The organism is Mycobacterium sp. GA-0227b (assembly GCF_001499855.1).
In the GTDB taxonomy this organism is placed as follows: Bacteria; Actinomycetota; Actinomycetes; order Mycobacteriales; family Mycobacteriaceae; genus Mycobacterium.
Genome location: NZ_LQIK01000033.1, coordinates 57,672 through 114,414, shown reverse-complemented (window position 1 = coordinate 114,414; position 56,743 = coordinate 57,672). Strand labels below are relative to the sequence as shown.

Annotated in this window: 58 protein-coding genes (2 of these 58 only partly in view); 36 read left to right on the top strand and 22 right to left on the bottom strand. The window is 65.9% G+C overall.

Annotated features, from left to right (window positions below; all coding sequences use genetic code 11):
- A protein-coding gene (locus AU185_RS22535) for a spirocyclase AveC family protein (protein WP_059101967.1) crosses the window boundary here: on the bottom strand, positions 1–1,147 show its 5' portion. It extends 17 nt beyond the left edge of the window; only the first 1,147 of its 1,164 coding nucleotides appear in the window; its start codon is at positions 1,145–1,147; its stop codon lies off the left edge, out of view.
- Between the two features lie 130 nt (positions 1,148–1,277).
- Here AU185_RS22535 and AU185_RS22530 point away from each other — a divergent pair, with 130 nt between their 5' ends.
- Positions 1,278–1,880, top strand: a complete 603-nt coding sequence (locus AU185_RS22530; protein ID WP_059101966.1) for a TetR/AcrR family transcriptional regulator — start codon at positions 1,278–1,280, stop codon at positions 1,878–1,880.
- A gap of 1 nt (position 1,881) precedes the next feature.
- On the opposite strand, the gene AU185_RS22525 is transcribed toward AU185_RS22530, so the two are convergent.
- A complete protein-coding gene (locus AU185_RS22525) occupies positions 1,882–3,048 on the bottom strand; it encodes a spirocyclase AveC family protein (protein ID WP_059101965.1) in 1,167 nt (388 codons plus the stop codon).
- Between the two features lie 91 nt (positions 3,049–3,139).
- On the opposite strand from AU185_RS22525, the gene AU185_RS22520 reads away from it, so the two are divergent.
- Positions 3,140–3,742, top strand: coding sequence for a TetR/AcrR family transcriptional regulator (locus AU185_RS22520; RefSeq protein WP_059101964.1), 603 nt, complete (start codon positions 3,140–3,142; stop codon positions 3,740–3,742).
- 30 nt (positions 3,743–3,772) lie between these two features.
- Here AU185_RS22520 and AU185_RS22515 read toward each other — a convergent pair whose 3' ends face one another.
- A complete protein-coding gene (locus AU185_RS22515; RefSeq protein ID WP_156425636.1) occupies positions 3,773–5,233 on the bottom strand; it encodes an aldehyde dehydrogenase in 1,461 nt (486 codons plus the stop codon).
- A 159-nt stretch (positions 5,234–5,392) separates the two neighbouring features.
- Between AU185_RS22515 and AU185_RS22510 the strand changes: the two genes are divergently transcribed.
- From AU185_RS22510 to AU185_RS22455, 12 genes are all read left to right on the top strand, one after another.
- Positions 5,393–6,658: an aromatic ring-hydroxylating oxygenase subunit alpha gene (locus tag AU185_RS22510; protein ID WP_059101962.1), complete on the top strand. Its 1,266-nt coding sequence runs from the start codon at positions 5,393–5,395 to the stop codon at positions 6,656–6,658.
- A gap of 1 nt (position 6,659) precedes the next feature.
- The gene (locus AU185_RS22505; RefSeq protein ID WP_059101961.1) at positions 6,660–6,998 is read left to right on the top strand and encodes a hypothetical protein; all 339 of its coding nucleotides are present in this window, start codon (positions 6,660–6,662) and stop codon (positions 6,996–6,998) included.
- A complete protein-coding gene (locus AU185_RS22500; RefSeq protein ID WP_059101960.1) occupies positions 6,995–8,257 on the top strand; it encodes a metal-dependent hydrolase family protein in 1,263 nt (420 codons plus the stop codon). The genes AU185_RS22505 and AU185_RS22500 overlap by 4 nt, the downstream gene beginning before the upstream one ends.
- 22 nt (positions 8,258–8,279) lie before the next feature.
- Complete coding sequence (locus AU185_RS22495) at positions 8,280–8,732, top strand: MarR family winged helix-turn-helix transcriptional regulator (RefSeq protein WP_059101959.1); 453 nt, start codon at positions 8,280–8,282, stop codon at positions 8,730–8,732.
- An 80-nt stretch (positions 8,733–8,812) separates the two neighbouring features.
- On the top strand, positions 8,813–9,832 hold the full coding sequence (locus AU185_RS22490; protein ID WP_059101958.1) for a ferredoxin--NADP reductase: 1,020 nt from the start codon (positions 8,813–8,815) through the stop codon (positions 9,830–9,832).
- A 25-nt stretch (positions 9,833–9,857) separates the two neighbouring features.
- On the top strand, positions 9,858–10,601 hold the full coding sequence (locus tag AU185_RS22485; protein WP_059101957.1) for an SDR family NAD(P)-dependent oxidoreductase: 744 nt from the start codon (positions 9,858–9,860) through the stop codon (positions 10,599–10,601).
- 30 nt (positions 10,602–10,631) lie between these two features.
- Positions 10,632–11,891, top strand: coding sequence for an aromatic ring-hydroxylating oxygenase subunit alpha (locus tag AU185_RS22480; RefSeq protein ID WP_059101956.1), 1,260 nt, complete (start codon positions 10,632–10,634; stop codon positions 11,889–11,891).
- Positions 11,892–11,893: 2 nt separating this feature from the next.
- Positions 11,894–12,229 (top strand): hypothetical protein, encoded by a 336-nt coding sequence (locus AU185_RS22475; protein WP_059102102.1) that lies wholly within the window; start codon positions 11,894–11,896, stop codon positions 12,227–12,229.
- Positions 12,230–12,248: 19 nt separating this feature from the next.
- Positions 12,249–13,094 (top strand): TauD/TfdA dioxygenase family protein, encoded by an 846-nt coding sequence (locus tag AU185_RS22470; RefSeq protein ID WP_059101955.1) that lies wholly within the window; start codon positions 12,249–12,251, stop codon positions 13,092–13,094.
- A 114-nt stretch (positions 13,095–13,208) separates the two neighbouring features.
- Positions 13,209–14,507 carry a cytochrome P450 gene (locus tag AU185_RS22465; RefSeq protein ID WP_059101954.1) on the top strand — a complete coding sequence of 433 codons (1,299 nt, stop codon included), beginning with the start codon at positions 13,209–13,211 and terminating at the stop codon, positions 14,505–14,507.
- Positions 14,504–14,695, top strand: coding sequence for a ferredoxin (locus AU185_RS22460; protein WP_059101953.1), 192 nt, complete (start codon positions 14,504–14,506; stop codon positions 14,693–14,695). The genes AU185_RS22465 and AU185_RS22460 overlap by 4 nt, the downstream gene beginning before the upstream one ends.
- Positions 14,696–14,712: 17 nt before the next feature.
- On the top strand, positions 14,713–15,000 hold the full coding sequence (locus AU185_RS22455) for a DUF1330 domain-containing protein (RefSeq protein ID WP_059101952.1): 288 nt from the start codon (positions 14,713–14,715) through the stop codon (positions 14,998–15,000).
- Between the two features lie 98 nt (positions 15,001–15,098).
- On the opposite strand, the gene AU185_RS22450 is transcribed toward AU185_RS22455, so the two are convergent.
- The 10 genes from AU185_RS22450 to AU185_RS22405 all read right to left on the bottom strand — a co-directional run bounded on the left by AU185_RS22450 (position 15,099) and on the right by AU185_RS22405 (position 24,402).
- Entirely contained in the window at positions 15,099–15,866 is a 768-nt protein-coding gene (locus AU185_RS22450; RefSeq protein WP_059102101.1) for an alpha/beta fold hydrolase, read from the bottom strand.
- Positions 15,866–17,071, bottom strand: coding sequence for a cytochrome P450 (locus AU185_RS22445; RefSeq protein ID WP_059101951.1), 1,206 nt, complete (start codon positions 17,069–17,071; stop codon positions 15,866–15,868). The genes AU185_RS22450 and AU185_RS22445 overlap by 1 nt, the downstream gene beginning before the upstream one ends.
- On the bottom strand, positions 17,068–17,268 hold the full coding sequence (locus AU185_RS22440) for a ferredoxin (protein WP_059101950.1): 201 nt from the start codon (positions 17,266–17,268) through the stop codon (positions 17,068–17,070). The genes AU185_RS22445 and AU185_RS22440 overlap by 4 nt, the downstream gene beginning before the upstream one ends.
- 28 nt (positions 17,269–17,296) lie before the next feature.
- Positions 17,297–18,499 (bottom strand): cytochrome P450, encoded by a 1,203-nt coding sequence (locus AU185_RS22435; RefSeq protein WP_059101949.1) that lies wholly within the window; start codon positions 18,497–18,499, stop codon positions 17,297–17,299.
- Positions 18,500–18,611: 112 nt separating this feature from the next.
- The gene (locus tag AU185_RS22430) at positions 18,612–19,403 is read right to left on the bottom strand and encodes an NAD(P)-dependent oxidoreductase (protein ID WP_059101948.1); all 792 of its coding nucleotides are present in this window, start codon (positions 19,401–19,403) and stop codon (positions 18,612–18,614) included.
- Positions 19,400–20,218, bottom strand: a complete 819-nt coding sequence (locus tag AU185_RS22425) for an NAD(P)-dependent oxidoreductase (RefSeq protein ID WP_059101947.1) — start codon at positions 20,216–20,218, stop codon at positions 19,400–19,402. Before AU185_RS22425 ends, AU185_RS22430 begins: the two co-directional genes overlap by 4 nt.
- Complete coding sequence (locus AU185_RS22420) at positions 20,218–21,063, bottom strand: alpha/beta hydrolase (RefSeq protein WP_059102100.1); 846 nt, start codon at positions 21,061–21,063, stop codon at positions 20,218–20,220. Before AU185_RS22420 ends, AU185_RS22425 begins: the two co-directional genes overlap by 1 nt.
- 74 nt (positions 21,064–21,137) lie before the next feature.
- A complete protein-coding gene (locus AU185_RS22415) occupies positions 21,138–22,793 on the bottom strand; it encodes a thiolase C-terminal domain-containing protein (protein ID WP_059101946.1) in 1,656 nt (551 codons plus the stop codon).
- Positions 22,790–23,104 carry a ferredoxin gene (locus tag AU185_RS22410; protein WP_059101945.1) on the bottom strand — a complete coding sequence of 105 codons (315 nt, stop codon included), beginning with the start codon at positions 23,102–23,104 and terminating at the stop codon, positions 22,790–22,792. Before AU185_RS22410 ends, AU185_RS22415 begins: the two co-directional genes overlap by 4 nt.
- Complete coding sequence (locus AU185_RS22405; protein WP_059101944.1) at positions 23,101–24,402, bottom strand: NADH-ubiquinone oxidoreductase-F iron-sulfur binding region domain-containing protein; 1,302 nt, start codon at positions 24,400–24,402, stop codon at positions 23,101–23,103. Before AU185_RS22405 ends, AU185_RS22410 begins: the two co-directional genes overlap by 4 nt.
- Positions 24,403–24,438: 36 nt before the next feature.
- On the opposite strand from AU185_RS22405, the gene AU185_RS22400 reads away from it, so the two are divergent.
- Positions 24,439–24,921 carry a hypothetical protein gene (locus AU185_RS22400; RefSeq protein ID WP_059101943.1) on the top strand — a complete coding sequence of 161 codons (483 nt, stop codon included), beginning with the start codon at positions 24,439–24,441 and terminating at the stop codon, positions 24,919–24,921.
- Positions 24,922–24,961: 40 nt separating this feature from the next.
- On the opposite strand, the gene AU185_RS22395 is transcribed toward AU185_RS22400, so the two are convergent.
- The 4 genes from AU185_RS22395 to AU185_RS22380 all read right to left on the bottom strand — a co-directional run bounded on the left by AU185_RS22395 (position 24,962) and on the right by AU185_RS22380 (position 28,660).
- The gene (locus AU185_RS22395) at positions 24,962–25,870 is read right to left on the bottom strand and encodes an alpha/beta fold hydrolase (protein WP_059101942.1); all 909 of its coding nucleotides are present in this window, start codon (positions 25,868–25,870) and stop codon (positions 24,962–24,964) included.
- A 112-nt stretch (positions 25,871–25,982) separates the two neighbouring features.
- Positions 25,983–26,375, bottom strand: coding sequence for a Rieske (2Fe-2S) protein (locus AU185_RS22390; RefSeq protein ID WP_059101941.1), 393 nt, complete (start codon positions 26,373–26,375; stop codon positions 25,983–25,985).
- A 1-nt stretch (position 26,376) separates the two neighbouring features.
- Entirely contained in the window at positions 26,377–27,519 is a 1,143-nt protein-coding gene (locus AU185_RS22385) for an amidohydrolase family protein (RefSeq protein ID WP_059101940.1), read from the bottom strand.
- Positions 27,520–27,565: 46 nt separating this feature from the next.
- A complete protein-coding gene (locus tag AU185_RS22380; protein ID WP_172800179.1) occupies positions 27,566–28,660 on the bottom strand; it encodes an amidohydrolase family protein in 1,095 nt (364 codons plus the stop codon).
- 282 nt (positions 28,661–28,942) lie between these two features.
- Here AU185_RS22380 and AU185_RS22375 point away from each other — a divergent pair, with 282 nt between their 5' ends.
- The 9 genes from AU185_RS22375 to AU185_RS22335 all read left to right on the top strand — a co-directional run bounded on the left by AU185_RS22375 (position 28,943) and on the right by AU185_RS22335 (position 38,357).
- Positions 28,943–29,950, top strand: coding sequence for an acyl-CoA dehydrogenase family protein (locus AU185_RS22375; protein ID WP_059101938.1), 1,008 nt, complete (start codon positions 28,943–28,945; stop codon positions 29,948–29,950).
- On the top strand, positions 29,934–31,109 hold the full coding sequence (locus AU185_RS22370; protein WP_059101937.1) for an acyl-CoA dehydrogenase family protein: 1,176 nt from the start codon (positions 29,934–29,936) through the stop codon (positions 31,107–31,109). The genes AU185_RS22375 and AU185_RS22370 overlap by 17 nt, the downstream gene beginning before the upstream one ends.
- A gap of 5 nt (positions 31,110–31,114) precedes the next feature.
- Positions 31,115–31,891: an enoyl-CoA hydratase/isomerase family protein gene (locus tag AU185_RS22365; protein WP_059101936.1), complete on the top strand. Its 777-nt coding sequence runs from the start codon at positions 31,115–31,117 to the stop codon at positions 31,889–31,891.
- An 18-nt stretch (positions 31,892–31,909) separates the two neighbouring features.
- The gene (locus AU185_RS22360) at positions 31,910–33,208 is read left to right on the top strand and encodes an acyl-CoA dehydrogenase family protein (protein WP_059101935.1); all 1,299 of its coding nucleotides are present in this window, start codon (positions 31,910–31,912) and stop codon (positions 33,206–33,208) included.
- Between the two features lie 15 nt (positions 33,209–33,223).
- Positions 33,224–34,000 carry an SDR family NAD(P)-dependent oxidoreductase gene (locus AU185_RS22355; RefSeq protein WP_059101934.1) on the top strand — a complete coding sequence of 259 codons (777 nt, stop codon included), beginning with the start codon at positions 33,224–33,226 and terminating at the stop codon, positions 33,998–34,000.
- An 82-nt stretch (positions 34,001–34,082) separates the two neighbouring features.
- The gene (locus AU185_RS22350; RefSeq protein WP_059101933.1) at positions 34,083–35,210 is read left to right on the top strand and encodes an LLM class flavin-dependent oxidoreductase; all 1,128 of its coding nucleotides are present in this window, start codon (positions 34,083–34,085) and stop codon (positions 35,208–35,210) included.
- Complete coding sequence (locus AU185_RS22345; protein ID WP_059101932.1) at positions 35,207–36,373, top strand: sulfotransferase family protein; 1,167 nt, start codon at positions 35,207–35,209, stop codon at positions 36,371–36,373. Before AU185_RS22350 ends, AU185_RS22345 begins: the two co-directional genes overlap by 4 nt.
- A gap of 40 nt (positions 36,374–36,413) precedes the next feature.
- Positions 36,414–37,139 (top strand): sugar phosphate isomerase/epimerase family protein, encoded by a 726-nt coding sequence (locus tag AU185_RS22340; RefSeq protein WP_059102099.1) that lies wholly within the window; start codon positions 36,414–36,416, stop codon positions 37,137–37,139.
- A 9-nt stretch (positions 37,140–37,148) separates the two neighbouring features.
- Positions 37,149–38,357, top strand: coding sequence for a DUF1214 domain-containing protein (locus AU185_RS22335; protein WP_059101931.1), 1,209 nt, complete (start codon positions 37,149–37,151; stop codon positions 38,355–38,357).
- Positions 38,358–38,368: 11 nt separating this feature from the next.
- Here the strand turns inward: AU185_RS22335 and AU185_RS22330 are convergent, their stop codons facing one another.
- From AU185_RS22330 to AU185_RS22310, 5 genes are all read right to left on the bottom strand, one after another.
- A complete protein-coding gene (locus AU185_RS22330) occupies positions 38,369–38,812 on the bottom strand; it encodes a hypothetical protein (protein WP_059101930.1) in 444 nt (147 codons plus the stop codon).
- Between the two features lie 67 nt (positions 38,813–38,879).
- Positions 38,880–40,241 (bottom strand): cytochrome P450, encoded by a 1,362-nt coding sequence (locus AU185_RS22325; protein WP_059101929.1) that lies wholly within the window; start codon positions 40,239–40,241, stop codon positions 38,880–38,882.
- 43 nt (positions 40,242–40,284) lie between these two features.
- A complete protein-coding gene (locus tag AU185_RS22320; RefSeq protein WP_059102098.1) occupies positions 40,285–40,476 on the bottom strand; it encodes a ferredoxin in 192 nt (63 codons plus the stop codon).
- 18 nt (positions 40,477–40,494) lie between these two features.
- Positions 40,495–41,355 (bottom strand): mycofactocin-coupled SDR family oxidoreductase, encoded by an 861-nt coding sequence (locus AU185_RS22315; protein WP_059101928.1) that lies wholly within the window; start codon positions 41,353–41,355, stop codon positions 40,495–40,497.
- Positions 41,356–41,384: 29 nt separating this feature from the next.
- The gene (locus tag AU185_RS22310) at positions 41,385–42,083 is read right to left on the bottom strand and encodes an SDR family NAD(P)-dependent oxidoreductase (RefSeq protein ID WP_059101927.1); all 699 of its coding nucleotides are present in this window, start codon (positions 42,081–42,083) and stop codon (positions 41,385–41,387) included.
- 332 nt (positions 42,084–42,415) lie between these two features.
- Here AU185_RS22310 and AU185_RS22305 point away from each other — a divergent pair, with 332 nt between their 5' ends.
- The 12 genes in view from AU185_RS22305 to AU185_RS22250 are tightly spaced (at most 19 nt apart) and all read left to right on the top strand, a layout consistent with a single transcriptional unit that may run on beyond the window.
- The gene (locus AU185_RS22305; protein WP_059102097.1) at positions 42,416–43,903 is read left to right on the top strand and encodes an aldehyde dehydrogenase family protein; all 1,488 of its coding nucleotides are present in this window, start codon (positions 42,416–42,418) and stop codon (positions 43,901–43,903) included.
- On the top strand, positions 43,903–45,111 hold the full coding sequence (locus AU185_RS22300; RefSeq protein WP_059101926.1) for a CaiB/BaiF CoA transferase family protein: 1,209 nt from the start codon (positions 43,903–43,905) through the stop codon (positions 45,109–45,111). The genes AU185_RS22305 and AU185_RS22300 overlap by 1 nt, the downstream gene beginning before the upstream one ends.
- Positions 45,112–45,130: 19 nt before the next feature.
- Positions 45,131–46,306: an OB-fold domain-containing protein gene (locus AU185_RS22295; protein ID WP_059101925.1), complete on the top strand. Its 1,176-nt coding sequence runs from the start codon at positions 45,131–45,133 to the stop codon at positions 46,304–46,306.
- Entirely contained in the window at positions 46,303–47,472 is a 1,170-nt protein-coding gene (locus tag AU185_RS22290) for a thiolase C-terminal domain-containing protein (RefSeq protein ID WP_059101924.1), read from the top strand. Before AU185_RS22295 ends, AU185_RS22290 begins: the two co-directional genes overlap by 4 nt.
- A complete protein-coding gene (locus tag AU185_RS22285; RefSeq protein ID WP_059101923.1) occupies positions 47,459–48,271 on the top strand; it encodes an MlaE family ABC transporter permease in 813 nt (270 codons plus the stop codon). Before AU185_RS22290 ends, AU185_RS22285 begins: the two co-directional genes overlap by 14 nt.
- Before the next feature lie 9 nt (positions 48,272–48,280).
- Entirely contained in the window at positions 48,281–49,138 is an 858-nt protein-coding gene (locus AU185_RS22280; protein ID WP_059101922.1) for an MlaE family ABC transporter permease, read from the top strand.
- A 10-nt stretch (positions 49,139–49,148) separates the two neighbouring features.
- Positions 49,149–50,345 (top strand): MCE family protein, encoded by a 1,197-nt coding sequence (locus AU185_RS22275; RefSeq protein ID WP_059101921.1) that lies wholly within the window; start codon positions 49,149–49,151, stop codon positions 50,343–50,345.
- Positions 50,342–51,367 (top strand): MCE family protein, encoded by a 1,026-nt coding sequence (locus AU185_RS22270; protein WP_059101920.1) that lies wholly within the window; start codon positions 50,342–50,344, stop codon positions 51,365–51,367. Before AU185_RS22275 ends, AU185_RS22270 begins: the two co-directional genes overlap by 4 nt.
- Complete coding sequence (locus AU185_RS22265) at positions 51,367–52,470, top strand: MCE family protein (protein WP_059101919.1); 1,104 nt, start codon at positions 51,367–51,369, stop codon at positions 52,468–52,470. Before AU185_RS22270 ends, AU185_RS22265 begins: the two co-directional genes overlap by 1 nt.
- Positions 52,454–53,953: an MCE family protein gene (locus tag AU185_RS22260; protein ID WP_059101918.1), complete on the top strand. Its 1,500-nt coding sequence runs from the start codon at positions 52,454–52,456 to the stop codon at positions 53,951–53,953. The genes AU185_RS22265 and AU185_RS22260 overlap by 17 nt, the downstream gene beginning before the upstream one ends.
- Positions 53,950–55,293: an MCE family protein gene (locus AU185_RS22255; protein ID WP_059101917.1), complete on the top strand. Its 1,344-nt coding sequence runs from the start codon at positions 53,950–53,952 to the stop codon at positions 55,291–55,293. Before AU185_RS22260 ends, AU185_RS22255 begins: the two co-directional genes overlap by 4 nt.
- On the top strand, positions 55,293–56,743 hold the 5' portion of the coding sequence (locus tag AU185_RS22250) for an MCE family protein (RefSeq protein ID WP_059101916.1). It continues 253 nt past the right edge of the window; only the first 1,451 of its 1,704 coding nucleotides appear in the window; its start codon is at positions 55,293–55,295; the stop codon falls past the right edge of the window. Before AU185_RS22255 ends, AU185_RS22250 begins: the two co-directional genes overlap by 1 nt.

Genomic DNA, 56,743 nt, shown 5'->3' with positions numbered 1-56,743 from the left:
GCGGAACGTTCTCGGGGAGCTCCACGCCCTCAGGGAGGACGAGTTCACCTTCGTGGTTGATGTACCCGGAATTCGTCAGCGGCATCGGCAACGCCGGGTCGGGGCACGGCCGATCGGTGTCTTCACCGCAGATGCCCATCAGGAAGTACGAACGCTTCAGGATGTCCTCCGGCCAGGGATCCTGGTGCATGGCGAAGAACTGTGCCGGAATGTTGTAGAACACGAAGAAGAAGGCGCTGCAGGCGGCGAAGATCGCCAGGAAGCGGGTGAGCTGCTGCCGGACGAAACCCCCTCGCACGCGGTCGAGTCCCCGCTCGACGAACGTGCGGCCACGGTCGTCGGTGAAGTAGCGCAAGCAGCAGAGGCCCGCCTGGACACCGCCCCACATGAGCCCCTCATAGAGCGGCCACTGGTAGTAGGTGCCGGCATTGACCGACAGCGCCTGAATGGCGCCGGGATAGGTGAACAGCCCCATCGGCATGAGGAACAGACCCTCGATGACGAAGTCGAAGACGAAGGTCCAGGCGATCACCACGCCGATCAGGCCCAATGTATTCATGTTGGGGAACCGCTTCTTGGCCAGGCGCATGACCCAGCAGCCGAGCATGGTGCACAGCAGGACGAAGAAGTAGCCCGGGGCGTTCATCAGGATGGGCTCGGCCATCATGGCGCCCGGTTCCCCGTACGACACCCAACCCGGAATGTCCTGGACCCAGGAGCCCATGTTCCACATCCAGGTGTTGTAGGTGCTCCACGTGTTGAAGTAGTTCAACAGCGGGTCTTGGAACCACAGCAGGCCGCAGGACACGAACAACATGCCGTCGAGGGTGATCCGCCGCTCCCGACGCCACGGCCGAATGAGGAACCACCAGATGGCAATTGGCATGCCGATCACGATCACGGCGGTCCAGGTGAACAAAATCGCCTTCATGAACGTCGGCGGATCGGTCGGCCCCGCGGGGACCCGTTCGAAGTGGGGCCCGGTCACCCATTTGCCCCACACGAACAGCTGGAAGGCGAGAATCAGGCCGCCGACGGTGGCCCAGATCTTCACCGCAGGGATCTTCGATTGAGGCTGCGTGGCAAGCGCCGCCTGGCTCAACGATTCGGTGAGAACGGGCGTGTTCTTGCTTGAAAGATCGCTCACCGCACCGTCTCCTCTGCATCTGTCGCTCGCATGGACCTCAGCGCTCCTCCCGGCAGTGGCTGATGCGCCGAAAATATACCAGTCAGTATCTGAATGACCAAGGAGTCAAAAATTGTGGCAAGATGGCGGCATGGTTGAGCGTTGGACGCGGGAGCGGCGCCTCGAGCGCACGCGCTCGTTGCTGCTGAATGCCGCAGAGCAGGTGTTCGCTGAAAGAGGCTTCATACCAGCAACTCTCGATGACATCGCCAAGGCGGCCGGATACTCCAAAGGCGCCATCTACAAATACTTCGCCACCAAGGAAGACCTCTTCCTGGCCGCCAGCGACCGGTACTGGCGCCGGTATTTCGACAATTTCGCCGAGGTGATGTCGTCGGCGGATCACATCGGAGCACGCGAACTCGAAGACATCGCCGAGCGCTGGCGCCAGCTGAGCCGCGACCGCGGCGCCGAACACGCGGCACTGGGCCTGGAGTTCAACCTGTACCTGCTGCGCAATCCGGAGGCGCGGGAACGGGTGGCCGCCAAGCGTTCTGAGGTCGTCGACCAGCTCGCCCGCTACATCGTCGAGGGCATCGACAGTCTGGGCGCGACCCTGTTGATCCCTGCGACGACGTTCGCGCACATCATCATCGCCACGACGGACGCCATCGAGTTGGGCAGCCACCTCGACGACATCGACCTTTACCCGGCCATGGTCGAGATGTACGTGTCCGCCGTCAAGATGGGTTGACTCATTCCCCTCGTTCGAAGGGGACGGGTTCGGGAATCTGCGCGCCTTCCGGTAGGACGAGCTCACCCTCGGTGTTGATGAAGCCCGACTCTCGCGTCGGGAACGGCAGCACCGGATTGGGGCATGGCACATCGGAGCCCTCGCCGCAGAGGCCGTTCATGAAGTAGGAGCGCTTCTGGGTGTCCTCGGGCCAGGGGTCAGGGTGCAAGGCGAAGAATTGGATCGGAAGGTTGAAGAAGAAGAAGAAGCAAGCGCTGATCGCGGCGAAAATCGCCAGAAAGCGGGTCAGTTGTTGCGCGACGAAACCGCCTCGCACATGGTCCAATCCGCGCTCGACAACAGTGCGGCCACGGTCGTCGGTGAAGAAGCGCAGACAGCACATGGCCGTCTGGACGCCGGCCCACATCATGCCCTCATAGACAGGCCACTGGTAGTAGGTGCCTGCGTTGAATGACAGCTCCCGAATGGCACCGGGATATGAGTACAGCCCGGTGGGCAGCAGAATAAGGCCTTCCATGACGAAATCGAGTAAGAACGCCGCCAGATAGGTGACGAGGATCAGCCGCAGATTGCTGATGTTTGGCCAGCGGTTTTTGATCTTGCGCATGACCCAGCATCCGAGGATGGTCAGCATGAGAACACCGGCGGCGTAACCGGGTGAGTTCGTGAAAATGGGTTCCGGCACCATCCGGCCCGGCTCGTCGGGTGAGACCCATCCGGGCACGTACGGGGTCCACGCGCCGAAGTTCGGCAGCCAACTGTTGTAGGTGCACCAGGTGTTGATGTAGTTCAGGAACGGATCCTGGAAGAACATGAGTCCCATGGAAACCAGGAGGATGCCGTCGAGGGTAATTCTGCGTTCGCGCATCCAAGGCCGGATGATGAACCACCACACCGCGATCGGGAAACCCACGCAGACGACGACCATGTTCAAGATGAGCGGGATCTTCATGTACAGCGGTGGATCGGAGGGGCCGGCGGGCACCCGTTCGAAATAGGGCCCGGTGATCCACCTGGTCCACACGTACAACTGCAGCAGCAGGATGGCGCCGCCGAAGACGGCCCAGATTCGGACGACGTTGCTCGGCCGTTGGGTCGAGGTTCCGAGGTCGACGACCTTCGTGGCCGACTCGGTCACGGCGGGCTTCTTGTCCGACAGATCGCTCATGACGCCTCCTGGATGTCTGCGTTCGTCGAAAGATACCAACCAGTATCTTGGTAGCCAATAAGATTCTCAGAATCTGTGGCAGAATTTTTTCATGGTCGAGCGGTGGACACGGGAGCGACGTCTCGAGCACACGCGCTCATTACTCCTCGACGCCGCCGAGGACGTGTTTGCCGAAAAGGGTTTTGCTCCAGCGACTCTCGACGACATCGCGCACGCTGCCGGCTACACCAAGGGCGCCATCTACAAGCACTTCGCCACGAAGGAGGACCTTTTCCTGGCGGTGAGCGACCGGTACTGGCGCCGCTATTTCGACAATTTCGCCGACGTGATGTCCTCGGCGGAGCAGATAGGGTCACGCGAGCTCGACGAGATCGCGGCGCGCTGGCGCCAACTCAGCCGTGACCGCGGTGCCGAGCACGCCGCGCTGGGCCACGAGTTTTCGCTATACCTCCTACGCAACCCCGACATCCGCGCGCGGGTGGCCGACAAGAGGTCGGAGGTCGTCGAGGCGCTCGCGAGATTCATCGTCGACGGCATCGACAGGCTCGGCGGAGCGTTGCTGATTCCGCCGTTGACTTTTGCGCAGATACTCGTGGCGACCAGTGACTCGGTCGTGCTCGGTAGCGAACTCGACGACGTCGACCTCTACCGGCCGGTCATCGAGATGTACGTGTCGGCGATCAAGTTGCCGTGAGCCTGCCGGCCCGCCGCGTCTGAAGTGCCGTCACGCTCCCTTGCCCGCGGCTGCTGCGGCCGTATCCTTTTTCGCCGCAACGGAGATCGACTTGGTCTCGGTGTAGCCGTCGATGCCCTCGCGACCGAGTTCGCGGCCGTAGCCGCTGCCCTTTACCCCACCGAAGGGCGCGAACGGGTCCATCGTGTAACCCTGGTTGACGCCGAAGGTGCCGGTGTGGATACGGGCGGCGACGTCGAGGCCGCGTTCGGTGTCCTCGGTGAACACCGACCCCGCGAGGCCGTAGTCGGAGTCGTTGGCGATCGCGACCGCCTCGTCCTCGTCGGAGTAAGGGATGACCGTCAGCACCGGGCCGAAGATCTCCTCGCGGGCGATGCGCATCGAATTCGTCGCGTCGGCGAACAGGGTGGGCCGTACGTACCACCCCTTGTCGACGCCGTCGGGCATCGCGGTGCCACCGGTGACGAGGCGCGCGCCCTCAGCGCGCCCGGCGTCGATGTAGCCGCGCACCCGTTCCTGCTGGCGTTGTGCCACCAGAGGGCCGACCTGCGTGGCGGCATCAGTCGGATCGCCGACCACCAGGGGCGCCATCTCGGCGGCCAGCGCATCGGTGAATTCGTCGGCCCGGCCGCTGGGGACCAGGATGCGGGTGAGCGCATTGCAGATCTGGCCGCTGTTGCTCAGGCTGGCCGACCGCACGCCGGTGGCAACGGTGGCGGGGTCGGCGTCGTCGAGCACGATCGCGGCGGACTTGCCGCCGAGTTCGAGGCTGACGCGCTTCAGGTCGGCCGCACATGCTGCGGCGACGGTCCGGCCCGCGGCCGTCGACCCGGTGAACGAAACCTTGTCCACCCCAGGGTGTCTCACCAGATACTCGCCGATCGATCCGTCGCCGGGCAGCACGCTCACCACGCCCGGCGGCAGGTCGGACTCGGCGATCATCTCGGCCAACAGCAGCGCATTGAGCGGTGACTCCGGAGCCGGCTTGAGAACCACGCTGCAGCCGGCGAGCAGCGCGGGGATCAGCTTCGTGACGATCAGGAACTGCGGCATGTTCCACGGCACGACGGCGGCGACGACGCCGACCGGCTCACGGCGGATGTGGATGTCCGCGCCGTACATTCCCGGGCGTACCTCACGCCACGGATAGCCGTCGGCCAGATTGCAGAACGCGGTCATCATCATCGCGGGCAACCCGACCTGGGCCCGCTGCGCGAAGCTGATCGGCGCGCCGATCTCCGACGTGATCACCTCGGCCATCTCGGCGCGACGTTCGTCGTAGAGGGCGGCCAGTCGCCGCACGACAGCGATGCGTTCGGCGGGGTCCAGTCGCGGCCACGGACCGGAGTCGATCGCCGATCGCGCGGCCGCCACCGCGTTGTCGACATGCTCGGGGCCGGCAGCAGCCACCTTCGCCACAGGTTCCTCGGTGTGAGGGGAGACGACTTGGATGCGCTGTCCGGTGCTCGCCTGCAACCATCTGCCACCGATGAGCCACCGATGAACAGCTCATCCGAATGCACCTGCCCGACTCCCTTCGGCACCGACTCATGGACCAATATCAACTACTTGTGATTGCCTCGTTCAGGATATATCGTCGGTTAATCAGGCTCCCGCCGAATGCCGAAAAAGCAATGACAGGAGAAGCCGATGGCTCGCTTTCCCAAACCCCCGGAAGGCAGTTGGACAGAGCACTACCCGCAGCTGGGAACGGAGCCGGTCTCCTACGAGGACTCGATCAGCCCCGAGTTCTATGAGATCGAGCGTCAAGCCGTCTTCAAGCGGGCCTGGCTCAATGTCGGTCGCGCCGAGCAGGTTCCACGCAAAGGCAGCTACTTCACCAAAGAGCTCAAGGTGGTGAACACGTCGATCATCGTGGTCCGTACGACCTCGGGCGAGATCAAGGCGTATCACAACATCTGCCGCCATCGCGGCAACAAGCTGGTGTGGAACGACATGCCGCTGGAGGAGACCAGCGGTGTGTGCAGGCAGTTCACCTGCAAGTACCACGCATGGCGCTACGACCTCGACGGCAACCTGACTTTCGTTCAGCAGGAGGGCGAGTTCTTCGACCTCGACAAGAGCCGCTACGGTTTGGTGCCGGTCCACTGCGAGGTGTGGGAAGGCTTCATCTTCGTCAACTTCGCCAAGCAGCCCGAGCAGTCACTGCGTGAGTTCCTCGGTCCGATGATCACCGATCTCGAGGGCTATCCGTTCGACAAGATGACCTCGCGGTTCTACTACCGCTCCGAAGTAAAAGCCAACTGGAAGCTCTACATGGACGCGTTCCAGGAGTTCTATCACGCACCCGTACTGCATGCGAACCAGTCACCCACCGCGTACTCGAAGGCCGCTGCGGAGGCGGGTTTCGAGGCGCCGCACTATCGCATCGAGGGGCCGCATCGGTTGGTCAGCACCTCGGGTATCCGGGCGTGGGAGATGGCCGACGAGATGCGCAAGCCGATCGAGGACATCTGCCAGAGCGGCCTGTTCGGGCCCTGGGACAAACCGGATCTGGGGGAGATGCCCGTCGGACTCAATCCGGCCAAATGCGATCCGTGGGGGCTGGACTCCTTCCAGCTGTTCCCCAATTTCGTAATCCTGTTCTGGGGCCAAGGCTGGTATTTGACGTATCACTACTGGCCCACGTCACACAACACGCACCTCTTCGAGGGCACGGTGTACTTCCCTCAGGCGAGGACGCCTCGCGAGCGAATCGCCCAGGAACTCGCTGCGGTGTCGTTCAAGGAATACGGCCTCCAGGACGCGAACACGCTGGAGGCGACGCAGAGCATGGTCGAGTCGCGGGTCATCGACGAGTTCCTGCTGTGCGATCAGGAGGTGCTGATTCGCCACCTGCACAAGGAAACCGCGGCCTGGGTCGAGGACTTCCAGCGCAAGACGGCGGCGGTGTGACATGACGACCACGACGGCCAAGCTGCCGCCCGAATTCGCCGACCTGGAACAGTTTTCCGACTGGTGCCTGCCGACCGAGGCGGAGCGGTACGCCAAGCGACTGGCCAGCACCATGCAGGAGTTGCAGGCCTTCTATGACGCCATCACCGCGCGAGCAGAGGAGGCCATCGCTTATTGCGACAAGTTCTCGCTCGACGACATGCCCGAGGACGTACTCAACCTGATGCACCTGCTGTACTCGATGATCCAAGCGTCTTTCCCGGTCGAGTGCTGGAAGCAACCGAAGGTGCCCGACTCGGGCGCCACGACGCTGGACTGCGTGTCCGAACCCGTTCCGTGACCAGCCCCACCGTCCTGCGCGCCGCGCGCTGGGCCGATGTCGAAGCCGGCGAGGTGCGCTCACCGGCCGTGGTGGTCGTCGAGGGCAACCGCATCTCTGCGGTGAATCCGCCTGAACCGCCGCCGAATTCGACGATCGTCGAGCTGGGCGATGTCACGCTGCTGCCCGGCCTGATGGACATGGAGCTCAACCTGCTCATCGGCGGGCCCGGCGGTCCCGAGGGATTGCCCAGCCCGATGCACGGCGTACAAGACGATCCGGCGTATCGCACCCTGCGCGGTGCGGTGAACGCCCGCACCACCCTCGAGGCAGGTTTCACCACGGTGCGCAACCTCGGCCTGATGGTCAAGACCGGCGGCTACCTGCTCGACGTCGCCCTGATGCGCGCAATCGACCAGGGGTGGCACGTCGGCCCTCGAATCTATCCGGCCGGCCACGCCGTGACGCCGTACGGCGGGCATCTCGATCCGACCGTGTTCCAGCGACTCGCACCGGGGATCATGCCGCTGTCGGTGGCCGAGGGCATCGCCAACGGCGTCGACGACGTCCGCGCTTGCGTGCGCTATCAGGTACGGCACGGTGCCAAACTCATCAAGGTATCGGCGTCGGGCGGCGTGATGTCGCACAGCACCGCGCCCGGCGCGCAGCAGTACTCCGACGACGAGTTCGCCGCGATCGCCGACGAGGCTCACCGCGCCGGGGTACGGGTCGCCGCGCATGCGGTGGGCGACAGCGCGGTTCGCGCCTGCATCAGGGCCGGTATCGACTGCATCGAACACGGCTTTCTCGCCAGCGACGAAACCATTCAGCTGATGGCCGACACCCGGACATTCCTGGTCTCGACCACCTACCTGACCCAGGCGATGGCGATCGACCGCATCGCTCCGGAGCTGCGCAAGAAAGCCGAAGTGGTCTTCCCCCAGGCGCAGGCCATGCTGCCCAAGGCCATCGCTGCGGGTGTGCGCATCGCCTGTGGCACAGACGCACCCGCGATACCGCACGGGCAGAACGCCAAGGAACTCTGCGCGTTGGTCGAGCGCGGCATGACCCCGATGCAGGCGATCCGGGCCGCGACGGTTACCAGCGCCGAGTTGATCGAGGCCGACGACGAATTGGGCCTTCTCGCACCGGGATATCTCGCCGACATCATCGCCGTGCCGGGCGATCCGTCCGCCGACATCGCGACCACGCTGGACGTTCGGTTCGTGATGAAGGACGGACAGATCTACAAGCACGACGGGGGTGAGGGCCGTGGCTAGGGAGACAAACCCAGAACTGGGTATGGAGCTCGGCGACAACATCCTGTGGCATCTCAAGCAGGCGTGGTACTTCTCGCTCACCGCAGTCAACGACGCAGTCAGCCAACACGGCGTCAGCACCGCGCAGATCGGTGTGCTGCGCCAGCTCACGAACGAGCCGGGGCTGTCGGGAGCCGAGCTCGCGCGTCGGCTGTTGATCACGCCGCAGGGTGTGCAGCTCGCGATGAAGGCGCTCGAGCAGCGCGGGTTCGTCGAGCGCAAACCCGACCCGCAGCACGCGCGAATTCTGAAGGCCTACCTGACCGAGGAGGGGCGCAAGGTCGCCACCGCGGTCGTCAGCGACGCGATCGCCGCGCACGAGGCGGTGTTCGGCGTGCTCACCCCGGAAGAGCAGCAGACGTTGCGTGACCTGTTGGCGCGCGTGGTCGAGAAGGGCACCGGGCACACGCTGGTCGACGACCACATCGGCGACTAGCGGCTCAGCCATTTCCGAAGCCGATCCGGCTACGAGCTACTCCTTGAAACCAATCACAAGTACTTGATACTCTATGGGTGATGTCGGAACAAGCCGTCGAATTCGCGCCACTGCGCATCAAGCGGGTGGTGCGCGAAACCAGTGATGCGGTGTCGCTGGTGCTCGACGTGCCCGCCGATTGTTCGCAGCGGTTCCGGTACAGGGCCGGCCAGTTCCTGACCCTGCGGGTGAAAGTCGCCGGGGACGATCACCGGCGCTGCTACTCGATGTCGTCGTCGCCCCACAACGGCGAAGACCTGCAGATCACCGTCAAGCGTGACCCCGGAGGGCTGGTCTCCAACTATCTCAACGACACCGCATCCGCCGGCGACGAGATTCACGCCGCGCCGCCGGAGGGCCGCTTCGTCCTGGGCGAGGCCGAGCGCGACATCGTGGCCTTCGCGGGCGGCAGCGGTATCACCCCCATCTTCTCGCTGATCGGTTTCGCGCTGGTGAGCACCGACCGACGCGTCAAGCTGTTCTACGCCAACCGAAGCCGTGACTCGGTGATCTTCGGCGAGTCGCTGAGTGCCCTCGCCGATGACAATTCCGACCGATTGGCCGTGACCCATCACTTCGACGAGGAGTCCGGGGTGGTCCAGCGCGCCGCGGTCGAGGCGTTCGTCGATTCCGGTCGCGACGTCGAGTACTACATCTGCGGTCCCGGACCGTTCATGGACACCGTGGAAGCGACGCTTCTCGAGGCAGGGGTTCCGCGTGACAGGTTGCATCTCGAGCGGTTCGAGGTCGCGCCGCCGCCCGTTGACGTCGTCGAAGCCACCGAACAGACCGAGGAAGTGGTCATCGAGCTGGACCGCAAGACCGTCACCGCGCCCTACCGGGCGGGTAACACGTTGCTGCAGACGGCCCGCATCGCGGGGCTGCGGGCGCCGTCATCCTGCGAAACCGGTTCCTGCGGAACATGTATGGCGCGGATCGAGTCGGGCAGCGCCCGGATGCTGAACAACGATGCGCTCGATGACGACGAAGTGGCCGAGGGATGGGTGCTGACGTGCCAGTCCCTGCCGACCAGCCGAACAGTCCACGTGATCTACGAGTAGGGGTGCTGAAGATGAGGCGGAGGCGATGACACGGGTCGCGGTGGTGACGGGCGGCGCGTCGGGCATGGGGGAGGCAACCTGCCACGAGCTCGGCAGGCGGGGACACAAGGTCGCGGTGCTCGACCTCAACGGTGACGCGGCGCAACGAGTCGCCGAAGATCTGCGCGCACAAGGCTTCCCGGCGCTCGGCGTCGCGGCCGATGTCAGCGACCGCCAAGCGGTGGAGGATGCCTTCGCCAAGGTGCGAACCGAGTTGGGACCGGTGCACATCCTGGTCACCAGCGCCGGCGCGGTGGACTTCGCGCCGTTCACCGAGATCACCGTGCAGGCCTGGCAACGGCTGGTCGATGTGAACCTCACCGGAACGTTTCACTGCTGCCAGGTGGCGGTGCCCGACATGCTCGACGCGGGTTGGGGCCGCATCGTGATGATCTCGTCGTCGAGCGCCCAGCGCGGTTCACCTGGCATGGCCCACTACGCCGCGTCCAAGGGTGCATTGCTGTCGCTGACCAGATCGCTTGCCCGCGAATACGGTCCGGCGGGCATCACCGTCAACAACATTCCACCGTCAGCCATCGAGACGCCGATGCAACACCAGTCCCAGGCCGCCGGCCACCTTCCGCCCAACGAGCAGATGGCCGCGAGCGTTCCGCTCGGTCATCTCGGCACCGGCGAGGACATCGCCGCCGCCGTCGGGTTCCTGTGCTCCGAGGAGGCCGGCTTCATCACCGGTCAGACCCTGGGCGTCAACGGCGGGTCGGTGATGTGATGAGAGTTCAACCACGACAGGGAGGTTCGCATGGGAAAGTGGCCTAAGCCGGCGGAGGGCAGCTGGACTGAGCACTATCCGGATCTGGGTACCGGGCCGATCTCGTTCCGCGATTCCATCTCTCCCGAGTTCTACGAACTGGAATGTGAAGCGGTTTTCAAGCGGGCCTGGCTCAATGTCGGCCGGGTAGAGGATGTGCCGCGGGTCGGCAGCTACTTCACCAAGGAGATCGACGCCGCCCGCACGTCGGTGATCGTCGTCAGGGGCAAGGACCAGCAGATCCGCGCCTTCTACAACGTCTGTCGGCACCGTGGCAACAAACTGGTGTGGAACGACTATCCCAATGAGGAGGTCAAGGGCACCTGCCGCCAGTTCACCTGCAAGTACCACGGATGGCGCTACGACCTCAAGGGTGATCTCACCTTCGTCCAGCAGGAGGGGGAGTTCTTCGGCCTGGACACTTCGCGGTACGGGTTGAAGCCGGTGCACTGCGACGTGTGGAACGGCTTCGTCTTCATCAACTTCGATCCCGAACCTCGGTGGAGCCTGCGCGAGTTCCTCGGGCCGATGATCACCGCGCTCGATGACTACCCGTTCGACCTGATGACCGAGCGCTACGAATTCGAAGCGCACAACAACAGCAACTGGAAGATTTTCGCCGACGCGTTCCAGGAGTACTACCACGTACCGTCGCTGCACTCACAGCAGGTGCCCAGTGCGGTGCGTCAACCGAATGCGACGTTCGAGTGCGGACACTTTCAGATCGACGGGCCGCATCGCCTGGTGTCCACGGCGGGCACCCGGCGGTGGCTGCTCGATCCCGAGTACATGTACCCGGTCGAAAGGGTCACTCGCAGTGGTCTTGTCGGCCCATGGCGGACACCGGAGACCCACCAGTCGGCCGGTCTGAACCCGGGTGGGATCGAACCGTGGGGCATCTCCAACTTTCAGATCTTCCCGAATCTGGAGATCCTCATCTACCACGGTTGGTACCTGCTGTACCGGTACTGGCCGACGTCGCACAACACCCACAAGTTCGAGGCGTACAACGCTTTTCACCCGGCGCGCAACGTGCGTGAGCGCATCGAACACGAGGTTGCCTCGGTCGTGCTCAAGGAGTTCGCGCTACAGGACGCCGGGATGCTCGGCGGAACGCAGGCGGCGTTGGAGTATGACGTGGTCGACGATTTTCCGCTCAGTGATCAGGAGATCCTCGTGCGACATCTGCACCACGAGGCCGTCAAGTGGGTCGAGGAGTACAAGGCCGAGCGCAGTCCGGTGGGGGTGTGACCATGCCGCAGACCCGACTGCCCAGCGCATTCGCCGAGTTCGAGCCGTTTGCCGAGAAGTGGTGTCTGGCAACGGAACCGGAGCGATGGGAAGCGCGGCTGAGCACACCCATGCAGGAGATGCGGAAGTTCTACGACGCGTTCTCGCCCCGCTTCGAGGAGGCAATCGACTACTGCGACAAGTTTCCGCTCGACGATGTCCCCGACGACGCGCTGAACCTGTTGCATCTCGTCTACTCGATGATCATGGTCTCGATGGCCGTCGAGATCTTCGGTACGCAGAAACCCATCGACTCCGCTGACGCCGAGATGCACCGCGTCAGCGCGCCGGTGCCGTGATGACCAGGACGGGACGACCATGACTGTGCTGACGATCAACAAGCTCACCGCATCAGTCGGCGCCGAGGTGCTCGGCCTGGATTCCGACGCCCTGGCAGGAGACGATGCGCTGGGCGCCGCCGTCCTCGACGCCCTGGAAGACAACGGCGCGCTCGTGTTTCCGGGTCTCGGCCTGACACCGCAGGCACAGGTGGCGTTCTGCCGGCGACTCGGCGACATCGACCACTCGTCCGATGGCCACCATCCGGTGGCCGGCATCTATCCGGTGACGCTGGACAAGTCGAAGAACTCGTCCGCGGCGTACCTGCGCGCCACGTTCGACTGGCATATCGACGGTTGCACTCCGACCAACGGCGAGTGCCCGCAGAAGGCGACCGTGCTTTCCGCCAAACAGGTGGCCGAGCGCGGTGGTGAGACGGAGTTCGCCAACTCGTATGCGGCGTACGAGGCGTTCAGTGACGAGGAGAAGGAGCGCTTCGGAGCGCTGCGGGTGGTTCATTCGCTCGAGGCGTCGCAGCGCCGGGTCACGCCGGATCCGTCGCCGGAGCTGGTGGCCAAGTGGCGTTCGCGTCCCACCCACGAGCATCCGCTGGTGTGGACCCACCGCAGCGGTCGCAAATCGCTGGTGTTGGGCGCTTCGGCGGACTACGTCGTCGGCATGGATCTCGACGAGGGCCGAGCCTTGCTCGCCGACCTGCTCGACCGTGCCACCCGGCCTGACCTCGTCTACAGCCACCGGTGGTCCGTCGGCGACACGGTCATCTGGGACAACAACGGTGTCCTGCACCGCGCGGCGCCGTACGACCCCGATTCGCCGCGCGAAATGCTGCGCACGACGGTGCTCGGCGACGAGCCGATCCAATAGTGCTGAGCGGTTGCACAGCACCGGTCGTTGACGACGGCATTGCCGTATGGAAATCTGATACCCCGATATGAGAATCACGTTCTCGCCTGCTGAGATCGTCGAAACGGAGGGCCAATGACGGAGGACCTCACCTCGGTCGACTTCTTCCGGGACGGCCGTCTGACCGACGACCCGTACCCGTTCTACGCGGCACTTCGCGACAAGTGCCCGGTCAGCCGGGAGGACCACTACGGCGTGACGATGGTGACGGGCTGGCAAGAGGCCGTCGATGTCTACAACGACGCCGAGACGTTCTCGTCGTGTATCTCGGTGACGGGCCCGTTCCCCGGTTTTCCGGTCGCGCTCGACGGCTTGCAGGACGACGACATCACGGAGCTGATCAACCAGCACCGCGACGAGATCCCGTTCAGCGACCAGTTGCCGACGCTGGACCCGCCGACGCACACCAATCACCGCGCCCTGCTGATGCGGCTGATCACGCCCAAGCGCCTCAAGGAGAACGAGGATGCGATGTGGCAGCTGGCCGACGACATCCTCGACGAGTTCCTGGCGCCGGGTGAGGGCGAGTTCATCAAGGGCTTCGCCGGGCCGTTCACGTTGCGCGTCATCGCCGATCTGCTCGGCGTCCCCGACGAGGACCGCCCCGAACTGCTCGAGCGGCTCGCGCGCGGCACCCACGGCGGCGGGCTCGGCAACGCCGAGAAGACGCTCACCAAGACGCCACTGGAATACCTGTACGAGGTGTTCGCCGAGTACGTCGAGGATCGTCGTCGTGAGCCACGTGAGGACGTGCTGACCGGCCTGGCGACGGCCACGTTCCCCGACGGGACGATGCCCGAGGTGGCCGACGTCGTGCGGGTGGCGACCAACGTGTTCTCCGCCGGGCAGGAGACCACGGTGCGGCTGTTGTCGACGGCGCTGAAGGTGATGGGCGACAATCCCGACATCCAGCGCAAGTTGCGCGAGGACCGCAGCCTGCTGCCGAACTTCATCGAGGAGTGCCTGCGCATCGAAAGCCCCGTCAAGGGCGACTTCCGGCTGTCGCGGGTGCCGACGAACATCGGCGAGCAGTCGCTCGGCGCCGGCTGCACGGTGATGGTGATCAACGGGGCCGCCAACCGCGACCCGCGCCGCTTCGAGGATCCCGACAGGTTCGATCCCGAACGTAAGAACGCCCGACAGCATCTGGCGTTCGGTCGCGGCATCCACAGCTGCCCGGGAGCGCCGCTGGCCCGCGCCGAAACGCGTGTCGGGCTGGAGCGATTGCTGGACCGTACGACCGATATCCGGATCAGCGAAAAGCACCACGGCCCTGCCGGTTCGCGCCGCTACTCCTACATCCCGACATACATCCTGCGAGGCCTGACCGAACTGCACCTGGAGTTCGATCTCGTCGACGGTGGTGCCCGATGAAGGTCACCGTCGACGAGGACCGCTGTGCGGGCCACGGCATGTGCCTGACATTGTGTCCCGAGGTGTTCGAGATGACCGACGACGGCTGGGCGGTCGCCGATCCGGGCGACGTGCCTGTCGGCCTGGAGGATGCCGCCCGCGATGCCATCCAGAACTGCCCCGAGCAAGCGATCCGCGAAATCGATTGACCACGAAGGAGTTTTCAGTGCCCAAGGCGTACATCCTCATCACCGAGGACGTGAAGGACCCAGCAGGCATGGCCGAGTACGCCAAGCTGGCCGGCAAGGCGATGGCCGGCTCCACGCTGCTGTCGTTCGACCAGAAGCCCGAGCTGCTCGAGGGCGAGTGGCACGGTACGCAGACCGTGTTGCTGGAGTTCGAGTCGGAAGAGGCGGCCCGCGAGTGGTACAACTCCGACACCTATCAGGAGGCCGCCAAGTTACGCCAGGCCGCCGCGGACTGCAACGGGGTCATCTTGCACGGCCTCGGCTGATTTCTATCGCCCAAACCGACGTTCTGGCGGGAAAGTCCGAGTGAAACCCGCCAAAACGTCGATCTCGGCGCAGCGGTGAGCGGCGGTGATCAGCTGGGTCAGTGGGGCACCAGCGGGCCGCTCGGTGACGTGGTGGTGGCGTGCACCAATAGCCCGGCGAGCTCACGCGGCTTGCTGAGGAACGGCGAGTGCGACGCGTCGATCGTCAACTGCTCGACGCCGAGGCGGTGTGTCACGGTATCGGCCAGCCAGCGTGGCATCGAGCGGTCCTGCATACAGCGGATGAAGCTGCGGGGCAACTCGGCGGCCCAGAACGACGGCACCGACACCGGCGTCACCGTGGTGTCGCCGAACCGCTCCGGGCCGAGGCGGTCGAACGCCCAGCGCGCGGTGGCCTCGTCGCAGTCGTGATAGAAGTACTGCCACGCGCCGTCGAAATCGGCGAACCACATCGCACCGTCGTCGTCGAACTTCAGATAGCTCAACATCTCTCCGACGTCGGCATCGAACTCGCCGTCTTTGATATCGCTTGAGTCCCGCATCGCCATCGCCTCGGGATAGGTGCGGCCCTCGCGGGGTAGCGCCGCCGCCAGGTAGACGATGTGGCTGACCAGATCCGGGCGGGCGTCCGCGGCCAGGGTGGCGTCGAACCCGCCGCCGGAGTGCCCGACGAGCACGTCACCGGGTTGCATGACCGACACGATCGCGTCGCGCCGGTTGGCCAGCGTCGACTCCTGCTCGGTGCGCGCGCCGTGGCCGGGCAGGTCGACGGCCACCGCGTCGTGGCCCATCTGATGCAACTCGGCGATCGTGTGTTCCCAGCACCAGGCGGCGTGAAAACCGCCGTGCACGAACACGAAACGCATCAGTGCAGCACTCGCACCGGCACACTCGACCAGCCGGCGACGTTCTGCGCCGCCACCCGCCGGCACTCGTCGAACAGCACCTCGTAGCGCGGCATGAAGTCCAGAAGCTTCTCCAGCGCGATGGCACTCTCCATGCGGGCCAGCGCCGCACCCAGACAGCTGTGCACGCCGTAGCCGAACCCGAGGTTCTGCGCCTCGGTGCGATCGCGGTCGATGTCGAACGTGTCGGCGTCGGTGAATGCCTCGGGGTCCCGGTTGGCCGAACCGGCAAGCAGGAACACCGGTTTGCCGGCCGGGATCGTCACCCCGTGCAGGTGCACTTCCCGCATGGAGCGCCGCACGTTGTACTGGTTGGGCGCCTCGTAACGCAGCAACTCTTCCACCGCGGCCGGAACCTTGCTGCGGTCGTCTAGCAGCTTGCGCCACTGGTCGGGGTTGCGCGCGAACGTCACCGCGGCGTTGCCGACAAGTTTGGTGACGGTTTCGGCGCCCGCGCCACCGAGAAGGGTGGCGAAGCCGGCGATCTCGAAGTCGTCGAGCTGCTGCTTCTGGCCGTCCTCCCGCTCGATCTCCGCGGTGATCAGGCGGCTGAACATGTCGTCGCGCGGTTCGGCCCGTCGCTGTTGAATCAGGTCGTAGTACAGGCCCATCAACTGGCCGACGGCCTGTAGACCCTCCTCGGACATCTCGATCTGGCCGGGTTCGCGACGCAGCGAGATGTCCACCCATTCGCCGACCTGCTGGCGGTATTCCTCTGGTACACCGAGCATCTGGGAGATCACTTCGACCGGGAAGAGCGCCGAGAAATCCTTGACGACGTCGAAGCGGTCGGGATCGACCCGCGACAAGTACCGCTCGATGGTCTCGGAGACCATGGGTTTCAGCGCCTGGATGGCTCGGGGGGTGAACACCTTGTTGACCAGGCTGCGCATCTGCCGGTGTTCGGGCGGGTCCATGACGATGATCATCTTCGCGGCCATCGGTTCCTCGGACCGCACCGTCGCGAGGTCGAGGCCGTACGCCGACGAGTACGTCTGGAAGTCCTTGTACGCCGCGGCCACATCCTCGTGCCGGGACAGCGCGTAGAAGTCGTGCTCCGCGTTGTAGTAGACCGGCGCCTCCTCTCGCAGGCGGCGGTAGATCTCCCAGGGTCCGTTGAAGAACGCCTCGGAGAACGGGTCGAAGACGAGTTCGGTTGTCGTCATTCGTCTTCGATCGAGATCGCCTGCCGCGGGCACTGGCGCACGGCTTCTCGGACCTGCTGCTCGTTCTCCGGCGTCACTTCTTCCTGTAGTACATGAAGGTAGTCCTGGTCATCGAGGTCGAACACCTCGGGGATGATGCCCATGCACACCCCGTTGCTTTCACAGAGCCCGAAGTCGACGACGATCTTCTGAGTCACAGAAGCGCCCTCCTCCTCACCCAAGCGGTCACGTCAACACCTTCACGGGGACGTGGTGGTACCCGGCGACGTTCTGCATGTGCACGCGTTGCAGGCCGTCGAAATCGACCTCGTAGCGCGGCATGAAATCGAGCAGGTGCTCGAGCGCGATGGTGGTCTCCAACCGGGCCAGCGCGGCACCGAGGCAACTGTGGATGCCGTAGCCCAGGCCCAGGTTCTGCGCCTGCGTGCGGTCACGGGTGATGTCGAACGTCTCGCCGTCGTCGAACGCGCGGGGGTCACGGTTGGCGGCCGCTTTCATCAGGAACACGGGCTTGTGCGCGGGAATCGTGCCGCTGGGCACTTCGGCTTCCCGGAGGGTATAGCGCACGTTGTACTGCACCGGGCCCACGTAGCGCAGCAACTCTTCGACGGCAGCAGGTACCAGGCTTCGGTCGTCGAGCAGCATCTGCCACTGCTCGGGATGCCGCGCGAATTCCACCACGGCGCTGCCGACCAACTTGGTGACGGTTTCGGCGCCCGCGCCGCCGAGTAGTGCGACGAAGCCGGTGATCTCGATGTCGTCGAGTTTGCGCATTTCGCCGTTCTCGCCGGGAACCTCGGCGGCGATCAGGCGGCTGATCATGTCGTCCTGGGGGTCCTGCCGGCGCTCCTGCACGAGGCCGAAGTAGTAGACCCCCGCGTCCATGTTGGCCTGCATGTTCTCTTCGGACAGGTCCACCTGTCCGGGTTTGACTTCCAGGCCCTTGTCGATCCAGTGCCGCACCTGCTGGCGAAACTCCTCGGGCACCCCTGCCATCCGGGTGATCACCTCGACGGGGAACGGACCGGAGAAGTCCTGCACCACATCGAAGTTGTCGGGATCCACCTTGGACAGATAGTGCTCGACGAGTTCGACGACGGTGTCGCGCTGCGCCTGGATCGCCCGAGGGGTGAACGCCTTGTTGAGCAGGCTGCGCATGAAGCGGTGTTCGGGCGGATCCATGAAGATGATGGATTTCTGGAACCCTTTGCCGGACTTGATCATGTTCAGGTGGCATCCGCGGGTCGATGAGAACGATTCGTGGTCCTTGAGTGCCGCCGCCACGTCCGCATGCCGCGTCAGCGCGTAGAAGTCCTGCTCCTCGTCGTAGTAGATCGGCGTCTCGTCGCGCATCCGGGCGTAGATCTCATACGGGTCGTCGAAGTACTCCTGCGAATACGGGTCGAACACGAGTTTCGGCTTGGTCATGATCTCCTCTTTCGCGGTGGGCTGGTGACCGCTTCCGTTACGCGAGGGCGCAATTGTGTAACGTCAATAGTATCCCCCACGGGAAGGGTTTGAGTAGGGAGAATCGCTGTCTTCATCGTCGAATTCCGGCGTTGATGACGTCGTCGAGTAAGCCCAGGTCGCGGCCCAGCTCAGCCGCCGTCTTGCGGACCACGTCGACGTCCTTGCCGATGAACTCGGCGACATCGGTTACGAACCCGGACACCGATCCGCGAGCGGAGATGAACTCGCCGACGCGGCTTGCCCCGCTGCCATGGGATATCGACGCCAGCAGTTTGGTCTCGTCCACCCCGAGGGAAGCGCCCAGCGTCACGGATTCGGCGAGCAAACCGATCTGCGCGGCGAACAACGCGTTGTTGATCAACTTGACGGCTTGGCCCGCGCCGAGCGGACCGACATGCAGGATCGGGTCGCCGTAGGCGCCAACCACCGGTTGCACCCGCGTGACCGCCTCATCGGAGCCGCCGACGAACAGGGTCACCTCGCCGGCGGCGATGTTGTGCGGGCCGCCGCTGACCGGCGCGTCGACGACGTCGACATCGGGGAACTGCGCGGCGATGGTCTGTGCGGTGGCGGGGCTTCCGGTCGTGTGGATCACGAGCGAGGCGCGCGGGGGCATCGCCGCCACCAACCCGTCGTGCAGGCAGATCTGTTGCACCTGCTCGTCGGTGAAAACGCACACGATCACCACGTCGGCGTCGGCGGCTTCGGTAGCGGTGCCGACCGGACGCGCGCCGAGATCGCGCACGGCAGCGCGCTTGTCATCGGTCCTGCCAAGAGCTGCGACGTCATGACCGGTTGCGACGAGACGGCGCACCATCGGGGCGCCCATCCGGCCCGCCCCGACGAAGCCGACGCGGGTCACCGCGGATGGTCCATCGACTCCAGGGCGGTGTCGGCCACGGTGAACACCGAACCCTCCGGCACCGACGCGCTGGCGGCGATGTTGGCGGCGTGCCGAACGTCTTTCTGCAGCAGCGCTCCTGCGATCGGGGCGAGGCCCTCCACCGTGCCGCCGAACATGGAGATGCTGCCGAGCGCTTTGCTGGTGGCCGATCCGCCGTTGAGGACCTCAGCGAGGCGCATCCGCGGGATGCCCAGCGACTCACCGAGATCCAGAGTGCTCAACGCTGCGCCGAGGTTAGCGGTGAACAACAGGTTGTTGAGGATCTTGGTGACCTGTCCGCTGCCCAGCGGACCGAGGTGCACGATCGGGTCGGCATAGGTGGCGAACACCGGACGGCAGCGTTCGACGTCCTCCTCCGCACCGCCGACCATGACCAGCAGCTTGCCCTCCTCGACGGCGGGAGCGCCACCGCTGACCGGCGCATCGATTACCGAAACTCCCTGCTCTGCAGCGGCTTTGGAGATCTCCCGGCAGGTGTCGGGATGTACGGTGCTGTGAATGGCGACGATTCCGCCGGGGGCCAGGCCGGCGAGCACGCCGGACTCGCCGTTGAGCACCTCGCGGACGTCGTCGTCCCCGACCACGCAGAGGCAGACCAGATCGCTGGCGGCGCCCAGTTCGGCGGGTGAGCTCGCCGTCTTCGCGGGGGTGTCGTTGTAGGGTTCCAAGCTGGCCTCCCGGCGGGCCCACAGCGTCGTCTCGAAACCGCCTTCGGCGATCCGGCGTGCCATGGGACCGCCCTGGCTGCCCAGCCCGATGAATCCGACGCGCATCAACCCGCCTCCAACTTCGTTTCTGCGCTCAAGTGCGCGACTACACATTCCTCGACAAACGACAAGACCTTCAGGTGGTATGCCGCAGCGCTGACCGACAACGACATGTTGTGTCCGGCATTGCGTTGCTCGTCGAACACGAACCTGGGTGCGGCCGTGAAGACGGCGGCGATGTCGGCCAGCGCGTCGGGATCGGTGCGCCACACCCGTTCGTGCTCGGCGACGACGAACTGCACCGGAACGCTCACCTGCGCCGCGAGCGCCGGGAAGTCCTGTCGCGGCCAGGTTTTGGTGGTCTCCGCTTCGTGCTGCGCGCCACCGGAGGAGTTGGTCATGCCGGAGAGCACCTCGGGTGGATAAAGGTGCGCGGGCCGCCACAGCAGTTCGCGTAACCCGACCGGTCGCCGGGTGGCGGTCGCGGTCTTCATCATCTCGGCGGCGTGATCGCTGTACCGCAGACCGGTACCGGCCAAGCTGAGCCCGAGAACGCCTGCATCGACAGCATTTTCACTTGCGGTCATCCGCACTGCCAGCTCGCAGCCGGCCGAGTGGCCGAGCAGGACCAGCCCGGCGCCGCGGGAACCGTCAGCGAGGACCTTCTCGACGGCGCCGTAAGCCAGCGAGACGCGTTGGTCCGGTTGCTGCATCGCGTCCGGATACGGCGCCGAACTCCCGTAGCCCGGTCGGTCCAGCGCGACGACGGTGAACCCCAGCGCGGCGCCGATGCGAAGCAGCGACAGCCGGGGATGGCCGGGGCAGTCGAAATACGCCGCGGTGCTGGCTCCACCGTGAAAAGCGATGATCACGGCCCTCGGTTCGTCGACGGCGGCGACGAGCCCCGACATCGGCACGCCGTCGACGAGGACGACGCGGGGGCGGGGAGCCGCCCCGGCGGCGACACCAGAGCGGGGGCTCACACTCACGAGTCGGTCCGCATCAGGATCGCCCCGCTGGGCGTCAGTCCGCCGCTGCTGACCACGGCGACGCGCGCATCCATGACCTGTCGGTCGCCGGCGTCGCCGCGCAACTGCGTGACCGCCTCGTGGATCAGGCCCATGCCGTGGGTGCGGCCGTGGGACAACTGACCGCCATGGGTGTTCAACGGGATCACGCCGTCACGGGCGATCGCCTGACCACCGTCGAGGAAGTCCTTGGCCTCGCCGATACCGCAGAAGCCGAGCGCTTCCAGCCAGGACAGGCAGTTGAACGAGAAACCGTCGTAGAGCTCGGCGACGTCGACGTCCTTGGGCCGCAGTGAGGTTCGCGTCCACAGGTGCGCCGCCTGGCCGAGCACCTGGGGCTCGTGGGTGAGCGTGCTCTGGTCCCAGTCCGTGCGCTCGACGATCTGCGTGCCGACGGCTTCGAAGAGCACGGGTTTGCGCGGCATGTCCTTGGCGGCATCGACGGCCGAGACGATCACCGCCACGGCGCCGTCGCACGGCACGTCGCAGTCGTAGAGCCCGAACGGCGTGGTGATCATCCGTGCGCCGAGGTAGTCGTCCATGCTCATCGGATCGCGGTAGATGGCGGTCGGGTTCAGCGCCGCATTCGCGCGCTGGTTCAACGCGATCCAGCCGAGAGTCTCCCGCGTCGTGCCGTACCGGTCGAAGTGTCGTTGCGCGTTCAGGGCGAGCGTATGCGCTGCCGACATCGCGCCGAACGGCATCTGCCAACTCGATGTGCGGGCACCACCGGGAGGCGAGGCCTTGCCTTCCTTCATCAGCTGCTGGAAAGTGGCCTCCCACAACGTCCGAAAGCACAGGACGTGACGGGCCATGCCGGTGGCGATCGCCATCATTGCGGCGATGACGGAGCCGCCGGGACCGAACGTGTCCATGCCGCCGTTGATCCACGCCGGACGGATGCCCAGCGCGCCCTCGAGCGCGCTGACGCCGCCCTCGCCCATGCCCGCGATGTCCAGGCCCGGATAGGTGGAGAGCCCGTCGATGTCGTCGAAGGTCAAGCCCGCGTCTACGACCGCCGCCTCGCACGCCTCGATGGTCAGCGACAGCGGCGGCACCATCAGCCGGCGGCCGAGCCGGGACGCGCCGATGCCGGTGATCGCGGAGTGTTCCTCGAACCGCTGTGTGGTCGGCGGGGCGCTGACGTGCTTGGCGAAATCCTGCGGCGCGATCTCGTCCTCGGGAAGCGGACCGGTCCGCTTGTCGGCGCTTGGCCGAAACATCGGCAGGAAGACGGCTCCGGCTTGATCGGCGAGCTTCTCGAACGTGACCTCGACGAGTTGGCCGAGCTCGAGAGCGTCGGGATCGCAGTCGACGATGTTGGTGGTCAACCGAACTCGCGGATCCTCGACGACGGCGACCTGAGCCACCACATACGGCGGCGGCAGGTCGGGGAAGCCGAACCGATGGTTGACCGTGAAAGCCGACAGCGTGGCCGTGCCGGACACGTCGCGAACGCCCATGTTGTGGCTGCGGCAGTACCGGCACACCGGCTGCGGCGGGTGGATCAGCGCGGAGCAGTCGCGGCACTCCTGGATGCGCAACACATTGTCAGCGCCTGCGGTCCAGAAGAACTCGTTGAGAACCGTGAGTTCCGGCAGCGGCCGGGTCACCGGACGAATCCCGAGATCGCTTCGTTGCTGTCGCCGGCCGTCGGATCGGGCTCGGGGGACTCGCGCGGTTCTTCGCGCACGGCGTTGTCGTCTGACGGCCGGTGTTCACCCATGTAGATGATCGCGTGGACGGGACAGTCGAGCAGGGCCCGCATCACCGCGTCGCGGTCCTTCTCCGGCACCGTCCCGTCGCCGATCAGCGACGCGTAACCCCAGTCGTCGAGCGAGAAATACTCTGGCGCGTGCCTGGCGCAGATGCCGAAGCCGTCGCACAGCGTGCGGTCGAGCCGAATCCTCAAGCCGTCACTCATGATTGGGCCACCGCCTCCACTTCGTAGGGTCGGGCTGCTTCGAAGGTGCCGGCGCGGCACGTCTGGCAGTCGTCCGCGAGATGGCGGGCGATCGCCTGAGGGAACTGGCGCAGCAGGCTGGCGGCGATGTTGGTGGCGCCGTCGAGGGTGCCGCAGGCGCCGCGGCCGCGCAACACCACCGACCACCGTTCCAGGCGTGCGACGTCTTCGTCGGTCGCCACCCCGTCGCGTAGTGCCGAGGTGACCGCGCTCATAGCGGCGGTGCCGTTGAAGCAACTCCCGCACTGGCCGGCGTTCTCGCGGTCGAAGTAGGCCATCACCGACGCGGCGACCGCCACCGGGCAGTCGTCGGTCAGGATGGTAATGGCCCCGCAGCCGAGGCCACTGCCCAGCCGGCGCATCGATTCGTGGTCGAGCGTCGCGTCGAGGACGTCGGTGTTGAGCAGGCCGGCGAAGTAGCCGCCCATCAACGCTCCGGTGACGGCTTCTTTGTCGACCCCGTGCACCTGCAGCAGCTCGGAAAATCGTGCGCCGTGGGGAATCTCGTAAAGTGTGGCCGGTCGAGCACCACCGGTGATGGTGGCGAGGAACGTTCCCGGCGACATCGGCGTGCCCACCGACCGGAACGCCTGCGCACCGTGGGCGTGGATGAACGGCAGGTTGGCCAACGTCTCGACGTTACTGACCATCGTCGGCAGCCCGGACACCCCCTCCTCGAAGGGCCGCGGCGGCTTGTCGGTCGGCTTGGCCTGCCCGCCGTTGATGCGCCGCACCGCCGCGGTCTCCTCACCGGCGACGTAACCCGGTTCGACGGTCACGACGGTGACCTCAGTTCCTCCGAACGTGTCTCGCGGAAGTTGGCTCAACGCGGTGCTCACCGCGCTGGCCGCGGGGGAGTCGGAGACGTACACGTAGGCGCGCCCGGCTCCGGCGACAGCGGCGGCCAAGCGTAGTCCGTCGAGCACCAGGTGCGGGCGGTGGCGCAGCAACCAGCGGTCTTTGATCGACGCCGGCTCGCCCTCTTCGCCGTTCGCGACGACTACGGTGTCCGATCCGCGCTGATGTGCGTCGCGCACGGAGCGAAGTTTGGTGCCGATGGGAAAAGCTGCGCCGCCGCGACCCAGCAGTCCGGACAGGTCTACCTGCTCGGCCAGCGCCTCGGCGTCGGACAGCGACTGGTAGCCACCGGCCTGTACGTAATCGGCGTAATCCTCCGGGCCCGAGCCCGCGCCGCGCAGAAGGCGTGGCGCGCAGTCCGGCCAGGCGGTGACGGTGAGTTCGGTAGCGGTGGAGGTCATGAAACGCCCTTGCAATCCGCGGATAGGCTGACGGCCATGAGGACTGCGGTGGTTCGCGTCGGCGTCGACCGCGCAGGCGAACTCGATTCTGCGCAGCTCGATGAGGGTGCGGCCCGCCTGCGCGAGCTGGCCGGCGCGGCAGGCATCGAACTGATCGAGAACAAGCTGTCCGGCCTGCCTGCCCATCGCCGCGAGGTGGAACTGCTTATCGAAGGCGACGATCCCGCGACGCTCACGCGTACCGCTGTCGAGTTGTGCGCTCGCGCCTTTGGCGAGTTCGGCACCACACCGGTACCCGGCGTGGTGACGTTCATCAGTCGCGGCACCGACGCCGATGCGCGCGGCGTGCTCGCCGGGCTGGGCCTGGCCGGCGACATCGAGCGGGTGCCGGGCGACGACGGCTGGGACGTCGTGCACGTGACGTTGCGCAAGGCCGACCTCGAGCGCGTGCCCGAGAGCCGCGTCCACACCGCGCTCGAGGCATCACTGAACTGCGAGGTGCGCATCCGGTCCGTATGAACCGGCGCATGTGCCCCCACGGGGGACGGTCGCCCGCTCACTAGCTGTCCAGGAACTTCAGGATCGCGGGCGCAGCCTGCACCCACGTGTCGAACATGTTGAATCGCTTGACCTTTCCGGAGGCGCGGGCCTCGCCGGCGCGCTCCCAGGCGTCCTCGGGCCACGGCGGGTCGATCAGCTCGGAGCCCTTGATCAGGCAGCTCACCTCGAGCGAGGTCCGCTTCGGATGGTCGAGGTCGTTCTCACCGCCGCGGATGATCAGCGTCGGAACCTTGATGTTGTCGAACATCTCGTCCTCGACGCCGGGGATCGTCTGGCCGGGCTTGGGGACGAACGCGTTGAGCCACCGCAGCATCAGCTTGAGGAACTGATCGGGGTCCTGACCGAGGATACGGTCCCGGTTGGCCGGGTTTTCTTCAATGCGCTGTTTCCATTCGTCGACGGCGGCAACCGCCTTCATGCCAGCGCCACGCACCGCGAGGATGCTCGGCACGATGTAGTACGAGCCCAGTACGAACGAGCCGTACACACCGCCGACGATGTTCCACACCACCAGCTTTCGGACGATCTCGGGATACAGCATCGCGGTCAGCATCGAGTCGCGGGCGCCGCCCGAACCGCCGGCGATGATGCACGGGCCGATGTCGAGACCGGTGATCAACGCGTGCAGGGTGTCGGCGCGCATGTGCGATTCGCTCTGCCCGTAGAACTGGACGTCGGACTTGCCGCAGTTGGGCCGGTCCCACAGCAGCACGCGATAGCCGCCCTTGACCAGTTCCTGCGCCAACGGCCGCAGCCCCTCGATGTCCTTGCTGAACCGGCCGCCAGGGGTGAGCGCGATGAAATCGCCTTCCTTACCCAGGATTTCGTAGACGACATTGCCGCCGTTGAGCTCGATGGTCTTCTCGCCGCGCTTGAGCTTGGGGCCGGCGGACTCCGTTGTGGTCATCGAACTCCTCCGTGTGGGCTCCCGCGCAAGCGCCGAATGACCGCAAAATGCCGAAATCGGTCAGCGTGTCGTGTACGGACACGGTCACTCGCGGTACTGAGGGGTGCACCCATCATGCCTGCACCAGCACCTCGTTGCCGACCACCCGAACCGGGTAGGTGCGGATGCTCCACTCGGGCTTGACCGCGGTGGTGCCGGTGGCCAGTTCGAAACCCCACTGGTGCCACGGGCAGTAGATGTACTCGAGGTCGCGCACCATCACCGCGTCGCCGGGCACGCTGTCGTCGACGATGGTGCGACCGCGGGCGCGGCCCGAACACAGCGGACCGCCTTCGTGCGGGCAGTAGTTCGCGATCGCGTAGAACGTGCCGTTGACGTTGTACACGCCGACGCCATGGCGTCCGATCGGCACCAATTTGTGCTTGCCCGGCGGGATTTCGTCGACGGTGGCCACGACGTGCTCACGCCCCTGGGCCAGCCGGGGCGTCTTCTTCTGCTCGTCCAACTCAGAACACCCGCACCTGGCCCTCGAGGGCCGGAACCGTCTCGGGAAGGTGATACGTGGCGATGCCGTTGCGGAACATCACGGCCTCGCGGGCATGCTCGGGCAGGTGCTTGACCAGCCAGCGGGGATCATCGAAGGTCCAGTGCGGATAGTCGCTGCTGTAGAGGAGGATCTTCTCGCACTCCATCCACTCGAACGCGCGCGACAACTCCGTCTTGTCCTCGGGGTAGTCCAGCGGTTGGGTGGTGAACTTGATGTGGTCCTTGACGTACTCCGAGGGCTTGCGCTTGATGTCCAGCCACGACTTGCGGGCCTCGTAGATCGCATCCATCCGCCACATCAGCGGCAGTATCCACGTGAAGGCGTGCTCCACCAACACGATTCGCAGTGTCGGGAACCGGTCGAACAGGCCGTCGAACACCATGCTCATCACCTGGTTCGCGGCCAGCAGCGAGTAGGTGACCATGAAATCGTGGTTGTAGCTGGGGAATCCGACCGGCGGGATCGGCAGCTCCTCGTGATGGCTGCGCGACAGGTGACAGCTCACCGTGATGTCGTGTTTGGTGGCGGCCTCCCAGATCGGGTTGTACTTCGGATCTCCCCACGCCGGGCGCGGTTCGGCCTTGATCAGGACCTGGCCCATGTAGGGATGCCCGGCCCAGCGCTCGATTTCGCGGGCCGAGTCCTCGGGTGCCTCGATCGCCACGCAGACCGATCCGCGCCAACGCTCATGCCAGTTGTTGTGGCTGTCCAGCCAATGGTTGGCCTGCCAGTCGTTGAGCGCGACGCTCATCGCGTGGTTGACCTCCGGGAACCGCGCCGGGTATGCGGCCGGCTCGAGGACCGCGATGTCGGCCCCGGCCTCCATGATCAGCTGCTTGAACGCAAGGTCGGGATCGCTGCCGGCGAAGTTGCCGTCCGACGGGAACGTGTCGACACGCATCGCATAGGCGTGCGCGTAGTCCGGTGCGTCGTAGTAGATCTGATCGCCGACCTTGCGCGTCAGGAAGTACTTGCTGCGCCACGGCTCCGGGATGTACGGCGTCAACTCGCCCGCTCTCGGCGTCGGATGCACGTCGGAGTCGACGCAGCGCACCGCGACGCGCTCGGCGGCCGGCTTGCGCTCTGTCACTGTCACCGTCATCGTGGCTCCCTGCCTATCGCTGCTTGCCCAAGCTTTCCGATTCCTATCACTGTGCGCTCACAGATGCGCCGACGTCTATGCCGTACAGCTCCGCGGCATTGCGCCAGCAGAGCTTGTCGCGCTGTTCGGCGGAGTACGCGGCGGGGACCGTTAGATCGTTGAGCTGCCAGTGGGGATAGCTCGACCCGTACAGAACCATGTCGTCCTTGCCGGTGAAACCCAGCCATTCCCCGGCATAGTCCACGTCGCCGGGGCCGTCCATCGCCCCCTGCACGAAATACGTGTGGCCCGGCAGGTAATCGCTGGGCATCCGTGGCGCCCACGGCGTCTGCTCGAGGTGTGGCCGGCCGAAGCAGTCCATCCGCCACATGAACGGGGTCATCAGGTCGGCCGCCCCGTCGGCCCACACGAACTTCAACGTCGGCATCCTTTCGAATACCCCTTCGACGATGAGATTCATCAGGTGGTACAGGTAATTCAGCGCCATGAAGCTGACGTAGTTCTCGTATGTCCTGGGCACCCCGGACGGTGTCGGCGCGAACTGGATACCGGCGCCCACCTCGATGTGCACCGCAACCGGCAGGTTCGCTTCGACTGCGGCCTCCCACAGCGGCCAGAACTGCGGCTTGCCGTACAGCTCCCGGGACTGCAGCGGGACACCGATCTGCACCACCCGCGGATGGTCGGCGTACTTGGCGATCTCCCGCAGCGCACCGGTGATGTCGTCGGGGTTGACGCGGATGGTGCCGCGGAACCGGTCGGCGTACGGATTGTCATCGAGCCAACGCGTGACCATCAGCTCGTTGTGTGCCGCGGCGATCGCGGTGCCGAGATGGCGATCCGGCATGATGCCGCGCGTCATCGGGTGCAGGACAGCGACATCGACGCCACGTTCCTCGAACAGCTGCCGGCCGACGAAGTCGGGGTCCGACCCCGGATACATGCGTTCGCGCTCGGTTTCGGGTGCGTACTCGCCGCCGGGCGCGCCGTACCAGTCCATCTCGTAGTCGGGGAATCCGCGGCTCTTGAACGGCTCGCGCATGAAGCTGCGCAGGTCTTTGTTCGACTTGCTGAAGATGTGCACGCTGGCGTCGATGAGCGGCGTGTCGACGGGCGTCGAACTCCCGTCCGGGTGTTGCATCACCAAGGCTGTCCTCCGATGTCATCCGGCGGTCGGCGCGCGCAGGAGAGCAGCGCGCGAAACGCCGGACACCTCCAGTGTAAAGCGTTGTTCTTCAATCGCAAGAATCTAGTTCTCAACGAATCGCTTACTTTTGCGCAGGTCAGGGTGCGCGCTGGTCAGCTGCACGACACGCAGGCCACGAAACGGGGTAGTCAAATCGGGAGAACGGTTACGACGCCATAGGAGAATGTTATTCTCGCCGGGACGCGCTGCACATCTCTGAGGTCCCCGGGAGGCTTGGTGTTACTGGAGTTCGACGCCGATCAGCGACTCTGGCAGGAGACCGTGCGCGACGCGGTCACCAAGCAGTGCCCGGCCTCGCTGGTGCGTGGCATCGCCGAGAACGGGGTCGACCCGACCCCGCTGTGGAAGACCTACGTCGACGCCGGCTGGACCGAGTTGGCCGATCCGGAGAACGCGGTCGAACTGGCGATCGTGCTCGAGGAGCTGGGCCGTGCCACCGACCCGACACCGTTCCTGGCCACCCTGACGCAGTTCGCGCCGTTGGCCGGGGAGCGTTTCGATCCCCAACAAGCCGGCACGGCGGTGTACGACGGCGTCGCCGCGCACCGGGTCGCCGACGGCTGGGTGCTCAACGGTACGGCCCGGCACGTCCTCGACGGTGACCGCGCCGAGCGGTTCGCCGTCGTGACCGAGGCCGGGGTGTTCGTCGTCGACGCCGAGCGGGCCACTTCACGCCGTAGCCCGGTCTTCGATCCGGTGTTGCACGTCGCCGAGGTGTCGTTCGTCGACGCCCGGGTGCCCGACACGGACCGGGTGCGAGTGGACGCCGAACGCGCCCGCCACGTCGCGCTGACCGGGATGGCCATCACCACGGTCGGCGCGTGCCAACGCATCCTCGACCTGGTGCTCGAACACGCCAAGCAGCGCCAGCAGTTCGGCGTCGCGATCGGTTCGTTTCAGGCGGTGCAGCACAAGGCCGTCGACATGCACGTCGCGACCGAACGTGCGCGGGCGCTGTCGTACTTCGCGGCGCTGACGATCGCGGCCGACGATCCGCGTCGCCGGTTGGCCGCGGCGATGGCCAAGGCGTCGGCGGGGGAGGCGCAGGCGCTGGTGTTCCGACACGGCCTTCAGCTGTTCGGCGCCATGGGTTTCACGTGGGAGAACGACCTTCAGTTCGCGCTGAAGCGGGCCAAGGCCGGCGAGCTGCTGCTCGGCGGCGCCGCCGAGCATCGCGCGGTGATCGCGGAGGAATACAGGAGTAACGGTGCAGCTGACTTTTGATTCCGATGTCGAGGAGTTCCGCGCCGAATTCGCGGCCTTTCTCGACGAGCATCTGCCCTCCGAGGCGCAGACGTTGGAGCGGCCGCGGTCGGTGTCGCACATGCCGCAGTGGGCGCGCGACTGGCAGCGCCTGCTGTTCGACAACGGTTGGCTGCTGCCGGCGCAGCCCCCGGAGTTCGGCGGGCGCAATGCCACCGTCGTTCAGCAGTTCGTCCACCTCGACGAGCTGTGCCGTCGGCGCATCTACCACAGCTTCAACCCGCAAGGCGTCAACATCATTGCGGCGTCGTTGATCTCGTTCGGCTCGGATGAGCAGAAGCACCGTTGGGCGGTGCCAGTGCTCAAGGCCGAGATCACCGCGTCACTGGGGATGAGCGAACCGAGCGCGGGCTCCGACCTCGCCTCGCTGCGCACCCGTGCGGTTCTGGAGGGCGACCATTTCGTGGTCAACGGCCAGAAGGTGTGGACGTCCGGCGCGCACGACGCCGACTTCCTGCTGACCTTCGTGCGCACCGACCCCGATGCGCCCAAGCACAAGGGCATCAGCGCGCTCATCATCCCAACGGACACACCCGGTGTGGTGTGCCGCCCGTTCGCCGACATGACCGGACAGGACAACCTCGACTTCAACGAGGTGTTCTTCACCGACGCCCGCGTACCCGCCGAGAACCTCGTCGGACCGCTGAATGGCGGCTGGGGTGTCGCCAACGGGTCACTCGGCCACGAGCGCACGATGATGTGGCTCGGTTTCGCCGACCGGATCGACAACATGATCGCCGACTTCCGGCCGCACACCGAACTGCAGCGCGACCAATACGCCACCACGATCATGGACTACCAGGCGCTACGGGCAATGGGCTCGGCGGCGTTGGCGCGCGCCGCGCGCGGCGAGATGGACACCGCCTCGGTGTCGGTGCTGAAACTCTTTGGCTCCGAGGCCGAACGCCAGGCGATGGAGAACGCGTTGGCCGCCGCCGGCGCCGACGGGCTGATCCATCCGTCGACCTCCGGGCCCTACGAGCACATGAACCTCGACCACTACTTCGCGAGCTGGTTCGAGCGCTACGCCCGCAGTTTCGGCGGCACCATCGCCGGAGGCACCTCGGAGATCCAGCGCAACATCATCGCCACCCAGGTGCTCGGGCTGCCACGGCGCTGACGACGGTGACCGAGACGCTGGATATCGACCGGTCGAAGCCCGGCATCGTTGTCCTGCAACTGAACCGGCCCAACCAGCTCAACGCGATCAACGAAGTCATGCGCGACGAGCTCGCACGGACGCTCGACGGGATCGCCGCGGACACGGCGGTGCATTCGGTGGTGTTGACCGGCGCCGGGCGCGGGTTCTGCTCCGGTATCGACGTGCGGAGGTTCGGCCCCGGGGTGCCCGAGGCGTCGGCGCCGGCGATCGACCGGATGCGTTTTCAGGAGGCGATGGCTGCGCTGCCGCAGGCGATCCGCGCGCTGCCGCAGCCGGTGATCGCGGCGGTGAACGGCCCGTGTGTCGGAGCCGGGTTGGCCTTGTGCCTGGCCGCCGACATCCGCATCTGTTCGACCGCAGCGACATTCGGCAACGCCGCGATTCTGCTCGGCCTGTCCGGCGCCGAGATGGGGATGAGCTACCACCTGCCCAGGATCGTCGGGACCAGCGTCGCGGCCGACTGGATGTTGTCCGGGCGCACCGTGAGCGCCGAGGAAGCCGACCGCCGCGGACTGGTCAGCGAGCTCGTCGAAGCGGACCGGCTCATCGAGCGAGCAGTCGAACTGGCCACGACGATTGCGGGCCTCTCGCCGCTGGGCGTGCAGCTGACCAAGCGCGCGCTGCAGGCCAACACCGACGCGCCGCTGGACGCCGCGCTCGAACTGGAGAACCGCAACCAGGTGCTCAGCCACGCCACCGACGAGGCGGCGCAGCGGCGGCGCACGTGGTCAGACACCTGACGCACGAAAGGACGACCTGTGGCGTGGGACTTCTCGACGGACCCAGAGTGGGCGGAGCAGCTGGCGTGGGTCGAGGAGTTCGTGCGCGAGGAGTGCGAACCGATCGACTACATCGTCAAGGAGTCGCACGACCTCAATGACCCCGTGCGCCAGGCACTGATCCCGCCGCTGCAGGAGATCGTCAAAGAGCGGGGGCTGTGGGCCACCCACCTGGGGCCGCATCTCGGCGGGCCCGGCTACGGTCAGGTCAAACTGGCGCTGCTCAACGAGATCCTCGGCCGATCCGAGTGCGCGCCGATCGTGTTCGGCTCGCAGGCACCCGATTCCGGCAACAGTGAGATTCTGGCGCACTACGGAACACCCGAACTCAAGCAGCGGTATCTGGAGCCGCTGCTGGACAACCGGATCGTGTCGTGCTTCTCGATGACCGAACCCCACGGCGGTGCCGACCCGAAAGTGTTCACCACCACCGCGGTTCAGGACGGCGAACATTGGGTGATCAACGGCGAGAAGTGGTATTCGTCATTCGCGTCGATGGCGTCGTTCATCATCGTCATGGCCATGACCGACCCGGATGCGCCGCCCTATCAGCGGTATTCGATGTTCGTGGTGCCCGGCGGCACTCCGGGTGTCAACGTGCTGCGCGACGTCGGGCTCGGTTACCAACCGCTCGGCGGTGGCGGGCGCGAAGGGTATGTCCGCTACGAGAACGTCCGCGTACCCGACGATCACATGCTGGGACCGCGCGGCGGCGCCTTCGTCGTCGCGCAGACCAGGCTCGGCGGCGGACGCATCCATCACGGCATGCGAACGGTCGGTCTGGTGCGGCGGATCTTCGACATGCTCACCGAGCGCGCGGTGTCGCGCTATACCCAAGGCTCTGTGCTGGCCGACAAGCAGATGGTTCAGGAGATGATCGCCGACTCGTGGATGGAGATCGAGGCGTTTCGGCTGCTGACCCTGCAGACCGCGTGGAAGATCGACAAATACAACGACTACAAGGCCGTGCGCGCGGACATTTCGGCGGTCAAGGCGATGATGCAGAAGGTGTTACACGACGTGTCGGCACGGGCGCTGCAGTTGCACGGCTCGCTGGGCACGTCGCACGAGATGCCGTTCGTGCAGTACCTGACGGAGTCGTTCGTGCTCGGTCTGGCCGACGGGCCGACCGAGGTCCACAAGGTGACGTTGGCGCGGCTGCTGCTCAAAGACGTCGCGCCGGCGCCTGACGCGTTTCCGTCCGAGCACCTGTTGCGGTTGCGGGCAGCCGCCGAAGCCAAGTTCGCCGACAAGCTCGCGGGTATCCCGCGGAACTGACTGGGAGGGCTCTCGATGTCCTGTGACGGCAAGGTCGCGCTGGTGACCGGCACCAGCCGAGGGCTGGGTAAGGCCATCGCGATGCGGCTCGCCGCCGAGGGCGCGACCGTCGCGTTGACGGCCCGCACACTCGAGCCGGACCCGAAATACCAAGGCTCCCTCAGCGAGACACTGGCCGAGATCGAGACCGAGGGCGGGACGGCGGTCACGGTGGCCGCCGACCTGTCCCAAAGCGACGAGCGCGAGCGGCTGTTCGCCGAGGTGGTCGAAAAGGTCGGAGCCCCCGACATTCTGGTCAACAACGCGGCGGTCACCTTCTTGCGACCGCTGGACTCGTTTCCCGAGCGGCGGGTCCGCCTCATGACCGAGATGCACGTGATGGCCCCGCTGCACCTGACGCAGTTGGCCATTCCGGCCATGCGTGCGCGCGGCCGCGGCTGGGTGCTCAACGTGACGTCTGTCGGCGGCGACCTGCCCACCGGTCCGCCGTTCTCCGAGTTCGACCGCACCGCCGGTTTCGGCGTATACGGGACGGTCAAGGCCGCGCTGAACCGGCTGACCAAAAGCCTTGCCGCCGAACTGTACGACGACGGAATCGCGGTCAACGCCGCCGCGCCGACCAATCCGGTCGCCACCGAGGGCGCGGGCGCGCTCGACCTCGCCAAGACCGACACCGAAGACATCTCGCTGATCACCGAAACCGCGTTCCAGTTGTGCACCGGCGACCCGAAGACGCTGACCGGTCGCATCGCCCACACCCAGACGTTCCTGGCTGAGATCGGCCGGCTATGACCCGCGAGTGTGGGATCGTGTCACGCCATCCGGCGGTTCCGCGTGACGGTAACCCACGTTCGGCGCAAGGAGGGGCCGTCGAATGAAAGTCCAGCCCGCCGCGTACCTGCGCACCACGCTGCCGCTGGACCTGTCGAACCTCGAAACGCTCGACAGCGGCCGCTACCACTCGATCTGGCTGCCCGACCACATGGTCAGCTTCTGGCCCGACTCCATCTGGACACCCGAATTCACCGATCTGGCAAGCGTTTCGCCGTCACCGCACCGGCACCTCGACGGGATGGCTGTTGCGGCCGCCGCTGCGGTGATGACCCGTAACGTGCCCCTTGCGACCAGTGTCGTCGACACCGTCCGGCGCCACCCGTCACTGCTGGCGCAGAGCGCGCTGACCATCGACCACCTCGCCAACGGCCGCTTCATCCTGGGCCTGGGTAGCGGTGAGACCGAGAACACGGTGCCGTACGGCTTCGACTTCAGCAGACCCGTCAGCAGGTTCGAAGAGGCACTGCGCGTCATCCGGCTGCTGTGGCAGAGCGACGGTCCCGTCGACTTCGACGGCCGGTTCTACCGCCTGCGGCACGCGCGTCTGGACACCGAACCGTACGACGGACGCTTCCCATCGATCTGGATCGGCGGCAGCGGGCCCCGCACGCTCGACATCGTCGGGCGCTACGCGGACGGATGGTGGCCGACGGGGGCGTGGACACCGGAGGATTACGCGGAAAAGCTTGCCGCGGTGCGGCTGTCCGCCGACAAGGCTGGCCGCGACCCGGCGGCGATCACGCCGTGCTTCATCCAGGTGTGCCTGGTGGGTCGTGACGACGCCGCGATCGCCGAGATCCTGGACGCGCCGCTGGTGAAGTCCTTCCTGCTGCAGGTGTCCGCCGAGGTGCTGCGCAAGGCGGGCTTCGAGCATCCGATGGGCGAGGGTTGGCGCGGATACCAGGACATCGATCCCGCGGTGCTCACCCGCGAGCGCATCGTCGACTTCCTCGACCGCGTGCAACCGGAGATGGTCTTGGCGATGGTGCCGCACGGCACACCCAAACAGCTCGCCCGCGTCATCAAGGAGTACGTCGACGCGGGCTTGCGCGTGCCGAAGGTCATGGATTACGGCGCCATGGCGGGCCTGCGGTACACCGCGCAGTCGGCGCAGAACGTGCGCGAGGTGGAGGACGAGCTGATGAACCTGTGCGGAGACGTGCAATGACTCATCTCGACGCCGGGGAGATACTCGCCCGCGCCGAGGCTGAAACCGGGTTGCACGACTACGGCGATCCGACACTCCCCGAGCGGTTTTCGTTGGTGGTAGACCATCTGAATTCGGTCGGCATGGACGCCGACGGTCAGCGGCGGGCCGCCGAGGTGTGCCACTGGCTGCTGGCCTCGCGGCTGGAGTTCTTCGCCGACCGACGCCGCTATCCGCTCGCCGCGGAGGTCGTCGAGGCGCCGATGTTCGTCACCGGCGAACCGCGCTCGGGCACCACGCTGATGCACGCGCTGATGTCGGTGGATCCGGAATCCCGCGCGCTGCGGTTCTGGGAGGTGATGTACCCGTCACCGCCGCCGGGCACCGTCGAGGGCGACGATCCGCGGCGCGCACGCGCGGACGCCGACTGGCGCGAGATCAACGCCAAACTGCCGAAGTGGTTGCACAGCCATCCCTACAACGACATGCTCGGCGACGGCCTGCCCGAGGACGAACGGACCTGGGCGTTCGACTTCCGGGTGCTCACGCCCACCGCGTGGTGGCGGGTGCCCATGCAGACCGTCGTCGGCGGGTTGCCCACCGACCCGTCGGCGCAGTACCGGATCCACAAGGCGATGCTGCAGCAGTTCCAGTTCGGTCGGCCCCGTAAACGGTGGGTACTCAAGGGGTTCCACGGATTCCGGCTGAGAGAGTTCTTCGACGTTTATCCCGACGCGACATTGCTCTGGTTGCATCGGGACCCGGTCCAGGTCGCGGCGTCGCGCACGATGATGATGGCCGACATCGGTGAGGGCATCGTCGGCCCCGTCGATCTGCAGGCCGCCGCGAAGATGCACCTGCAGTTGACCCGCGAGAGCATCGCCAACACGATGACCAATCCACTGGTGGACGATCCGCGGATACTGCACGTGCGCTACACCGACTTCGTCGCCGATCAGGTCGGCACCGTGCGTCGCTACTACGAGTTCGCAGGCCGGGCGCTGAGCGCGGATGCCGAGACCGCGATGCGCGCCTACCTGGCCGCCAACCCGGGCGATCGGCACGGAAAGTTCCGGTACTCCACTTCGCTGCTGACCGACATCGGCGAAGATCTCGACGCCTTGCACGATGAGTTCCGGCCATTTCGGGAGCGTTTCGGCGTCGAAATCGAGAAACGGGGCTGAGGTGACCGACGACCGGGTGTCGGTGCACAGCGTCACGTTCATGGGCGCGTCGCTGCGCGAGATGGAGTCGCACTGGCGGGCGCTCGGCGTCCGGCGGCTCAGCTTGATCGACTCGCAGTTGGCCGAGCCGGAGCTGGCCCCGATGGTCGCGAGCGGGTATTCGGTCGAAACGGTGTATCACCTGTTCTCGTCGCGTGATTCGCTGTTGCGGGTCATCGACACGGCCGCGGCAGCCGGAACGCGGGTGGTCTACATGCTGACCGGCGGACGCGGTGGGCTTGACTGGGCCGCCGCCGCCGAGCGGTTCCGCGATGCGGTCACGCCCTGTGTGGCGGCCGCCGAGCAAGCCGGTGTGGCGCTGGCGATCGAGAACGCGTCCAGTCTCTATGCCGACATCCACATCGCCCACAGCCTGCGCGACACCATCACACTGGCAGAGATGGCCGGCCTGGGCATCTGCATCGACCTGTTCCACTGCTGGGCCGAGGCGGAACTGCCGACGCTGCTCGAACGCGCGTTACCGCGAACGCAGGCGATCCAGTTGAGCGACTACGTGCTCGGCGACCGCGCCCTGCCCGCGCGTGCCGTGCCCGGTGACGGCGCCATTCCCATCGAGCGCTTCGTCGGCGCGGTGCTCGAGGCGGGATATCCCAACCATTTCGACCTCGAACTCATCGGGCCGCGCATCGAGCGGGAGGGCCGCCTGGAGGCGTCCCGGCGCGCGTGCACCGTGGTATCGGCGATGCTGGAAGAACGCGACGGCTAGGAGACGGCGATGGCGTTCGGAGACGGCCCGGATGATGCGGCGCTGAAGTCGGCGTGGGAGTCGTTCTGCGACCGGTTGAAGGCGGCGGGGGATCGGGTTTTCAAGGACCACAACCCGGTGTCCGGCGCCCAGCGTGTCGACGGATTCCGGTTCCTGACACAGAATCTGGGCCAGGCCTTCGACTTGGCACTGGAGACCCGGGACACGCGATACCCGATGATCCACACGTTCTGCCATCCCAGCCGCAAACTCGGTGGCGACTGTGCGGACTTCCTCTATCAACAGGCGTGGATCGACGGGACGTCGGCATACCGCATCACCGGTGAACGCGGCACGGCCAGCTTTCTCAACATCACCGTGCAGGGGCCACGCCGCGAAGGACCCGGTGTGTTGCACGAACCGTTCGGCGATGCGCCCGAGGCGAACCTGACCGGCGCGGAACTGCACACGGCGCCCGACGGAGACTTCGACGTCTACATCGGCGGGGCGCGGCGCGACCGAAACTGGCTGCCCACCACGCCGGGGACGCGAAAGCTGTTCATCCGCCAGGGTTTCGACCGCTGGGACGAGCGCCCGGCCCGGATGCACATCGAGCGCGTCGACATGGATTCCCCCCGACCGCTGCCCACTACGGCCGACATGGTGACGGCGATCGACTGGGCGGGCGACTTCCTGACCGGAATGATGGCCGACTGGCCCGAATATCCCTTCGCCTACGGGGGAGTCGACGCCGACCGGCCCAACGCGTTTCCAGAAATCGCGTCGACGGGCGCGGACGCGAAGCGAGGCCGCGCCGCGGTGAACATGCACTGGCGGCTGGCGCCCGACGAGGCGTTGGTCATCGAGTTCGCCGCCCACGACGGGCTCTGGATGCTGACCAACATGGGGGCATTCTTCACCAGCATGGACTACCTGTACCGCCCGGTGAGCTACACGCCCAGCCGCACCGCCGTCGACGACGACGGCCGGGTGCGAATCATTCTGTGCCACGACGACCCCGGCTATCACAACTGGTTGGACACGCAGGGTTTCGAACGGGGGAACGTGACCTACCGGCACATGCTCGATGGCGAGCCCGCAACGCTGACGACGCGGCTGATCAAGCGGACCGACCTGGCCGAGGCGCTGCCACCGGACACCACGACGGTGACGCCGGCGCAGCGCGCCACCCAGCTGTGGGATCGGTTTCGCGGTGTTCGGCAGCGCTACGGGTGGTAGCGCGGCCGCGGCTACAGCCGTTGCAGCTTGAACGTCCAGAACTGCATGCCGGGCGGACCGTTGAAACAGCCGACGTTGTAATGCGACTCGATGGTCCCGACCAGCGAAACCTCGTCCCACGAGTAGGTTTCGCGAGTGGGAAGTACCTGGCCGGGGCAGCGCAATCCGTCGGGCACGTCCACGGTCATGGTGTAGCGACCATTGACCGCCCGGGCCTGACCTTCGTAATACGCGTAGAACTTCAGCCGCGGCCGCGCGCTGACATATACGCAATCGGGCTGCTTGTCCGGCCAACAGGGATGGATGAACCACGCCCACGAAGCTCGGTCGTACCTGTTGGTGAGCAGATCGTAGTTACCCCAGGTCATCGTCGCCTGCGCCGGCGGCGGCGACACGACGAGGCCCGCGGCCATGAGGAGCGCGGCCGCCACGACAAAGATCCTCAAGCGCTTCAACGTCGGTCCTCCCGATACCCCGGCCCGCTGCTCATCAAAGCATCTCGCTGTGCGCCACGCCTACCGATCAGGCGATGACGGCGGCTTCCTTGCGCTCGGTGATCGGCCGCGCCAGCTCCTGGTCGTCGCAGATGCGCTGCAACTTCTCCAACGTCTCGTCGAGGCCCGGGCCGAGCGGCTTGCTCGGCGTGAACGTCGCGGGCAGGTTGCGCATACCCTGGATGACGCCGATCGTGTCGTAGTGCACGGTGCCTTCGGGGTCGCACACGTAGTCGGGCATCCGGTCCAACACGGCGGTCAGCATCGACTTGAAGACGGTGCGCGCCACGTTGGAGCCGACGCACCGGTGCACGCCGATGCCGAAGCTGAAGTGCCGGTTGCCCTTCCGGTCGAGAATGACCTCGTTCGGTTTCTCGAACACCGACGGATCGCGGTTGGCCATTGCCCACGACAGCCAGAGCCGCTCGTACTGCTTGAACCGCTGACCCTCCACCTCGACGTCTTCGGAGAACGTCCGGCCGTCGCCGGGCGCCGGAGTGAAGAAGCGCAGGAACTCCTCGGTGGCCGGGTGCAGCAGCTTGTCCCGCTCGCGGCTGAGCCGTTCCCGTTCGTCGGGGTGCTCGCCGAGCCATTCCAGCGCGTGCGCGGTCAGTGCGGTCGTGGTGTCGAAACCTCCGCCGATGATCAGCCCCAGGTTGCCGAGGATCTCCATGTCGGGCGCGGGTTCGCCGTCGATGCGCAACTGCACCAACGCGTTCACCAGCCCGGGGCGCGGATTCTCGCGGATCTCCATCATGTTGTTGATGAGGTCGATCCCCATTTCGCGGTGCTGCTCGTTGATCTTCTCGCGCTCGGGGGAGTGTTCGGGTGTGTACACCGAGGCGTGGGTCGGCTCGCTGTAGACGTTCCACTTCTTGAGATCGATACCCATCATCGCCAGCGTGAAGACGGCGGGCACCACGTTGGCGAGGTGTTCGACGAAGTCGATGCGACCCGTTTCGATGTGCTCATCGAGGGCCGCACGGGTGATCTCGTCGACGAAGGGTTCCCAGCGTTTGATCGCGGCGGGAGACAGGTACGGGTTCAGCGCACCGCGGTAGGTACTGTGCTCGGGCTCGTCCATCTCGAGGATGCCGCCGCGAACCACCGTGGCACGGCTGGCCTTCGGGATCGTGATGCCCTGAAACGGCGTCTCACCGGTGATGTCATGGTGATTGGACACCGCCGGGCAGCGGGCCAGTTCGAAGACATGCCTGCTGTCGGCGGCGACCCAGTGCCCGTTGTAGGTATCCGTCCAGGCCATCGGGCACCGGGACTGCATCTCCTCGGTGATCTTCTCGAACTGCAGCCGGTATTCCGGTGTGTGCCGGTCGAAGTGGTACCTGTTCTTCTTGCGGTCGTCGTCGGTCGCGACATCCTCGATGGTCACGGCGCGTCTCCTATTGCGTTCTCGGCGGCCGGCGGTAGCGGCGTCATTCGATGACGATGGCCTGTTCCGGACATGACTGCGCCGCCTCCCTCACCAGCTCCTCCTGATCGGTGGGCACCACTTCGTTCACCGGCGATGAATGGCCGTCGACATCGTCGAGTTCGAACGAATCGGGTGCGATCATCGCGCACAGCGTGTGTCCCTGGCAGCGCGTTCCGTCAACCGAAACCTTCACTGTCGCCACTCCTTTCGCCTAGTTGTGGTAGTCGTACCACTTCAGGTAACCGCCGGCGTCGACGCGCAACTGCGCACCGGTGACGAAGCGCGCTTCGTCGGAGGCCAACCACAGCACCGCATTGCTGATGTCCTCCGGCTCGATCCACGGCACCTTCATGGCCTGCTGGACGTAGAACACCGGCTCGGCGTCCTTGAGCTCGGGCTTCTCGAGGTCGGGCCGGAAAGAGCGGTACATCGGCTCGCTCTGCAGCATGTTGGTGTTGCAGTTGGTGGGATGCACGACGTTGGCCCGGATGCCGCGCGGTGCGAGCTCGGTCGCAAGATCGTGCACGTAGGCCGACAGTGCCCGCTTGGAATGCACGTAGGCCATGCCGCCGGGGTCGTTACCCGGGTCGTTCTTCTGATGGGTGTCCATCAGCGCCGCCGTGGATCCGGTCGCGATGATCGACGCGCCCTCTTTGAGGTGCAGCAGCGACACCTGGATCGCGTTGATCGTGCCGATCAGGTTGGTGTTGATGACGTCGATCCAAGCCTGAAGGGGCGGTTGGCCTTTCATCCCCGCGACGCCGGCCTGTGCGACGACGATATCGAGCCCGCCCAGCTGGGAGATTCCGTCCTCCAGCGCCGCCTTCAACTGCGAGGCTTCGCGCACGTCGGCCTTGGCGGTGACCACGCGCTGACCGGTCTTCTCGATGAAGGCCGCGGTCTCCTCGAGATCCTCCGGGGTGGCCATCGGGTAGCCGATGGTGTCGATGTTCTCGCAGAGGTCCACCGCGATGATGTCGGCGCCTTCCTCGGCCAGCCGTACCGCATGGCTACGCCCCTGCCCACGCGCCGCACCGGTGACGAATGCGACCTTGCCCTGTACGCGTCCCACTCGAGATCCTTTCCTGTTGTCTTCGCTCGCTATGTGTTTCGGCCGCCGTTGACGCCCAAGATCTGCCCGGTGATGTAGCCGGCCTCCTCGGAGACCAGGAATGCGCATGCGGCCGCGATGTCCTCCGGCCTGCCGATCCGGCGCACCGGGGTGGTGTCGATGTTCTGTTGCACCACCAGGTAGCCGCGCTCCTCGGACTTGCGCAGCATCGGGGTGTCGATGAATCCCGGAGGCACCGCGTTGACCGTGATGCCGCTGGGCCCGTATTCCAGCGCAAGCGACTTCGTCAGCCCGTTGACCGCCGACTTGGCCGCCACATATGACGACATGTAGGGCTGCCCGGAATGGGTGCTCGACGAGGAGATGTTGACGATCCGGCCCCACCCGGCCTCGACCATGTCGGGCAGCACCGCCTGGATGCAGTGGAACACCCCGTTGAGGTTGACGTCGATCACGCGTTGCCAGTCGGCGAATGTGAGATCGGTGAAGCGTTTGAACTTCTCCATGCCGGCGGCGTTCACCAGAACCGTCACCGGTCCGAGTTGGGCCCGCACCGCGTCGAGCGCCTCGTCCACCTGAGCCCGGTCGGTCACGTCCGCGGTGAAGGCGAACTCTTCGTCCGAGGGGTTGATATCGATGACGGCAACGTGCATGCCGTCAGCGCGCAGGCGGTGCGCCACGGCCTGTCCTATGCCCGAACCACCTCCGGTCACGACGGCGTTCTTCATGACTCCGCCTGGGCTTCGGTCATCGTGCTCTCCCCCTGCCCTTCGGGCGGGCGGTACCCCCATGCGTGCGCGACGCCATCAAGAATCGTCCTTTCGATTATGAGAACCGTACTCTCGCGCTTCGCAACTCCGCAAGACACGACGCCGCTGCGATTCGCACTGGTGAGACGGTTGGGGGCCGATTGTCGCACCGTTATCCGCAGGCAGTGGCGATTCCCGCCATTTCCTTGAGTTCTCTCCAGGCGAATGTATGATTCGCCGGTGATGAGAATGAAGTTTCCATCACACCACAAGCACATTAACCACGCCGGCAAAGGCTGCTGAGGAGGATGATGCAGGAAGCGACGACCATCTCGGGTGACGAAGCGGCTCCGGAATCCGCAGTCGAGCGGCGGCTGCTCATCGGCGGAAAGCTACTCGAGACCTCCCGGACGTTTCCTTCCATCAACCCCGCCACCGGCGAGGTGCTCGGTCATGCGCCGGACGCCACGGTCGCCGACGCCGAAGCCGCCGTGAGTGCGGCACGCCGCGCGTTCGACGAGACCGACTGGTCGACGAACACCGAACTGCGCATCCGTTGCCTCGAACAGTTCCACCGGGCACTGGTCGAGCACCGTGACGAACTCGCCGCGCTGACGATCGCCGAAGTCGGTGCCACCGAGGCGCTCTGTCAGGGCGCACAGCTGGACCAACCCATCGAGATCGTGCGCTACTACGCCGAGCTGTTGAAGAGCTATCCGCTGACCGAGGATCTCGGCAATATCGAGAGCCGCGGCATGCAGCACCACCGTTGGGTGGAGAAGGAAGCCGCAGGTGTGGTGGCGGCGATCATCGCCTACAACTATCCGAACCAGCTAGCACTGGCGAAGCTGGCGCCGGCCCTGGCGGCCGGGTGCACGGTGATCCTCAAGTCCGCGCCCGACACCCCGCTGATCACCCTGGCGCTCGGTGAGCTGATCGCCGAGCACACCGACATCCCAGCCGGCGTCGTGAACGTGCTCAGCGGGGCCGACCCCGACGTCGGCGCAGCGTTGACCACCAGCGCGGACGTGGACATGGTGACGTTCACCGGATCCACGCCGACCGGCCGCCGGATCATGGCGGCCGCGAGCGAGACGCTGAAGAAGGTCTTCCTGGAACTGGGCGGCAAGTCCGCCGCGATCGTCCTCGACGACGCCGACTTCAACATGGCCGCGCTGTTCAGTGCGTTCAGCATGGTGACCCATGCCGGGCAGGGCTGCGCGTTGACGTCGCGGCTGCTGGTGCCGCGTTCGCACCACGACGAGATCGTAGAGATGATCAAGAACAACTTCGGCCTCGTGCGTTACGGCAACCCGGCCGAACAGGGCACCTACATGGGCCCGCTGATCAGTGAGAAGCAGCGCGACAAGGTCGACGGCATGGTCAAGCGTGCCGTGGCCGCGGGCGCCACGTTGGTCACCGGCGGCGAGAAGGTCGACCCGGGCTACTTCTATACGCCGACGCTGCTGACCGACGTCGATCCCGACAGCGAGATCGCGCAGGAGGAAGTGTTCGGTCCCGTACTGGTCGTCATCGCCTACGACGACGATGAACACGCGGTGCGGATCGCGAACAACTCGATCTACGGACTGTCGGGCGCGGTGTTCGGCAGCCAGGACCGGGCGCTGGCCGTCGCGCGTCGGATCCGCACGGGCACCTTCTCGATCAACGGCGGCAACTACTTCAGCCCCGACAGTCCGTTCGGCGGATACAAACAGTCCGGCATCGGCCGGGAGATGGGCACCGCGGGACTCGAGGAGTTCCTGGAAGCCAAGACCTTTGCAACGGTGGTGAATTGATGAGTAGGCCGCTCGAGGGGATTCGCGTCCTCGAAGTCGCGATGTACGGTTTCGTTCCGTCGGCAGGCGCGGTGCTGCGCGAGTGGGGCGCCGACGTCGTCAAGGTCGAACACGCGGTGACGGGTGACCCGCAGCGCGGGCTGCGGCAGACCGGCCTGCTGCGCGTCGAAGGCGACCCGAATCCCAACATCGAGCACGCCAACCGGGGCAAGCGCAGCATCGGCCTGGACATGTCGGTGCCCGAGGGGCGCGAGATCTTGCTGGTCCTGGCGAAAAATGCCGACGTCTTCTTGACCAGCTTCCTGCCCGGACATCGGCAGAAGTTCGGCATCGACGTCGACGACATCCGCGCCGTGAATCCCGACATCATCTACGCCCGCGGCAGCGCGCTGGGCCCGCGCGGCGAGGAGTCGGTCAAGGGCGGCTACGACATGACCGCGTTCTGGTGCCGGGCCGGCACCGCGGCCACGATCACGCCGCCCGGCACGCCGGGCATGGTCGGGCCTCCCGGACCGGCATACGGCGACACCATCTCGGGTACGAACCTGGCCGGCGGGATCGCCGCGGCACTGCTGAAACGCGAGCGCACCGGCGAGCCGTCGGTGGTCGACGTCTCGCTGCTCGGCAGCGGGTTGTGGTCGCTCGGGCACACCGTCGCGCTGACCAAGCATCTCGGCCAGCGCATGGAGGCCTTCCCGCCCGGTGTGCACGGCTCGCCGATCAACCCGCTCGTCGGGCTCTACCCGACCGCCGACGACCGCTACATCTCGTTCGTGATGATGCAGCCCACCAAGTTCTGGGCCGACGTCTGCACGCACATGGACCTCGACGAGCTCGCCGACGATCCCCGGTTCGCAACGGTCGAGTCGATCGCCGAGAACACCGAGACGGCCGCCGAAATCCTCAAGGAGGCGATGTCCAAGCGGCCGCTGGGCGAGTGGAGCGAGCGGTTCGCGACGCTGCTCGGGCCGTGGGCACCGGTGCAAGACACCCTGCAGGCCGCCGAGGACGCGCAGATCCGGGCGAACGAGTACCTGGTGCAGGCGGGCGAACTCGAACTGGTCGCAAACCCCGTGCAGTTCGATGTCGCCGCTCCGCAATCCGGACCCGCGCCCGGCTTCGCGGAGCAAACCGACGAAATTTTGCTGGAACTCGGGTTGGATTGGGACCGCATCATCGAGCTCAAGACGGCCGGCGCGGTCACCTAGGTTCGAGGAAGAGTCACCAATGCCCTTTGTCGCGTCGATCGGCACGTACCTGCCGTGTTGGGGTACGCCCCAACGCCGCGTGCCCGGCGACGACGAGGACGCGATCACCTTGGCCGTCGAGGCGGGCCGGGCGGCGTTGATCGCCAGCGGAGCCGTGGAGCGGCTGGTGTTGGTCAGCCGCGATCTACCGTTGCTGGACAGCAGTAACGCCGCGGTGCTGCTTGCCGGGCTCGGGCTCGACCCGGAACTGGAGGTCGACGAGCGGCTCGGCGGTGCGCCGGCGACACTGGACGCGGTCAGCTCGGCGCGGCCGCGGACGTTGATCATCGGCACCGACCTCGACCCGGCGGGAGCGGCAGCGATCCTGACCGCGGAGCGCGGCCTGCAGGTACGCACGGCGGCCCGTGTGGCGCGCAGCCTTCCGGTTCGCACACGCAAGGCGACCGGCGATGTGCACGACTACGGCGACCCCCGACTCCTGCACGAACGAGGCCTCATCGCCTCGTTGGAAGCGGCTTGGCTCGACACCCCGGCCGCGGTCGCGGGCGTCGACCATGCCTGGGCGGCCGAGCTGACGCTCGGTGACCCGCCCGAGTTGCCGACCACCGGCGCGAGTGCCAGCTTGTTCGCGTTGGCCGGGATGTCCGAGCGGAATTCGACCGGCCCCCTCGTCGCCGTCGAGCAGGCCAGCCTCTCGGGCATCACGGTCACCGGCGGTGTCGCCGAGCTGCACCGGCGCGAGCCGACCGCGCGTCCCCAACCAGAGGGAACGGTCGTCGGGGATGCCGAGATCCCGATCTCGCTGGCCGCCTACGAGCGGGCCTTCGAAGCCAAGGTGCGCTGGGAAGCCGGACGTCACCCCGATTCCGAGGAGCTGGACTTCCCGCCCCGCTACCGGTTGGCCGACAACGGCACGCTGTCGACGGGCTACGAGCTGATTCCGTTGCCGCGCACCGGGACCGTGTACACGGAGGCGACGGTGCACATTCCGGTGCCGGGTCTGCGGTCGCCCTACTCGCTGGTGATCGTCGAGCTCGACGGCGTCGGCGTGCGGGCGCTGGTGAAGGTCACCGGCGCCGAGCCGGGGTCGGTTGACATCGGCACCCGCGGCCGACTGGCGCTGCGCCGCGTCGCCGTGCGGTCGGGGGTGCCCGACTACGGTTACATGTTCGAGCCGGAGACGGTGGCGGCGTGAGACGGGTAGCAGTTGTCGGCGCCGGAATGACCGCATTCGGTGAGCATTTCGCGCTCGGGCTCAAGGATCTTCTGCCGATGGCCTTCGCCGAGTGCGCGGCCAGCGTCGACAAGGGCCTGGACAAATCGGATCTGCAGGCCGCCTGGTTCGGCGCGATGGGCACCGCCGACGGCTTCCCGGCAGGCATCCTTGCCGACACGCTCGGGCTGCCCGACCTGCCGGTGACTCGCGTCGAAAACTCCTGCGCCACAGGCAACGACACGATCCGCAACGCCTTGTTCGGCGTCGCTTCGGGTGCGTTCGACGTCGCACTGGTGATGGGTGCCGACAAGCTGCGCGACACCACGTCACGAGACATGTTGTGGCAGTGGGAGGCGATGGCCCGCGACATGGCCTGGGACTATCCGCTCGGCGTGGTCTCGCCCGCCGGCTTCGCGTTGCACGTCCGTCGCTACCTGCACGAGTCGTCCGCGACCCCTGAGCACCTTGCAATGGTGGCCGTGAAGAACCATCGGCACGGCGCGAACAATCCCAAGGCGCGGCTGCGGTTCGAGATCACAATGGAACAAGCGATGGAAGCGCCGATCGTCGTCACTCCATTTCGGCTCTACGACTGCGCGCCCCAGAGCGACGGCGCGGCCGCCCTCGTGCTCGCCTCCGAAGACGTCGTCGACCGATTCACCAACCGGCCGGTCTGGATTCGCGGCGTCGGCCTGGGCCTCGACTCCGTGATGCACCAACACAAAGCGGACATGACGACGATGCCCGCGACGGTGCGGGCCGCCAAGCAGGCTTTTGAGATGGCCAGTCTTGTTCCTGGAGATGTCCATGTTGCTGAAGTTCACGATTTCTTCACGGGCATTGAGCTGATCAGCTATGAAGATCTGGGATTCGCCGAGAGGTTCGGGGGCCACAAACTCGTCGAAGCAGAAGTGACGACTATCGGCGGGGGGTTGCCCGTGAACCCGAGCGGAGGACTGAAGGCCAAGGGGCATCCGCCAGGCGCGACAGGTGCCGCGCAATGCGTCGAGCTGTTCGCACAACTTCGCGGTGAAGCCGTGAACCAGGTGGACGGCGCCCGGATCGGCCTTGCCCATAACATTGGCGGGCCAACCGCGGTCGCGGCGGTGACCATCCTGGAAGGAGACGGCAATGGCGCAGGGTAGTGGCCCGGAGCGCTGGTCTGCCGGCTTGCCGCCGTTGCGGAATCTGGCCGGGCCGATGCAGGCGGTCGGCGCGCTGTTCGCGATGTCGGCGGATGCCGTGCGGTTTGTGTTTCGGCGGCCGTTTCAGTGGCGGGAATTCCTGGAGCAGTGTTGGTTCATCGCGCGGGTGTCGTTGGCGCCGACGTTGTTGGTGGCGATTCCGTTCACGGTGCTGGTGAGCTTCACGCTCAACATCTTGTTGCGGGAGTTGGGTGCTGCTGATCTGTCGGGCGCGGGTGCGGCGTTCGGTGCGGTGACGCAGGTGGGTCCGATCGTGACGGTGTTGATCGTGGCCGGTGCGGGGGCGACGGCGATGTGTGCCGATCTGGGTTCGCGCACGATCCGCGAGGAGATCGACGCGATGGAGGTGCTGGGTATCAACCCGGTGCAGCGGTTGGTGACGCCAAGAATGCTTGCTTCAGGGTTGGTCGCCTTACTGCTCAACAGTTTGGTGGTGATCATCGGAATCCTCGGTGGTTACACGTTTTCGGTGTTCATTCAGGATGTGAATCCGGGGGCGTTCGCGGCGGGGATCACGTTGTTGACCGGGGTGCCCGAAGTGATCATCTCGTGTGTCAAGGCGGCGTTGTTCGGGTTGATCGCCGGTCTGGTGGCGTGTTTTAGGGGGTTGACCATCACCGGTGGCGGCGCCAAGGCGGTGGGGAATGCGGTCAACGAGACGGTGGTGTATGCGTTCATGGCGTTGTTCGTGATCAACGTGGTGGTCACGGCGATCGGTATCCGGATGACGACGGGCTAGGGCGGGTCGATGGGCACAGTGGCGGTTATCCGCAGTACCTATCCGCGCCTGACGCGCGGGGCCAAGCGGCCGGTGGAGTTTTTGGGTCGCATCGGCGATCACATGTTGTTCTACCTGCGGGCGTTGGCCGGGGTGCCGCATGCGGCGGTGCATTTCCGCAAGGAGATCGTGCGGTTGATCGCCGAGATCTCCATGGGTGCGGGCACATTGGCGATGATCGGTGGCACGGTCGCGATCGTTGGGTTTTTGACGTTGGCCGCCGGTGGCACGCTGGCGGTGCAGGGCTATTCGTCGTTGGGCGATATCGGGATCGAGGCGCTGACCGGGTTCTTGGCGGCGTTCATCAACGTGCGGATCGCCGCGCCGGTGGTGGCCGGGATCGGGTTGGCGGCCACATTCGGCGCCGGGGTGACCGCGCAGTTGGGCGCGATGCGCATCAACGAGGAGATCGACGCGCTGGAATCGATGGCGATCCGACCGGTGGAATACCTTGTCAGCACTCGGATTGTGGCCGGGATGGTCGCGATCACGCCGCTGTATTCGATCGCGGTGATCTTGTCTTTCGTCGCGTCGCAGTTCACCACGGTGGTGTTGTTCGGCCAGTCCGGTGGCCTCTATGACCACTACTTCGACACCTTCTTGAACCCGATCGACCTGTTGTGGTCGTTTCTGCAGGCAGTGCTGATGGCGATCACGATCTTGTTGATCCACACCTACTTTGGCTATTTTGCATCCGGCGGCCCCTCTGGTGTCGGGGTCGCGGTCGGCAACGCGGTACGCACCTCACTGGTCGTCGTCGTCTCGGTCACTCTGCTGGTCTCCTTGTCCATCTACGGTTCCAACGGCAACTTCAACCTCTCGGGATAAGGTCGCGCCGATGAAGAGCAGTGTCGTTCGCCCCCTGACGGGCCTGGGCTTGATCGTGGCCATCGGCCTCATCATCGCCCTGGCCGTCAGCCTGTTCCGGGGGGATTGGGCCGATACCGTTCCGGTGACGGTGATCTCGGATCGCGCCGGGCTGGTGATGAACCCCGATGCCAAGGTCAAGATGCGCGGCGTCCAGGTGGGTCAGGTCGACAAGATCGAACGGCGTCCCGACGGCACGGCTGCGCTTCATCTGGCGATGGATCGCTCTGCGCTGCATCTCATTCCGAACAACGTGAACGTCGACATCACATCGACGACCGTCTTCGGCGCGAAGTTCGTCCAGATGAACGCGCCGCAAGATCCGTCCTCCGAAACGCTGCGCCCGGGGCAGGTCATCCAGAGCAAGCACGTCACGGTCGAGATCAACACCGTGTTCCAGCAACTGGTTCAGGTGCTCGACAAGATCGACCCCGCCAAGCTCAACCAGACGCTCGGTGCAATCGCGACAGCGTTCAACGGCCGCGGCGAGAAGTTCGGCCAGACGCTGGTCGACTTCAACGCGTTGTTGGCGAAGATCGAACCGAGCCTGCCCAATCTCGCCCACGACATCGAGGCTGCGGTGCCGACGTTCACCGCCTACGGCGACGCGGCGCCGGATCTGATGTCGACGATCCAGAGCACGACACAGATCAGCAACTCGATCGTCGACCAGCAGCAGAACCTCGACGAATTCCTCATCAGCGCAATCGGTCTGGCCGACCTCGGCAACGAAGTCATCGGAGGTAACCGCCAAGGGATCACCGACGTCGCACATGTGCTGGTGCCGACCGCTGAACTGCTCAACACCTACCGGGCCTCGCTGCGGTGCGGTATCGGAGGCCTGGTCCCGTTCGCGAAGTCCCCGCCGCAGTACTCCGGGATCATCGTCAACGCGGGCCTGACACTCGGCGTGGAACGGTATCGCTATCCGCGTGATCTGCCCAAGGTTGCCGCCAAGAGCGGCGGCCGCGACTACTGCGACGAACTGCATCTGCCCGAACTGGAACCGGAGTTCGTGCCCCCGATGCTCATCGGTGATGTCGGCTCCAACCCCCAGCAGTACGGAAACGCGGGCATCCTGCTCAACTCGGAGGGCCTGAAGAACTGGCTGTTCGGGCCACTCGACGGTCCGCCCCGCAACACCGCACAGATTGGGATGCCGGGATGACGCGATCAACGGGCACGCTGATCAAATTCAGCATCTTCGGGTTGGTGATGACGGTGCTGACCGCCTTCCTGTTCGTGGTGTTCAGCGAGTCGAGAACCGGCTCCACTGAGGGCTATTCGGCCGTCTTCAACGACGCGTCGCGCCTCAAGGCAGGCGATAGTGTGCGGATCGCCGGTATCCGCGTCGGCACCGTGCAAGACGTTTCACTGCGGCCCGACCGGAAGGTACTGGTCAAGTTCGACGCCGACCGCAACACCAAGCTGACGACCGGCACCAAGGCCGCGATCCGCTATCTCAACCTGGTCGGCGACCGCTACCTCGAACTCATCGACACCCCGGACTCCGCGCGGATTCTGCCCGCCGGCGCTCAGATTCCGGAAAGCCGCACCGCCCCCGCGCTCGACCTCGACCTGTTGCTCGGCGGCCTGAAACCCGTTATCCAGGGCCTCAATCCGGAGGACGTCAACGGTCTCACCTCCTCGCTGATCCAGATCCTGCAGGGTCAAGGCGGCACCCTCGAATCGCTGCTCTCGAAGTCGTCGTCGTTCACCAACGCGCTCGCCGACAACAACCAGGTCATCGAGCAGCTGATCGACGAGTTGAAAACCGTGCTGGACACGCTGTCCAAGGACGGCGACGAGTTCTCCGGAGCCATCGACAAACTCGAGCAGCTGATCAAGGGGCTGGCCGCGGACCGGGATCCGATCGGCACCGCGATCGAGTCGCTGGACAACGGCACGACCTCGCTGGCCGACCTGCTCGGCCGCGCCCGGTCGCCACTGAACAACACCGTCGATCAGCTGGCTCGGCTCGCCCCGAACGTCAACAACGACCTCGAGCGGCTCGACGCCACCATCCAGCGCCTACCCGAGATCTACCGAAAGCTGGCGCGCGTCGGCGCCTACGGTGCGTTCTTCCCGTACTACATCTGCGGTGTCACGTTCCGAGCGAGTGATCTCGAGGGCCGCACTGTGGTGTTCCCGTGGATCCGGCAAGAAACGGGAAGGTGTGTGGACGAGTAATGCTCAAGTACCGCGGAGCGCAGCTGATGAGGGCGGGCTTCATCGGCGTCGTCCTGATCATCTTGGTGATCACGGTCGGCCTGCAGCCCGAACGGCTGATTTCCTGGGCGACCTCGCTGCGGTACGAGGCGTTGTTCACCGAGGCCGGCGGCCTCGTCGGCGGTAACGACGTCACCGTGTCCGGTATCAAGGTCGGCTCGGTCTCGTCGGTCGAACTCGTGAACGGGGTTGCGCTGGTCGGCTTCACGATCAACAGCAAGTACGCGCTCGGTTCGGACACCACCGCGCACATCCGCACCGGGACCCTGCTCGGCGAGCGCGTGCTGGCCCTGGAGTCCGACGGTAGCGGCACCTTGGATCGCAACAAGCCGATCCCGACGTCGAGGACCTCCTCGCCGTATTCGCTGACCGACGCGGTCAGCGAGCTGACGGCGAACACCGCCGCGACCGACACCGACACGCTCAACCAATCTCTGGACACGCTGGCGGCCACCCTCGATCAGGTTGCGCCGCAACTGGGTCCGACATTTGACGGCCTGTCGCGGTTGTCCCAGTCGCTCAACAACCGCAACGAGAGCCTGGCCGAGCTGCTGCGGACCGCCGGCGACGTCACCGGCATCTTCGCCGAGCGCAGCAAGCAGGTCAACGAGCTGATCCTCAACTCCAACGACCTGCTCGCGGTGCTCAACGAACGCCGCTACGCGATCACCAGCCTGCTCAACGCCACTGCGGCGGTCTCTCAGGAGCTGACCGGCCTGGTCGCCGACAACGAAAAGGAACTGGCCCCGACATTGGAGCAGCTGAACACGGTCACCGCGATGCTCGAGAAGAACCGGGACAATCTCGCCAAGATGTTGCCCGGCGCCGCCAAATACTATTTGACGCAAGGCGAGATCGTGGCCAACGGTGCCTATTACAACGCGTTGGTGCCCAACCTGGCGTTCGGGCAGATCCTGCAGCCGTTCCTCGATTACGCGTTCGGCTTCCGGCGTGGCATGAACGCCGGCCAGCCGCCGGACCAGGCCGGCCCGCGGGCCGAGCTGCCCTTGCCCCGCAACGGTATTCCGCAGCCAGGAGACCTTCCCGATGATGGCAACCCGTAAGCGGCTGAAGGTCAGCACCGCGATCCTGCTGGCCATCGGTCTGATCGCCGGCGCGGGCTTCCTGGTGCGCCAGATGTTCTTCGGGCCGACCACCATCACCGCCTATTTCCCCACTGCGACGGCGATTTATCCCGGTGACGAGGTGCGAGTTTCGGGCGTTCAGGTCGGCACGATCGAATCGATCACACCCCAGGGCACCGAGACCAAGATGACCCTCAAAGTCGATCGGGGCGTGCCGATTCCGGCCGATGCCAAGGCGGTGATCGTCGCGCAGAACCTCGTCGCGGCCCGCTACGTGCAACTCACCCCGGCCTACCGCAAGGGGGACGGGCCGACCATGCCCGACGGCGCGGTCATCCCCAGCGACCGGACCGCCGTTCCGGTGGAGTGGGACGAGGTCAAGACCCAGTTGATGCGCCTGTCAACCGAATTAGGCCCGAAGACCGGTGTTTCGGACACGTCGGTGTCCCGGTTCATCGACAGCGCGGCCAACGCGATGGGTGGCAACGGCGAAAAGCTGCGCCAGACGCTGTCCCAACTGTCCGGGGCGGCAAGGATCTTCGCCGAAGGCAGCGGCAACATCGTCGACATCATCAAGAATCTGCAGATCTTCGTCTCCGCGCTGCGTGACAGCAAGGAGCAGATCGTGATGTTCCAGAACCGGTTGGCGACCTTGACGAGCGTGCTCGACGACAGCAGGTCGGATCTCGATGCGGCACTTACGAATCTGTCGGTCGCCATCGGCGAGGTACAGCGCTTCGTCGCGGGAAGCCGGGCGCAGACCACCGAACAGGTCCAGCGGCTGGCCAACCTCACCCAGATCCTGGTCGACAACCATCTGGCGCTGGAGAACGTGCTGCACATCACGCCCAACGCGATCGCGAACTTCAACAACATCTACTACCCCAACGGTGGTTCGGTGACCGGGGCGTTCTCGATCGTCAACTTCTCGAGCCCGGTGGACATGTTCTGCAGCATGATCGGGGCGGTCGCCAACACCACCGCACCGACAACCGCAAAGCTGTGCGCGCAGTACCTGGGCCCGGTGCTGCGACTGCTCAACATGAACAACATTCCGCTGCCGATCAACGCCTATCTGCGCCCGGCCGTCAGCCCCGACCGGCTCATCTACACGGATCCCAAGCTCGCGCCGGGGGGCGCAGGCCCGGGCGACCCGCCCGAACCACCGCCGACGGTGTCCGCCTACACCGGTGCGGGGGACGTGCCGCCGCCGCCCGGCTGGGGTCCGAAGCCGCCGGGACCGCCCGGCCTCTACAAGCCCGACGACGACGCGCCGGCGATCCCGTCGCCGCCGTTGTTCCCCGGCGCCCCGATTCCCCCTCCACCCAACGTGTTGAGCAATGTGCCCGCGCAACCGCAGACCGTCGAGGGCATGCTGCTCCCGCCCCCGGCGCCGGGCGCTCCGCCGCCGGTAGCGCCGAACACACCCCTGTTGCCTGCGGAAGGGGCGCCGCCAGCATGACCCGCCGATACGTGAAGCGATTGGTGATCGCCGGGTCCTGCCTGGCGCTGATGGTGACCGGCTGCTCGTTTCAGGGGGTGAACTCGCTGCCACTGCCTGGAGCCGTGGGACGAGGACCGGACGCCGCGACCTACCACGTCGAGGTCGCCAATGTGGCGACGCTGGAAGCGAACTCGCCGGTGATGATCGACGACGTGGTGGTCGGCAGCGTCCGCAAGATGACGGTCGACGACTGGCACGCCGACGTCGAGATCTCGGTCAAGCCCGACGTCGCAGTGCCCGCCAACGCGGTGGCCACGGTCGGACAGACCAGCCTGCTCGGCTCGATGCACCTCGCGCTCAACCCCCCGTTGGGCGAAGAGCCGCAAGGTCGGCTCCAACCCGGCGCCACTATCCCGCTGAGCGACTCGTCGACCTATCCATCCACCGAGCGGACGCTGTCCTCGCTGGCGACCGTGGTCAACGGTGGCGGGCTCGGGCAGATCGGCGACGTCATTCACAACTTCAACACCGCGCTGTCCGGTCGGGAACCGCAGATCCGCGAACTGCTCACCCGGCTCGACAACTTCGTGGGTGTCCTTGACGCGCAGCGCGACAACATCATCGCGTCGATCCAACAACTCAATCGGGTGGCGGGTACCTTCGCCGGGCAACGCGACACGATCGACCGCGCGCTCAAGGAGATCCCGCCGGCGCTGGACGTGCTGATCCGGGAACGGCCAAAGCTGACCACTGCGCTGCAGAAGCTGGGACAGTTCGGCGATACCGCAGCCGGACTGGTCAACGATGCGGGCGATGCCCTGGTGAAGGATCTCGAAAACCTCGGGCCCGCCCTCGGCGCACTCGCCGACATCGGACCGGATCTCAACCTCGCGCTGCTGTGGGCCACCGCATTCCCGTACGGCCCGACGTTCGCCGACCGGATCACGCGAGGGGATTACATCAACCTGTTCGCCACATTCGACCTCACGTATCCACGGCTGAAGAGGACGCTCCTGCTCGGCACAAGGTGGGGTGACGAGAACGCCAGATTCATTCCGGCGCCCGGTGATCCGTACTACGCCAACTACTCGTACAGCCCGATGACACTGGGAGTCGCGCCGCCCCCGACTCCGCCGCCGCCCGACGGCGCGCCACCGGCCGACCCTGCGGCCGCGCCGCCGATGCCGCCGGTCACCGAACCGCTGCTCCCGGTGTCCCCGCCGCCGCCGGCAGCACCCTGGCTGCCGCAAGCGACGATCAGCACGTCGGCGGAGATCTTCGCGGGACCGTACGGAGCCGCAGAGCCGGCACCGCCCGCTCCGGTGGAAGCCCAACCGACTCCGGGAGGCGGTGGCTGATGCTGACCCGCTTTGTACGAAATCAGTTGATCATCTTCACCATTGCCTCGATCGTCGGTGTGACGGTGATGTTGTTCGTCTACATGCAGGTGCCGACGCTGCTCGGCATCGGCCGGTTGACGGTGACCATGGAGTTGCCCGCCGCAGGCGGTCTCTACCGCTTCGGCAACGTCACCTACCGCGGGGTGCAGATCGGCAAGGTCACAGAAGTGAGACTGACCGAGAACGGGGCCGAGGCCACGTTGTCGCTCGACACGTCGCCCAAGGTTCCCGCGGACCTGCAGGCGGAGGTACGCAGCGTCTCCGCGGTCGGCGAGCAGTACGTAGATCTGCGTCCGCGAACCGACTCCGGACCGTACCTGCAGGACGGGGCGCGAATCCCGGTCGAGGACACCACCATTCCGCAGGAGATCGGCCCGGTACTGGAGGGCATCAACAAGCTGGTCGGCAGTATCCCGGGGGACAGGATCTCCGATCTGCTCGACGAGTCGTTCAAGGCGTTCAACGGGGCCGGCCCGGATTTCCAGTCGCTGCTGGACTCTGCGGCCAAGGTGAGCGCCGATGCCAGCACCGTCTCCGATCAGACTCGCGCGCTGATCGATGACAGTGGGCCGCTGCTTGATTCGCAGGCCGAAACGGCCGATTCGATCCGCACCTGGGCGAGAAGTCTTGCCGGCGTGACTGGTCAACTACAGCAAAATGATCCGCAGATCAGGACACTCTTGCAACAGGGACCCGGCTTCGCACAGGAGGTTTCGGCGCTTCTCAACGAGGTGAAGCCGACGCTTCCGATCCTGCTGGCAAACCTCACCACCGTGGGTCAGATCCTGGTCACCTATAACCCGTCGTTGGAGCAGCTGCTGGTGATCTTCCCGGGCATCATCGCCGCACAGCAGTCGTTCGGCCTGCCGGGCAACAACCCGACCGGCCTGCCCACAGGCGATTTCGCGCTCACCATCAACGACCCGCCGCCGTGCACGGTCGGCTTCCTGCCGCCGTCGCAGTGGCGAAACCCCGAGGACATGACCTCCATCGACACCCCGGACGGTCTGTACTGCAAGCTGCCGCAGGATTCGCCGATCGCGGTGCGCGGTGCGCGCAATTATCCGTGCATGGAACACCCCGGCAAGCGGGCGCCGACCGTCCAAATCTGCAACGATCCCGAGGGATATCAGCCACTGGCCATGCGCCAACACTCGTTGGGGCCGTACCCGATCGACCCGAACCTGATTTCGCAGGGTGTCCCGCCGGATGACCGGGTGGACTTCTCCGAGCGGCTCTACGCACCCGTGGAGGGGACTCCACTGCCGCCGGGTGCAGCACCGTCGGGAACGCCGCCCGGAATGCCGCCGCCACCGCCGCCGGTTGCCGGTGCGCACGGTCCCGCTCCCGGTCCAGGTGTCTCCGCGCCAGGTGTGCCGGCGCCGGTGCCGTTTCACGCACCGGTAGC

What these genes read in the sequence shown, in the direction of transcription:
- AU185_RS22530 (WP_059101966.1), top strand. Translation starts at nt 1,278, where the DNA reads ATGGTTGAGCGTTGGACGCGGGAGCGGCGCCTCGAGCGCACGCGCTCG.
- AU185_RS22525 (WP_059101965.1), bottom strand. Translation starts at nt 3,048, where the DNA reads ATGAGCGATCTGTCGGACAAGAAGCCCGCCGTGACCGAGTCGGCCACG.
- AU185_RS22520 (WP_059101964.1), top strand. Translation starts at nt 3,140, where the DNA reads ATGGTCGAGCGGTGGACACGGGAGCGACGTCTCGAGCACACGCGCTCA.
- AU185_RS22510 (WP_059101962.1), top strand. Translation starts at nt 5,393, where the DNA reads ATGGCTCGCTTTCCCAAACCCCCGGAAGGCAGTTGGACAGAGCACTAC.
- AU185_RS22505 (WP_059101961.1), top strand. Translation starts at nt 6,660, where the DNA reads ATGACGACCACGACGGCCAAGCTGCCGCCCGAATTCGCCGACCTGGAA.
- AU185_RS22495 (WP_059101959.1), top strand. Translation starts at nt 8,280, where the DNA reads ATGGAGCTCGGCGACAACATCCTGTGGCATCTCAAGCAGGCGTGGTAC.
- AU185_RS22490 (WP_059101958.1), top strand. Translation starts at nt 8,813, where the DNA reads ATGTCGGAACAAGCCGTCGAATTCGCGCCACTGCGCATCAAGCGGGTG.
- AU185_RS22485 (WP_059101957.1), top strand. Translation starts at nt 9,858, where the DNA reads ATGACACGGGTCGCGGTGGTGACGGGCGGCGCGTCGGGCATGGGGGAG.
- AU185_RS22480 (WP_059101956.1), top strand. Translation starts at nt 10,632, where the DNA reads ATGGGAAAGTGGCCTAAGCCGGCGGAGGGCAGCTGGACTGAGCACTAT.
- AU185_RS22475 (WP_059102102.1), top strand. Translation starts at nt 11,894, where the DNA reads ATGCCGCAGACCCGACTGCCCAGCGCATTCGCCGAGTTCGAGCCGTTT.
- AU185_RS22470 (WP_059101955.1), top strand. Translation starts at nt 12,249, where the DNA reads ATGACTGTGCTGACGATCAACAAGCTCACCGCATCAGTCGGCGCCGAG.
- AU185_RS22465 (WP_059101954.1), top strand. Translation starts at nt 13,209, where the DNA reads ATGACGGAGGACCTCACCTCGGTCGACTTCTTCCGGGACGGCCGTCTG.
- AU185_RS22460 (WP_059101953.1), top strand. Translation starts at nt 14,504, where the DNA reads ATGAAGGTCACCGTCGACGAGGACCGCTGTGCGGGCCACGGCATGTGC.
- AU185_RS22450 (WP_059102101.1), bottom strand. Translation starts at nt 15,866, where the DNA reads ATGCGTTTCGTGTTCGTGCACGGCGGTTTTCACGCCGCCTGGTGCTGG.
- AU185_RS22445 (WP_059101951.1), bottom strand. Translation starts at nt 17,071, where the DNA reads ATGACGACAACCGAACTCGTCTTCGACCCGTTCTCCGAGGCGTTCTTC.
- AU185_RS22435 (WP_059101949.1), bottom strand. Translation starts at nt 18,499, where the DNA reads ATGACCAAGCCGAAACTCGTGTTCGACCCGTATTCGCAGGAGTACTTC.
- AU185_RS22425 (WP_059101947.1), bottom strand. Translation starts at nt 20,218, where the DNA reads ATGCGCGTCGGATTCATCGGGCTGGGCAGCCAGGGCGGTCCCATGGCA.
- AU185_RS22420 (WP_059102100.1), bottom strand. Translation starts at nt 21,063, where the DNA reads ATGTCGGGGCTCGTCGCCGCCGTCGACGAACCGAGGGCCGTGATCATC.
- AU185_RS22410 (WP_059101945.1), bottom strand. Translation starts at nt 23,104, where the DNA reads ATGAGTGACGGCTTGAGGATTCGGCTCGACCGCACGCTGTGCGACGGC.
- AU185_RS22405 (WP_059101944.1), bottom strand. Translation starts at nt 24,402, where the DNA reads ATGACCTCCACCGCTACCGAACTCACCGTCACCGCCTGGCCGGACTGC.
- AU185_RS22400 (WP_059101943.1), top strand. Translation starts at nt 24,439, where the DNA reads ATGAGGACTGCGGTGGTTCGCGTCGGCGTCGACCGCGCAGGCGAACTC.
- AU185_RS22395 (WP_059101942.1), bottom strand. Translation starts at nt 25,870, where the DNA reads ATGACCACAACGGAGTCCGCCGGCCCCAAGCTCAAGCGCGGCGAGAAG.
- AU185_RS22385 (WP_059101940.1), bottom strand. Translation starts at nt 27,519, where the DNA reads ATGACGGTGACAGTGACAGAGCGCAAGCCGGCCGCCGAGCGCGTCGCG.
- AU185_RS22380 (WP_172800179.1), bottom strand. Translation starts at nt 28,660, where the DNA reads ATGCAACACCCGGACGGGAGTTCGACGCCCGTCGACACGCCGCTCATC.
- AU185_RS22355 (WP_059101934.1), top strand. Translation starts at nt 33,224, where the DNA reads ATGTCCTGTGACGGCAAGGTCGCGCTGGTGACCGGCACCAGCCGAGGG.
- AU185_RS22350 (WP_059101933.1), top strand. Translation starts at nt 34,083, where the DNA reads ATGAAAGTCCAGCCCGCCGCGTACCTGCGCACCACGCTGCCGCTGGAC.
- AU185_RS22345 (WP_059101932.1), top strand. Translation starts at nt 35,207, where the DNA reads ATGACTCATCTCGACGCCGGGGAGATACTCGCCCGCGCCGAGGCTGAA.
- AU185_RS22340 (WP_059102099.1), top strand. Translation starts at nt 36,414, where the DNA reads ATGGGCGCGTCGCTGCGCGAGATGGAGTCGCACTGGCGGGCGCTCGGC.
- AU185_RS22335 (WP_059101931.1), top strand. Translation starts at nt 37,149, where the DNA reads ATGGCGTTCGGAGACGGCCCGGATGATGCGGCGCTGAAGTCGGCGTGG.
- AU185_RS22310 (WP_059101927.1), bottom strand. Translation starts at nt 42,083, where the DNA reads ATGAAGAACGCCGTCGTGACCGGAGGTGGTTCGGGCATAGGACAGGCC.
- AU185_RS22305 (WP_059102097.1), top strand. Translation starts at nt 42,416, where the DNA reads ATGCAGGAAGCGACGACCATCTCGGGTGACGAAGCGGCTCCGGAATCC.
- AU185_RS22300 (WP_059101926.1), top strand. Translation starts at nt 43,903, where the DNA reads ATGAGTAGGCCGCTCGAGGGGATTCGCGTCCTCGAAGTCGCGATGTAC.
- AU185_RS22295 (WP_059101925.1), top strand. Translation starts at nt 45,131, where the DNA reads ATGCCCTTTGTCGCGTCGATCGGCACGTACCTGCCGTGTTGGGGTACG.
- AU185_RS22285 (WP_059101923.1), top strand. Translation starts at nt 47,459, where the DNA reads ATGGCGCAGGGTAGTGGCCCGGAGCGCTGGTCTGCCGGCTTGCCGCCG.
- AU185_RS22280 (WP_059101922.1), top strand. Translation starts at nt 48,281, where the DNA reads ATGGGCACAGTGGCGGTTATCCGCAGTACCTATCCGCGCCTGACGCGC.
- AU185_RS22275 (WP_059101921.1), top strand. Translation starts at nt 49,149, where the DNA reads ATGAAGAGCAGTGTCGTTCGCCCCCTGACGGGCCTGGGCTTGATCGTG.
- AU185_RS22270 (WP_059101920.1), top strand. Translation starts at nt 50,342, where the DNA reads ATGACGCGATCAACGGGCACGCTGATCAAATTCAGCATCTTCGGGTTG.
- AU185_RS22265 (WP_059101919.1), top strand. Translation starts at nt 51,367, where the DNA reads ATGCTCAAGTACCGCGGAGCGCAGCTGATGAGGGCGGGCTTCATCGGC.
- AU185_RS22260 (WP_059101918.1), top strand. Translation starts at nt 52,454, where the DNA reads ATGATGGCAACCCGTAAGCGGCTGAAGGTCAGCACCGCGATCCTGCTG.
- AU185_RS22255 (WP_059101917.1), top strand. Translation starts at nt 53,950, where the DNA reads ATGACCCGCCGATACGTGAAGCGATTGGTGATCGCCGGGTCCTGCCTG.